The sequence below is a fragment of the Mesorhizobium sp. M4B.F.Ca.ET.058.02.1.1 genome (assembly GCF_003952505.1).
Taxonomy (GTDB): domain Bacteria; phylum Pseudomonadota; class Alphaproteobacteria; order Rhizobiales; family Rhizobiaceae; genus Mesorhizobium.
Map to the genome: position 1 here is coordinate 783794 of NZ_CP034450.1, position 54499 is coordinate 838292.

61 protein-coding genes, 1 tRNA gene and 1 pseudogene (2 of these 63 cut by a window edge) are annotated in these 54499 nt (G+C 62.2%); 40 read left to right on the forward strand and 23 right to left on the reverse strand.

Features of this window, described 5'->3' with window-relative positions; genetic code table 11:
* The 6 genes from pcsA to EJ073_RS03940 all read left to right on the forward strand — a co-directional run.
* A protein-coding gene (gene pcsA / locus EJ073_RS03915; protein WP_126054539.1) for a phosphatidylcholine synthase crosses the window boundary here: on the forward strand, positions 1–699 show its 3' portion. The gene continues 132 nt to the left of window position 1, outside the view; the window shows 699 of its 831 coding nt (coding positions 133–831); its start codon lies off the left edge, out of view; its stop codon occupies positions 697–699.
* A gap of 52 nt (positions 700–751) precedes the next feature.
* Positions 752–1729: a quinone oxidoreductase gene (locus EJ073_RS03920; RefSeq protein ID WP_126054540.1), complete on the forward strand. Its 978-nt coding sequence runs from the start codon at positions 752–754 to the stop codon at positions 1727–1729.
* Between the two features lie 209 nt (positions 1730–1938).
* Positions 1939–3516, forward strand: a complete 1578-nt coding sequence (locus EJ073_RS03925) for an ABC transporter ATP-binding protein (RefSeq protein WP_189363177.1) — start codon at positions 1939–1941, stop codon at positions 3514–3516.
* On the forward strand, positions 3513–4625 hold the full coding sequence (locus EJ073_RS03930; protein WP_126054542.1) for an ABC transporter permease: 1113 nt from the start codon (positions 3513–3515) through the stop codon (positions 4623–4625). The genes EJ073_RS03925 and EJ073_RS03930 overlap by 4 nt, the downstream gene beginning before the upstream one ends.
* Positions 4625–5545: an ABC transporter permease gene (locus EJ073_RS03935; RefSeq protein ID WP_126054543.1), complete on the forward strand. Its 921-nt coding sequence runs from the start codon at positions 4625–4627 to the stop codon at positions 5543–5545. The genes EJ073_RS03930 and EJ073_RS03935 overlap by 1 nt, the downstream gene beginning before the upstream one ends.
* 52 nt (positions 5546–5597) lie before the next feature.
* Positions 5598–6665, forward strand: coding sequence for a BMP family ABC transporter substrate-binding protein (locus EJ073_RS03940; protein WP_126054544.1), 1068 nt, complete (start codon positions 5598–5600; stop codon positions 6663–6665).
* Between the two features lie 67 nt (positions 6666–6732).
* On the opposite strand, the gene rimO is transcribed toward EJ073_RS03940, so the two are convergent.
* The 3 genes from rimO to EJ073_RS03955 all read right to left on the reverse strand — a co-directional run bounded on the left by rimO (position 6733) and on the right by EJ073_RS03955 (position 9424).
* Positions 6733–8046, reverse strand: a complete 1314-nt coding sequence (rimO, locus tag EJ073_RS03945) for a 30S ribosomal protein S12 methylthiotransferase RimO (RefSeq protein WP_126054545.1) — start codon at positions 8044–8046, stop codon at positions 6733–6735.
* Between the two features lie 120 nt (positions 8047–8166).
* Positions 8167–8826 carry a TerC family protein gene (locus tag EJ073_RS03950; protein WP_126054546.1) on the reverse strand — a complete coding sequence of 220 codons (660 nt, stop codon included), beginning with the start codon at positions 8824–8826 and terminating at the stop codon, positions 8167–8169.
* A gap of 190 nt (positions 8827–9016) precedes the next feature.
* Positions 9017–9424, reverse strand: a complete 408-nt coding sequence (locus EJ073_RS03955) for a DUF930 domain-containing protein (protein WP_126054547.1) — start codon at positions 9422–9424, stop codon at positions 9017–9019.
* A gap of 168 nt (positions 9425–9592) precedes the next feature.
* Here EJ073_RS03955 and EJ073_RS03960 point away from each other — a divergent pair, with 168 nt between their 5' ends.
* Complete coding sequence (locus tag EJ073_RS03960; RefSeq protein WP_126054548.1) at positions 9593–10117, forward strand: OmpA family protein; 525 nt, start codon at positions 9593–9595, stop codon at positions 10115–10117.
* A gap of 14 nt (positions 10118–10131) precedes the next feature.
* Here the strand turns inward: EJ073_RS03960 and EJ073_RS03965 are convergent, their stop codons facing one another.
* Both EJ073_RS03965 and EJ073_RS31385 read right to left on the reverse strand, forming a co-directional pair.
* Positions 10132–11577, reverse strand: a complete 1446-nt coding sequence (locus tag EJ073_RS03965) for a caspase family protein (RefSeq protein ID WP_126054549.1) — start codon at positions 11575–11577, stop codon at positions 10132–10134.
* Positions 11578–11980: 403 nt separating this feature from the next.
* Positions 11981–12298, reverse strand: coding sequence for a hypothetical protein (locus EJ073_RS31385; protein ID WP_189347533.1), 318 nt, complete (start codon positions 12296–12298; stop codon positions 11981–11983).
* Between EJ073_RS31385 and EJ073_RS03970 the strand changes: the two genes are divergently transcribed.
* Positions 12254–12964, forward strand: a complete 711-nt coding sequence (locus tag EJ073_RS03970) for an autotransporter outer membrane beta-barrel domain-containing protein (protein WP_189347536.1) — start codon at positions 12254–12256, stop codon at positions 12962–12964. The genes EJ073_RS31385 and EJ073_RS03970 overlap by 45 nt on opposite strands.
* A 56-nt stretch (positions 12965–13020) precedes the next feature.
* Here the strand turns inward: EJ073_RS03970 and EJ073_RS03975 are convergent, their stop codons facing one another.
* The 7 genes from EJ073_RS03975 to EJ073_RS04000 are packed head-to-tail and all read right to left on the reverse strand — an operon-like array spanning position 13021 to position 18544.
* Positions 13021–14001, reverse strand: a complete 981-nt coding sequence (locus EJ073_RS03975) for an NAD-dependent epimerase/dehydratase family protein (protein WP_190233823.1) — start codon at positions 13999–14001, stop codon at positions 13021–13023.
* 1 nt (position 14002) lies between these two features.
* Positions 14003–14941: a sulfotransferase gene (locus tag EJ073_RS03980; RefSeq protein ID WP_126054552.1), complete on the reverse strand. Its 939-nt coding sequence runs from the start codon at positions 14939–14941 to the stop codon at positions 14003–14005.
* A complete protein-coding gene (locus EJ073_RS03985) occupies positions 14941–15783 on the reverse strand; it encodes a DUF4915 domain-containing protein (RefSeq protein WP_245455671.1) in 843 nt (280 codons plus the stop codon). The genes EJ073_RS03980 and EJ073_RS03985 overlap by 1 nt, the downstream gene beginning before the upstream one ends.
* On the reverse strand, positions 15678–16133 hold the full coding sequence (locus tag EJ073_RS31950; RefSeq protein WP_245455802.1) for a hypothetical protein: 456 nt from the start codon (positions 16131–16133) through the stop codon (positions 15678–15680). Before EJ073_RS31950 ends, EJ073_RS03985 begins: the two co-directional genes overlap by 106 nt.
* Positions 16130–16810, reverse strand: coding sequence for a glycosyltransferase family 2 protein (locus EJ073_RS03990; protein WP_126054554.1), 681 nt, complete (start codon positions 16808–16810; stop codon positions 16130–16132). Before EJ073_RS03990 ends, EJ073_RS31950 begins: the two co-directional genes overlap by 4 nt.
* Positions 16773–17732 carry a transketolase C-terminal domain-containing protein gene (locus tag EJ073_RS03995; RefSeq protein WP_210211269.1) on the reverse strand — a complete coding sequence of 320 codons (960 nt, stop codon included), beginning with the start codon at positions 17730–17732 and terminating at the stop codon, positions 16773–16775. Before EJ073_RS03995 ends, EJ073_RS03990 begins: the two co-directional genes overlap by 38 nt.
* The gene (locus EJ073_RS04000) at positions 17729–18544 is read right to left on the reverse strand and encodes a transketolase (RefSeq protein WP_126054555.1); all 816 of its coding nucleotides are present in this window, start codon (positions 18542–18544) and stop codon (positions 17729–17731) included. The genes EJ073_RS03995 and EJ073_RS04000 overlap by 4 nt, the downstream gene beginning before the upstream one ends.
* 8 nt (positions 18545–18552) lie before the next feature.
* On the opposite strand from EJ073_RS04000, the gene EJ073_RS04005 reads away from it, so the two are divergent.
* Positions 18553–20823 (forward strand): hypothetical protein, encoded by a 2271-nt coding sequence (locus EJ073_RS04005; protein WP_126054556.1) that lies wholly within the window; start codon positions 18553–18555, stop codon positions 20821–20823.
* A 399-nt stretch (positions 20824–21222) separates the two neighbouring features.
* On the opposite strand, the pseudogene EJ073_RS04010 reads toward EJ073_RS04005, so the two are convergent.
* Positions 21223–21584: pseudogene (locus tag EJ073_RS04010) on the reverse strand (AraC family transcriptional regulator); the annotation flags it as partial.
* A 183-nt stretch (positions 21585–21767) separates the two neighbouring features.
* Between EJ073_RS04010 and EJ073_RS04015 the strand changes: the two are divergent.
* Positions 21768–22055, forward strand: coding sequence for a PilZ domain-containing protein (locus EJ073_RS04015; protein ID WP_126054557.1), 288 nt, complete (start codon positions 21768–21770; stop codon positions 22053–22055).
* Between the two features lie 603 nt (positions 22056–22658).
* On the opposite strand, the gene EJ073_RS04020 is transcribed toward EJ073_RS04015, so the two are convergent.
* The 3 genes from EJ073_RS04020 to EJ073_RS04030 all read right to left on the reverse strand — a co-directional run bounded on the left by EJ073_RS04020 (position 22659) and on the right by EJ073_RS04030 (position 24494).
* Positions 22659–22748, reverse strand: a tRNA-Ser gene (locus EJ073_RS04020).
* Between the two features lie 73 nt (positions 22749–22821).
* Positions 22822–24027, reverse strand: a complete 1206-nt coding sequence (locus EJ073_RS04025; protein ID WP_126054558.1) for a tyrosine-type recombinase/integrase — start codon at positions 24025–24027, stop codon at positions 22822–22824.
* Positions 24024–24494, reverse strand: coding sequence for a hypothetical protein (locus tag EJ073_RS04030; RefSeq protein WP_126054559.1), 471 nt, complete (start codon positions 24492–24494; stop codon positions 24024–24026). The genes EJ073_RS04025 and EJ073_RS04030 overlap by 4 nt, the downstream gene beginning before the upstream one ends.
* Positions 24495–24613: 119 nt before the next feature.
* Here EJ073_RS04030 and EJ073_RS04035 point away from each other — a divergent pair, with 119 nt between their 5' ends.
* The 18 genes from EJ073_RS04035 to EJ073_RS04115 all read left to right on the forward strand — a co-directional run bounded on the left by EJ073_RS04035 (position 24614) and on the right by EJ073_RS04115 (position 38872).
* Positions 24614–24823 carry a DNA-binding protein gene (locus EJ073_RS04035; protein WP_190233825.1) on the forward strand — a complete coding sequence of 70 codons (210 nt, stop codon included), beginning with the start codon at positions 24614–24616 and terminating at the stop codon, positions 24821–24823.
* Complete coding sequence (locus tag EJ073_RS04040; protein ID WP_126054560.1) at positions 24820–25005, forward strand: hypothetical protein; 186 nt, start codon at positions 24820–24822, stop codon at positions 25003–25005. Before EJ073_RS04035 ends, EJ073_RS04040 begins: the two co-directional genes overlap by 4 nt.
* Positions 25002–25883 (forward strand): hypothetical protein, encoded by an 882-nt coding sequence (locus EJ073_RS04045; protein WP_126054561.1) that lies wholly within the window; start codon positions 25002–25004, stop codon positions 25881–25883. Before EJ073_RS04040 ends, EJ073_RS04045 begins: the two co-directional genes overlap by 4 nt.
* Positions 25880–26230, forward strand: coding sequence for a hypothetical protein (locus EJ073_RS31955; protein WP_126054562.1), 351 nt, complete (start codon positions 25880–25882; stop codon positions 26228–26230). Before EJ073_RS04045 ends, EJ073_RS31955 begins: the two co-directional genes overlap by 4 nt.
* 14 nt (positions 26231–26244) lie before the next feature.
* The gene (locus EJ073_RS04055) at positions 26245–27816 is read left to right on the forward strand and encodes a DEAD/DEAH box helicase family protein (RefSeq protein ID WP_126059069.1); all 1572 of its coding nucleotides are present in this window, start codon (positions 26245–26247) and stop codon (positions 27814–27816) included.
* Entirely contained in the window at positions 27813–28742 is a 930-nt protein-coding gene (locus tag EJ073_RS04060; RefSeq protein ID WP_126054563.1) for a hypothetical protein, read from the forward strand. The genes EJ073_RS04055 and EJ073_RS04060 overlap by 4 nt, the downstream gene beginning before the upstream one ends.
* An 852-nt stretch (positions 28743–29594) precedes the next feature.
* A complete protein-coding gene (locus EJ073_RS04065; RefSeq protein WP_126054564.1) occupies positions 29595–29858 on the forward strand; it encodes a hypothetical protein in 264 nt (87 codons plus the stop codon).
* Positions 29833–31257: a hypothetical protein gene (locus EJ073_RS04070; protein WP_126054565.1), complete on the forward strand. Its 1425-nt coding sequence runs from the start codon at positions 29833–29835 to the stop codon at positions 31255–31257. Before EJ073_RS04065 ends, EJ073_RS04070 begins: the two co-directional genes overlap by 26 nt.
* 578 nt (positions 31258–31835) lie before the next feature.
* The gene (locus tag EJ073_RS31390; RefSeq protein ID WP_190233826.1) at positions 31836–33227 is read left to right on the forward strand and encodes a hypothetical protein; all 1392 of its coding nucleotides are present in this window, start codon (positions 31836–31838) and stop codon (positions 33225–33227) included.
* 9 nt (positions 33228–33236) lie between these two features.
* Entirely contained in the window at positions 33237–33908 is a 672-nt protein-coding gene (locus EJ073_RS04080; protein ID WP_126054566.1) for a glycosyl hydrolase 108 family protein, read from the forward strand.
* Between the two features lie 65 nt (positions 33909–33973).
* A complete protein-coding gene (locus tag EJ073_RS31395) occupies positions 33974–34123 on the forward strand; it encodes a hypothetical protein (RefSeq protein WP_190233827.1) in 150 nt (49 codons plus the stop codon).
* Position 34124: 1 nt separating this feature from the next.
* The gene (locus EJ073_RS04085) at positions 34125–34382 is read left to right on the forward strand and encodes an ABC transporter permease (protein WP_126054567.1); all 258 of its coding nucleotides are present in this window, start codon (positions 34125–34127) and stop codon (positions 34380–34382) included.
* Positions 34361–34549 carry a hypothetical protein gene (locus EJ073_RS04090; RefSeq protein ID WP_126054568.1) on the forward strand — a complete coding sequence of 63 codons (189 nt, stop codon included), beginning with the start codon at positions 34361–34363 and terminating at the stop codon, positions 34547–34549. Before EJ073_RS04085 ends, EJ073_RS04090 begins: the two co-directional genes overlap by 22 nt.
* Complete coding sequence (locus EJ073_RS04095; RefSeq protein ID WP_126059070.1) at positions 34549–34869, forward strand: hypothetical protein; 321 nt, start codon at positions 34549–34551, stop codon at positions 34867–34869. The genes EJ073_RS04090 and EJ073_RS04095 overlap by 1 nt, the downstream gene beginning before the upstream one ends.
* A gap of 68 nt (positions 34870–34937) precedes the next feature.
* Positions 34938–35573 carry a hypothetical protein gene (locus tag EJ073_RS04100; protein ID WP_126054569.1) on the forward strand — a complete coding sequence of 212 codons (636 nt, stop codon included), beginning with the start codon at positions 34938–34940 and terminating at the stop codon, positions 35571–35573.
* Positions 35564–36238: a hypothetical protein gene (locus EJ073_RS04105; RefSeq protein WP_126054570.1), complete on the forward strand. Its 675-nt coding sequence runs from the start codon at positions 35564–35566 to the stop codon at positions 36236–36238. Before EJ073_RS04100 ends, EJ073_RS04105 begins: the two co-directional genes overlap by 10 nt.
* Positions 36210–36395, forward strand: a complete 186-nt coding sequence (locus EJ073_RS04110) for a hypothetical protein (protein WP_126054571.1) — start codon at positions 36210–36212, stop codon at positions 36393–36395. The genes EJ073_RS04105 and EJ073_RS04110 overlap by 29 nt, the downstream gene beginning before the upstream one ends.
* Before the next feature lie 107 nt (positions 36396–36502).
* Complete coding sequence (locus EJ073_RS04115) at positions 36503–38872, forward strand: hypothetical protein (protein ID WP_126054572.1); 2370 nt, start codon at positions 36503–36505, stop codon at positions 38870–38872.
* Positions 38873–39768: 896 nt separating this feature from the next.
* Here EJ073_RS04115 and EJ073_RS31960 read toward each other — a convergent pair.
* Positions 39769–40371, reverse strand: a complete 603-nt coding sequence (locus EJ073_RS31960) for a hypothetical protein (protein ID WP_245455464.1) — start codon at positions 40369–40371, stop codon at positions 39769–39771.
* A gap of 49 nt (positions 40372–40420) precedes the next feature.
* On the opposite strand from EJ073_RS31960, the gene EJ073_RS04120 reads away from it, so the two are divergent.
* The 10 genes from EJ073_RS04120 (at position 40421) to EJ073_RS04165 (ending at position 50810) form a co-directional block, all read left to right on the forward strand.
* Positions 40421–41245, forward strand: coding sequence for a phage major capsid protein (locus EJ073_RS04120; RefSeq protein WP_245455465.1), 825 nt, complete (start codon positions 40421–40423; stop codon positions 41243–41245).
* A gap of 12 nt (positions 41246–41257) precedes the next feature.
* Positions 41258–41749 (forward strand): hypothetical protein, encoded by a 492-nt coding sequence (locus EJ073_RS04125; RefSeq protein ID WP_126054573.1) that lies wholly within the window; start codon positions 41258–41260, stop codon positions 41747–41749.
* A 61-nt stretch (positions 41750–41810) separates the two neighbouring features.
* Complete coding sequence (locus tag EJ073_RS04130) at positions 41811–42017, forward strand: hypothetical protein (RefSeq protein ID WP_126054574.1); 207 nt, start codon at positions 41811–41813, stop codon at positions 42015–42017.
* Positions 42018–42056: 39 nt separating this feature from the next.
* The gene (locus EJ073_RS04135) at positions 42057–42716 is read left to right on the forward strand and encodes a hypothetical protein (protein WP_126054575.1); all 660 of its coding nucleotides are present in this window, start codon (positions 42057–42059) and stop codon (positions 42714–42716) included.
* Complete coding sequence (locus tag EJ073_RS04140) at positions 42716–43420, forward strand: hypothetical protein (RefSeq protein WP_126054576.1); 705 nt, start codon at positions 42716–42718, stop codon at positions 43418–43420. Before EJ073_RS04135 ends, EJ073_RS04140 begins: the two co-directional genes overlap by 1 nt.
* A gap of 53 nt (positions 43421–43473) precedes the next feature.
* The gene (locus EJ073_RS04145) at positions 43474–45267 is read left to right on the forward strand and encodes a hypothetical protein (protein ID WP_189347663.1); all 1794 of its coding nucleotides are present in this window, start codon (positions 43474–43476) and stop codon (positions 45265–45267) included.
* Entirely contained in the window at positions 45264–45725 is a 462-nt protein-coding gene (locus EJ073_RS04150; protein WP_126054578.1) for a GNAT family N-acetyltransferase, read from the forward strand. Before EJ073_RS04145 ends, EJ073_RS04150 begins: the two co-directional genes overlap by 4 nt.
* Positions 45726–45729: 4 nt before the next feature.
* Positions 45730–46521: a hypothetical protein gene (locus tag EJ073_RS04155; protein WP_189347660.1), complete on the forward strand. Its 792-nt coding sequence runs from the start codon at positions 45730–45732 to the stop codon at positions 46519–46521.
* A 9-nt stretch (positions 46522–46530) separates the two neighbouring features.
* Complete coding sequence (locus EJ073_RS04160; RefSeq protein ID WP_126054579.1) at positions 46531–48690, forward strand: phage tail tip lysozyme; 2160 nt, start codon at positions 46531–46533, stop codon at positions 48688–48690.
* Positions 48690–50810 carry a hypothetical protein gene (locus tag EJ073_RS04165; RefSeq protein ID WP_126054580.1) on the forward strand — a complete coding sequence of 707 codons (2121 nt, stop codon included), beginning with the start codon at positions 48690–48692 and terminating at the stop codon, positions 50808–50810. Before EJ073_RS04160 ends, EJ073_RS04165 begins: the two co-directional genes overlap by 1 nt.
* Here the strand turns inward: EJ073_RS04165 and EJ073_RS04170 are convergent.
* The gene (locus tag EJ073_RS04170; RefSeq protein WP_126054581.1) at positions 50745–50993 is read right to left on the reverse strand and encodes a hypothetical protein; all 249 of its coding nucleotides are present in this window, start codon (positions 50991–50993) and stop codon (positions 50745–50747) included. The two genes, EJ073_RS04165 and EJ073_RS04170, sit on opposite strands and share 66 nt — an antisense overlap.
* A 133-nt stretch (positions 50994–51126) precedes the next feature.
* On the opposite strand from EJ073_RS04170, the gene EJ073_RS32855 reads away from it, so the two are divergent.
* Entirely contained in the window at positions 51127–51252 is a 126-nt protein-coding gene (locus EJ073_RS32855; RefSeq protein ID WP_126054582.1) for a YHYH domain-containing protein, read from the forward strand.
* Between the two features lie 67 nt (positions 51253–51319).
* Here the strand turns inward: EJ073_RS32855 and EJ073_RS04180 are convergent, their stop codons facing one another.
* Positions 51320–51694 carry a hypothetical protein gene (locus EJ073_RS04180; RefSeq protein ID WP_126054583.1) on the reverse strand — a complete coding sequence of 125 codons (375 nt, stop codon included), beginning with the start codon at positions 51692–51694 and terminating at the stop codon, positions 51320–51322.
* Between the two features lie 601 nt (positions 51695–52295).
* Entirely contained in the window at positions 52296–52598 is a 303-nt protein-coding gene (locus EJ073_RS04190; RefSeq protein WP_126054584.1) for a hypothetical protein, read from the reverse strand.
* Between the two features lie 361 nt (positions 52599–52959).
* Here EJ073_RS04190 and EJ073_RS04195 point away from each other — a divergent pair, with 361 nt between their 5' ends.
* Positions 52960–53229: a hypothetical protein gene (locus EJ073_RS04195; protein ID WP_126054585.1), complete on the forward strand. Its 270-nt coding sequence runs from the start codon at positions 52960–52962 to the stop codon at positions 53227–53229.
* A gap of 440 nt (positions 53230–53669) precedes the next feature.
* On the opposite strand, the gene EJ073_RS04200 is transcribed toward EJ073_RS04195, so the two are convergent.
* From EJ073_RS04200 to EJ073_RS04210, 3 genes are all read right to left on the reverse strand, one after another.
* Complete coding sequence (locus EJ073_RS04200; protein WP_126054586.1) at positions 53670–53882, reverse strand: hypothetical protein; 213 nt, start codon at positions 53880–53882, stop codon at positions 53670–53672.
* Between the two features lie 31 nt (positions 53883–53913).
* Positions 53914–54138, reverse strand: coding sequence for a hypothetical protein (locus EJ073_RS04205; protein WP_126054587.1), 225 nt, complete (start codon positions 54136–54138; stop codon positions 53914–53916).
* Between the two features lie 136 nt (positions 54139–54274).
* A protein-coding gene (locus EJ073_RS04210) for a hypothetical protein (RefSeq protein WP_126054588.1) crosses the window boundary here: on the reverse strand, positions 54275–54499 show its 3' portion. 627 nt of this gene lie beyond the right edge of the window; only the last 225 of its 852 coding nucleotides appear in the window; its start codon lies off the right edge, out of view; its stop codon occupies positions 54275–54277.

A 54499-nucleotide genomic window follows, 5' to 3' on the forward strand; every position in this document is an offset into this window, starting at 1 on the left:
CTGGCCTTCCTGTCGCTGGTCGCGGCGAGCGAGCAACGCTGGACGGCGATGTTCTGGTGGCTGGGGCTGGCGCTGTTCGTCGACGGCATCGATGGTCCGATCGCCAGGAAACTTGAGGTCAAGGAGATTCTGCCGACATGGTCGGGCGAACTTCTCGACAACATCATCGACTACGTGACCTATGTGCTCATCCCGGCCTTCGCGCTCTATCAGCGCGGCTTCATGGGCGAAAAGCTGTCGTTCCTGTCGGCGGCGATCATCGTGGTCTCCAGCGCGATCTACTATGCCGACACCGGCATGAAGACGAAGGAGAATTTCTTCAAGGGCTTCCCGGTCGTCTGGAACATGGTGGTGTTCACGCTCTTCGTCATCGAGCCGGGGCAATGGGTTTCCTTCGCCGTGGTGGTGGTCGCCGGCATCCTCACCTTCGTGCCGATCAACTTCATTCATCCGGTTCGCGTGGTGCGGCTGAGGCCGGTCAATCTCGGCATGACGCTGCTGTGGTGTGCCTTCGGTGCGCTGGCACTGGCGCAGGCGGCACTCGCCGCCTTCTACGACCAGATCGGCGTGCTGGGCGAGCAGGTCAGCGTCTTCACCAAGGTCGGTATCACCGTGACCGGACTTTACCTCGCCTGCATCGGCGGTATCATGCAGGTCTTTCCAAAGCTCGGCGCCAAGCCGGGCGCCGGAAAAGACTGATTCCTGCGAAAGCCGGTTCCCAAGACGGCTTGATCCCAAGAGAGACTGCCCAATGCCCAAAGCGATCCGCATCCACGCCCATGGCGGCCCGGAAGTACTGACCTATGAGGATGCCGATCCGGGCCAGCCCGGGGCCGGGCAGGTCCTGATCAGGCACACCGCGATCGGCCTCAATTTCATCGATGTCTATCATCGCTCGGGCCTCTATCCTCCGCCCGGCGGCTTTCCGCTGATCCCCGGCGGCGAGGCGGCCGGCGTGGTGCTGTCGGTCGGCGCCGACGTCGACTGGCTGAAGGCCGGCGACCGCATCGCCTATGCCGTCAATGTCGGCGCCTATGCCGAGCAGCGGGTCATCGCCGCCGACCGTGTGGTGAAGGTGCCCGATGGCATCGGCGACGAGCAGGCGGCGGGGATGATGCTGAAAGGCATGACGGCCGAGTATCTTTTGCGCCGCACCTTCAAGGTGAAGGCGGGCGACACTATCCTGTTCCATGCGGCGGCCGGCGGCGTCGGCCTGATCCTCGGACAGTGGGCCAAGCATCTCGGCGCCACGGTCATCGGCACGGCAAGCTCCGCGGACAAGATCGAGCTCGCCAAGGCGCACGGCTTCGACCATGTCATCAACTACAAGGAGCACGATTTCGTCGCCGGTGTCGCCGCCATAACCGGCGGCAAAAAGTGCGATGTCGTCTACGATTCCGTCGGCAACGATACGTTCCCCGGTTCGCTCGACTGCCTGAAGCCGCTCGGCATGTTCGTCAGCTTCGGCCAGTCCTCCGGGCCGATCCCGCCCTTCTCTATGTCGCTCCTGGCGCAGAAGGGCTCGCTATACGCCACAAGGCCGACGCTGTTCGTCTACAACGCCAGGCGCGAAGACCTCGTGGCGTCGGCCGAGGCCCTGTTCGGCGTCGTGCAGAGCGGTGCGGTCGAGATCAAGATCAACCAGCGCTACCAGTTGAAGGACGCCGGCAAGGCACACTCCGATCTCGAGGGAAGGCGCACGACAGGCACCACCGTTCTGATCCCCTGATGCCGCCGTTCCTGGCGGCTTGCCGCGGTGGAAAGCATTGATAGTTGGCAAAGCCGGCCATCCACTTTCACCGGCTTTGCAAGGTACTTTTTTACCGCTTGAGTTTCCGCTGAAATTCTTGAAGCTCTTTCAAGTCGCGTGCCGCTTTCCGCCAACAGCCGGCAGCGCATACGATGCTTGCGGGAACACAGAACATATCTGGCAACCAGATGGGAGGCACTGTGAGTGCAAATCACGACAGCGCGAATCTGCTTGAAGTTCGTGGGCTGACCAAGATTTTCGGCACGCTGACGGCGTGTAACCATATCGACCTCAACATCGCCAAGGGCGAGATCCACGCCCTGCTCGGCGAGAACGGCGCTGGCAAGTCGACGCTGGTCAAGATGCTATTCGGTTCGCTGGAGCCGAATTCGGGTGAGATCTTCTGGGACGGCCAGCCAGTCCGGATCACCAACCCGGGCGCCGCCAAGAAGCTCGGCATCGGCATGGTGTTCCAGCATTTCTCGCTCTTCGAGGCGTTGACCGCGGCGGAGAACATCGCGCTGTCGCTGGATGACGGCTCGCCGATCAGCAGCATCGCCGCCAAGGCGAGGGCGCTCTCCTACAGCTACGGCCTGCCGCTCGATCCTGAATCGCTGGTCGGCGACCTCTCGGTCGGCGAACGCCAGCGCATCGAGATCATCCGCTGCCTGCTGCAGACACCGCAGCTGATCATCCTCGACGAACCGACATCGGTGCTGACGCCGCAGGAAGCCGACAAGCTGTTCGAGACGCTGGAAAGGCTGCGCTCGGAAGGCAAGTCGATCCTCTACATCTCGCACCGGCTGGAAGAGGTCAAACGTATCTGCGACCGCGCCACGGTGCTGCGCCACGGCAAGGTGGTCGGCCATTGCAACCCGCGCCAGGAGACCGCCGCCTCGCTCGCCCGCATGATGGTTGGCACCGAGGTCAAGGCGGTGGTGCGCGCGCCGGCCGAAGGCATCGAGATGGCGCCGGCGCTGCTCGAGATCCGCGCGCTGACCCGCAAGCCGGCGACGCCGTTCTCGATCCCGCTGAGGAACATCAACCTCACCGTGCGCGCCGGCGAGGTGATCGGCATCGCCGGCGTCGCCGGCAATGGCCAGGGCGAATTCTTCGAATCCGTCTCCGGCGAGGCGATGCAGCCGGATGCCGGCTCGGTGCGCATCCGCGGCAAGGACGCCGGCGGCCTCACCATCACCGGCAGGCGGCTGATGGGCGCGGCCTTCGTGCCGGAGGAGCGGCTTGGCCATGGTGCCGCGCCGCGCATGAAGCTCTCGGAAAACCTGCTACTGTCGCGCCACGCCACCGACGGCAAGGCCTTTGTCGGCTCTGGCGGCATGGTCAAGAGCGCCGCCATCTACGCTGCTTCCCAGCGTATCATCGAGGTGATGGACGTTCGCAAGAGCGCGCCCGATCCGGAAGCCGCGGCATTGTCCGGCGGCAACTTACAGAAATTCATCGTCGGCCGCGAACTCGACCGCAAGCCGAGCGTCATGGTGGTCAACCAGCCGACCTGGGGGGTCGATGCCGGTGCCGCGGCCCACATCCGCCAGGCGCTGATCGAACTGGCACGCAGCGGCTCGGCGGTGCTGGTCATCAGCCAGGACCTCGACGAGTTGTTCGAGATCTCGGATGCAATCGCGGTGATGCACAATGGCGAATTGTCGAAACCGCTACCGATCGCCGAAGCGACCTTCGAGAAGATCGGCCTCTTGATGGGCGGCGCCGAGCCCGGCCACGCCGAACACACGCTGGAGACGGCATGATGCGCCTCGAACTCGTCAAACGCCCGCAGCGCTCGGCGCTGTTTTCGATGCTGTCGCCCTTCATCGCCTTCGCGTTGACGATGATCGCCGGGGCCATCCTGTTCGCGCTGCTCGGCGTCAATCCGCTCAATGCCTTCAAGATCTATTTCATCGAGCCGATCAGCCAGGTCTGGCAGTTGCACGAGTTGGCGATCAAGGCCGCTCCGCTGATCCTGATCGCGGTCGGCCTGTCGGTCTGCTACCGGGCCAATATCTGGAACATCGGCGCCGAGGGGCAGCTGATCTTCGGCGCCATTTTCGGCTCGATCATCCCGGTGCTGTTCCCCCATTTCGAAGGCCCGCTGGTGCTGCCGCTGATGCTTATCCTCGGCATGTTCGGCGGTGCAGTCTATGCCGCCATCCCGGCACTGCTGAAGACGCGCTTCAGCACAAACGAGATCCTGACCAGCCTGATGCTGGTCTACGTCGCACAGCTCTTCCTCGACTGGCTGGTGCGGGGCCCGTGGCGCGATCCGCAAGGCCATGGCTTCCCGCAGACCATCCAGTTCGGCGACTCCGCCATCCTGCCCGAACTGATGCCTGACGCCGGGCGCGCCAATTGGGGCTTCGTCTTCGCCCTGGTCGCCGCCGTGCTGATCTGGCTGCTGATGGGCCGCATGCTGAAGGGCTTCGAGGTCCGCGTGCTGGGCTCCAGCCCGAGGGCAGGGCGCTTCGCCGGCTTCGGCTTCAACCGCATGGTGTTCTTCACCTTCCTGTTGTCGGGGGCGCTTGCCGGCCTGGCCGGTATCTCGGAAGTCTCAGGCGCGATCAACCAGCTGCAGCCCGTGATCTCTCCCGGTTATGGCTTCACCGCCATTATCGTCGCCTTCCTCGGCCGGCTCAACCCGCTCGGCATCATCGCCGCGGGCCTTGTTCTGGCGCTGACCTATCTCGGCGGCGAGGCCGTGCAGAGCGCGCTCGGCATCTCCGACAAGGTGGCGCGCGTGTTCCAGGGCATGCTTCTTTTCTTCGTGCTCGGCTGCGACACGCTCATCCACTACCGCATTCGTCTGATCGGCTTTGCCGCGCCAAAGCTCGAGGCCGCGCCCAAGCTGGAGGAGGCACGCTGATGGAAATCACCGTCAACATTCTTTTGACCATCGCCACCGCGGCGACGCCGCTGCTCATCGCGGCAATCGGCGAACTGGTGGTCGAGCGCTCCGGCGTCCTCAACCTCGGCGTCGAGGGCATGATGATCATGGGCGCCGTCGGCGGCTTCGGCGCCGGCTATCTCACCGGTTCGCCCTGGATCGGCCTGCTCGCCGCGATCGCCGTGGGGGCGCTGTTCTCGCTGCTGTTTGCCGTCATGACGCTGTCGCTGGCCACCAACCAGGTGGCGACCGGCCTGTCGCTGACATTGCTCGGCCTCGGTCTCTCCGGCATGATGGGAACGAGTTTCGTCGGCCAGCCCGGCCAGCGCCTGCCCAATCTCGACATTCCCGGCCTGAGCTCGATCCCGGTCGTCGGCAAGCTCATCTTCGGCCAGGATCCGGTCTTCTACATCTCGATCGCGCTGACCGCCGCCGTCACGTGGTTCCTGTTCAGGACCCGCACCGGTCTGACGCTCCGCTCGATCGGCGACAGCCACTCTTCGGCGCATGCGCTGGGCATCCACGTCATCCGCTACCGCTATCTGGCGGTGATCTTCGGCGGCGCCTGCGCCGGTCTTGCGGGCGGACACCTGTCGCTGGTGTACACGCCGCAATGGGTGGAGAACATGACCGCGGGGCGCGGCTGGATCGCGCTGGCGCTGGTGGTGTTCGCCTCCTGGCGGCCGTGGCGGGTGCTGGCCGGCGCCTACATCTTCGGCGCGGTGTGGATCGGCCAGCTTCATGCACAGGCTTTTGGCATTCCGATACCGTCGCAGATGCTTTCTTCGCTGCCCTATCTGGCAACCGTCGTGGTTCTCGTTCTAATCTCGCGCAACAAGCGTCTGACGATGATGAACACGCCGGCTTCCTTGGGGCAGCCATTCGTTCCGGATCGTTGACAACAAACAAAAAGACGGGAAGCTCCAAGGCTTAACTCAGAGAGGTAACACGATGAAAAAATTGCTTATTGCCCTGATGACCACGACCGCGGCCATTTCGCTGGCGGCAACGGCCGAAGCCGCCGACAAGCTCAAGGCGTGCTGGGTCTATACGGGCCCGATCGGCGACTTCGGCTATTCCTACCAGCACGACCAGGGCCGCCTCGAGGTGGAGAAGGCGCTCGGCGACAAGGTCGAGACCGCTTATCTGGAGAACGTCTCGGAAGGCCCCGACGCCGACCGCGCCTTCGAGCGCCTGGCGCGCGAAGGCTGCAAGCTCATCTTCGGCACCTCCTTCGGCTTCATGGATGCCGAAGTGAAGGTGGCCAAGAAATTCCCGAAGGTGATGTTCGAGCACGCCACTGGCTACAAGACCGGCGACAATCTCGGCATCTACAATGCGCGCTTCTATGAAGGGCGCTACGTCCTCGGCCAGATCGCCGCCAAGGAATCGAAGGCCGGCGTCGCCGGCTACATCGTGTCCTTCCCGATCCCCGAAGTGGTGATGGGCATCAACTCCTTCATGCTCGGCGCGCAGTCGGTCAACCCGAACTTCAAGGCCAAGATCGTCTGGGTGAACTCGTGGTTCGATCCGGGCAAGGAAGCCGACGCCGCCAAGGCGCTGTTCGACCAGGGCGCAGACATCATCGTCCAGCACACCGATTCCACCGCCGCGCTGCAGGTGGCGGAGGAGCGCAAGCTGCACGGATTCGGCCAGTCCTCGGACATGATCAAGTTCGCGCCGAACGCGCAGCTCACCTCGCTTACCGACGAATGGGGGCCGTACTACATCAGCCGCGTCCAGGCTGCCATCGACGGCACCTGGAAGCCGGACAATGTATGGCTGGGCATCAAGGACGGCGCCGTCAAGCTTGCGCCGTTCACCAACATGCCCGACGACGTCAAGGCGATGGCCGAGGCGACCACCAAGAAGATCGCCGATGGCTGGAACCCCTTCACCGGGCCGATCGCCAAGCAGGACGGCTCGCCCTGGTTGAAGGACGGCGAAGTCGCAGACGACGGTACGCTGCTCGGCATGAATTTCTACGTCAAGGGCGTCGACGACAAGCTGCCGCAGTAAGCGACGGTCGGACATTGAAATGAAAGGCCGCCCTCGGGGCGGCCTTTCATTTGCCGCATATTTTGCGTCAGACCGCCGAGCCGTAGAGATCGTAGGCGTCGGCGCGATCGACCTTGACCGTAACGATGTCGCCGGCGCGCAGCGGACGGCGTGACTGGATGTGCACCGAGCCGTCGATCTCCGGTGCGTCATATTTGGTGCGGCCCTTGGCCGACATTCCGTGCGCCTCGTCGATCAGCACCGGCAGGCGCTTGCCGACCTTCTTGGCGAGCTGCGTGGCCGAGATCTTCTGCTGGCGCTGCATGAAGCGATGCCAGCGCGCTTCCTTGATCTCCTGCGGCACCTGCTCGAGGCCGAGATCGTTGGAGCGCGCCCCCTTGACCGGCTCGTATTTGAAACAGCCTGCGCGGTCGATCTTCGCCTCGTCCAGCCAGTCGAGCAGCATCTCGAAATCCTCATCCGTCTCGCCCGGAAAGCCGACGATGAAGGTGGAGCGGATGGCGAGATCCGGGCAAGTCTCGCGCCAGCCGCGGATGCGCTCAAGCGTCTTTTCGCCATGCGCTGGCCGGCGCATGTTCTTCAGCACCTGCGGCGAGGCATGCTGGAACGGGATGTCGAGATAGGGAAGGATCTTACCGTCCGCCATCAGCGGAATGACGTCGGCGACATGCGGGTAGGGATAGACATAGTGCATGCGGATCCAGATGCCGAGCTTGCCGAGCTCTTCGGCCAGGTCGAGGAATTTTGCCTTGACCTCGCGGTCGCCGAACATGCTGGTCTGGTACTTGATGTCTATGCCGTAGGCGCTGGTGTCCTGCGAGATGACGAGGATTTCCTTCACGCCAGCCTTGGCCAGCTTCTCGGCCTCGCGCAAAACGTCGGCCGCCGGTCGTGAGACGAGGTCGCCGCGCAGCGCTGGGATGATGCAGAAGGTGCAGCGGTTGTTGCAGCCTTCGGAGATCTTGAGATAGGCGTAGTGGCGCGGCGTGAGCTTCACGCCTTGCGGCGGCAGAAGGTCGATATAGGGATCGTGGCTGGGCGGGGCCGCCTCGTGCACCGCTGCCATGACGCTCTCATAGGCTTGCGGCCCGGTGATCGCCAGCACATTGGGGTGCTTCTCGCGGATGACCTCGGGCTCGGCGCCAAGGCAGCCGGTGACGATGACACGGCCATTCTCGGACAGCGCCGAGCCGATGGCGTTGAGCGACTCGTCGCGCGCGGAATCGAGGAAGCCGCAGGTGTTGACCACGACGAGATCGGCCCCGTCATGCTTGCGCGCGATCTCGTAGCCTTCCGCGCGCAGCCGCGTGATGATGCGCTCGGAATCGACGAGCGCCTTCGGGCATCCAAGACTGACGAAACTGACGCGAGGGGCAGACATAAGCTTTTCCGGGCTTTTCGGGATCGGCGGCGCAATACCACACTAATTGCGGCATTGGTATGGGCAACGGCTGCGGCGAAACACAACCGTCGTTGTTCCGCCTGCCGCTGGCGCCGATCGTCAACTTACCGCTGCATTGACATGCGGCCACACTTCCATCGCGCCCCGATAGACCATGTCGACTGCCACATAGAGGATGATCGCCAGGCCGATATAGGCAATCCAGCGATAGCGATGCAGCAGCCTGGCGATGAAGCTCGCGGCAAGGCCCATCAAGCCGATCGACAGCACGAGACCGATGACCAGCACCCAGAAATGATCGCGCGCCGCACCGGCGACCGCCAGCACGTTGTCGAGCGACATCGACACGTCGGCGACGACGATCTGCAGCGCCGCCTGGCCAAGCGTCTTGCGCGGCGCCTTGCCGGCGATCTTGCTGTCCCTGTCGAAGTCGGTATTGGACAGTGCCTCCGTCGCCTCCTCCTCGTCGGCATGAGAGGTGCGCAACTCGCGGTACATCTTCCAGCACACCCACAAGAGCAGGATGCCGCCGGCGAGCAGCAGGCCGACGATAGCCAACAGCTTGACGGTTACTGCGGCAAACAGGATGCGCAGCACGGTCGCTGCCAGCACGCCGATGAGGATCGCCCTCTTGCGCTGCTCGGTGGGCAGGCCGGCGGCCGCCAGCCCGATGACGATCGCATTGTCGCCGGCCAGCACAAGATCGATGGCAATGACCTGGAGAAGGGCGGTCAAGCTTGCGGCGCTGAAAATGTCCATCGGCTGGAGGCCCTTTGCTGTTCGCCGAGTGTCGGTCGTCGAATATCCAGACGCCCTAACGTGTATGGTTCGTGTGCGTCAAGTGACCGGCCGGAACAAGCGCGGCAAGCCGACTCTTTTCGACAGGCGAGTGATCGGTTCGGGTCAAAATGGCAGGTCGCCGACAGGCCGGCGCAAGTGCGTCGTGGCTCTAGTCGTAGAGATTGTACTTCGCCCAATCGGTTTCCGGGATCTCGTCGCCGATCCGGTAACGCAGCTGCAGGATCTGCATGTGGTCGGGCGCGGTCTGGCACTTGAACTTCAACCGATACCATTGCCCCTTGCTGCGGAAGGCCGCGCCCGGGCTCCGGATCGCGTCGGCGCTCATCTCCGGCGTAGCAAAGGCGTAGGCGACCACTCGGTCGGCCTTGTATTTGTGGTCGTCGTGGGTGATCCGATCGAGCACTTCCGCATCGCAGCGCTGTTCGAGCCGGGTCTGTGGATCAAGTTTCAGGAGGCCGGCGCGCAGCGCGTTGTCCATCGCATAGGCCGGCCATGCCAGCGTCAAGGACGCCAAAACCAAGAGGCAGAGCTTTTTCATCGGCGGGAGAAGCAGCATATTTTGTCTGAGAAATCAACCAGACCGCGGTCGGACGGCGGGCGTAGCCCTCACACGCTACTGCGGTATCTGGGCCTTTTTGCCTGTATGTGAGATGCGTCACATCGTCCAGGCTGGCGGTGCTGAAGAGTGTTTTCTCGATCCATGACGACGATACTGGAGGCGGCGATGCGCGCGACCATTTCGATCCTCGTTCTGGCGGCGTCGTTGATGCCTCCGGCCTCGCTTGCCGACCCGGTGCAATCGTCGGAAGACATCATCAAGTTTTTCGCCAGCACAGCCCAGCTCGGCCAGTCGCGCGGAATATGCGTCGGCGCCGCAGACGAATGTGACGGCAAGGCGGACGCGCCGGCGCCGGCCGGCCTGGATATGCTGGTCAATTTCAATCTCGATTCCGCCGAACTCATGCCGGACGCCCGGGCCAAGCTTGGCGAATTTGCCAAGGCGCTGAAGGACAATCGCCTGAAGAGCCAGAACTTCGTCGTCGAAGGCTATACTGACGCCTCCGGCTCGCCCACCTACAACAGGGGACTTTCGGAACGCCGCGCCCAGTCGGTGACCGCATTCCTGCTGTCGAACGGCATCGAGCCGTCGCGCATCACGTCCGTTGGCCTTGGCGCAACCCTTCCGCGGGTGGCCAATCCCTACGATCCGGTCAACCGCCGCGTCGAGATGCGCATGAACACCCAGTAGATCGCGTGATCTTGCTAGAACACGCCGCCGATGCCGATCCCACCGCTGATGTCGGGGGGAGGAGCGGCCGGACGCGAGGACTGCGGCTTCGAGGACCTTGCGGCCTTTCGGCTGGTCGCCGCCTTGCCGCGCGCAGGGGCGGCATCCGACGATATCCTGGCCGGCTTGGTCCTTTGCACGACGACCGGATCCTTGCACACGCGGCCCGACTGCAAGAACAGGTCGCCCAGCAGTTCGACGGTGGGTTCAGTCGTCGATGCCGTGCGCCGGGTGTTCTTGTAGTAGCTGGTGACGGCGCGGACGGAGCCCTTGCCCCAATTTCCGTCGACGCTCGTGCGGTAACAGCCCAGGCGACGCAGCTCTGTCTGGATACTGCGCGCGAGATCGGTGGCCTTTTCCGGGTCCGGCTCGCCGGCCGACTTGCCGACGATCAGTGTTTCGAGGCCGGAGACTACGCTTTCCTTCGCGCCGTCGAGGCTGGCGACCTGCGTCCCGGCAGGCTTGGCCGAGGGATCCGACGGCGGTGTGATCTCGACCGACCGCAATGTCTGGCCGACGATGATCACCGCGGTCTGCAGGTCGTTGGAAGCAAGCTCGACCTGCAGCTTCTCCTTGGCGACCGGATCCGACAGGATGCGCGACAGGCTGGCGCTCAACTGGGTCGGATCGAGCACCTGCTGTTCGGTGAAGTAGAATTGCTCGCGCAGATTCGACTGATCCCACGGCACCTGACGACCGAGCGTGAGCGCCTCGGTCTCGTTGCGCACGCGTATCATCATGTCGGAAATGCTGAGCCCCGGGATTTCGATGTTCTGCAACAGGGCCGTGGTGAAGGGGCTGTTGTCGCCGGCTCCATCGACCGTGGTGTTGCCGGGCTGGGTCGCAAAGGCGACGAAAATGTTCTCGCCCACCTCGACCTGCGCGAGGCCATCGGCGGTGCTGGCACCTTCGCCCACCGGGTTGTTCCGGCAGGCGTCGAGGAAGATGAAGGTTTGCCGCTCACGGCTGGCAAATTTGGCGATCACATCATTGAGCCTGATCGCGCGCGCGGTCAGCTGCTCCAGGTTTTGCGCGTCGGGCGTGTCGACTGGCAAAAGATAGTTCTCGCCCTGAAGCTGGACGCCGTGGCCAGCGTAGAAAATGAGCACCGCGTTGGCGCCGGCAAGCTTGCCGGTGGCTTCCTGAAACAGCCTGGCAAATCCCTCCGCCGAAAGATCGGTGCCGGTGAGCACGTCGAAGTTCAGCCTTCTCAGGCTCTCGGAAAGTCTTCTGGCGTCGTTGTCGGCGTTGGCAAGGTGGGGGAGGCGTGCGCTTTGGTAGTTGGAATTGCCTATTACGATTGCCAGCCGCTTGGCGGGCTGGAGCGTCGGTTCTTCCACGGCGGCCGCCCAAACGCCTATCGGGCCGAGACATGAGAAGAGCAGAACCGCCACGATGCGCAGGAAGGGGCCACAGGTCATGACGCGAGCTCGTCTCAGTTGGCGACAGTCTTCGAGCAATCGAAGCGCTCCCCCCATTGACGCCTCTCGCGCGCCGAACCCGCATCTTCGAAGACCCAAAAATTTTACATCAGAACCCATCTCGAAGGAAGGGTGGCGCCGTGACCGGTCAAAGTGAGTTACTATGATCTTCGATCGATTTTCTGCTAGTATGTCGAAATCGTATCTGTGGGGGCCGAATCGTTGTTCTTGGAGAATTCAATCGCATAGCTTGCACCGACTGTTTGAGTAAAACTTTAAGTACGGGGACACGAAAATGAAAGCAGCGAATTGGCTTCTGCGCCTGTGCGCCGCGTGCGCGCTCTCGATTGGCACAGCATTGGCCTTCATGCCTTCGAAAGCCAATGCTTGCATCATTGAGGGCCTAGACGCCAACTGTTATCTTGGCGGAGTGGCCAACGGCGCGATTGTCGACACATCTCTGGACGCCCTTCACAACATTGTTGACGACATTGTTGAAGCGGATGTCGGTCCGGCCAAGGCAGCTCCGCCGGCACCAGCGCAGGCGGCGCCTTTTGGGGTTTTTGCTTCCGGCCAGCTTGCCCACACCGAACATGACGGCTTCAGGATTTCGAACAGCTTCGACACAATTGATGGACAACCTTTCGATGTCGATGAATTCTCCGCCGCCGTCAGCGTGGATTTCAATGCCGCCAAGCATTTCGGCTTCGACGATGAGCATGGGCTCAACATCGGCCTGTTTGGTGGCTATGCCTCCGCCGAGGTGGGTGTCGACGACCGCCGCTTTTCCAGCGGCGGCGATGCCACCAACAGAAGCGGGATGTTCGGCGGCTATGGACTCTATCGCCATGATACGAGTTATGCGCTGGTGGCGGCGTCCGCATTCCTCGGCAACACCGACGTCGAGAATGTGGACAGCGGCTCCGGCAACTATGACACGCAGGGCTATGCGATCACCGGGTCTATTGGACGCATCTTCAAGCTCACCGACCGGGTCCGTTTCGATCTGCGCGGCGGCTTGCTGGGCGTCACCTTCACCGGCGACGGATATGAGGACAGCTCCGGCACTGACTACGGCAAGAGCCACCTGTCCTTCGGCGCGATCAAGTTCGAGCCCGGCATCTATGCCGATTTCCAGCTTGGCAACGGCATGGTGATCAGTCCCTACGCACGGGCCGATTTCCAGCAGCGTTTCGGCTACTCCAACACGGCCAGCGTCGAGGGCGAGGAAAGCGAATTCGAGGACGCGGACTTTTCCGTGGCGCTGTACTCCGGATTCAATCTGAAGATGACGGGATCGACCACGCTCAGCACCGAAATTCGCGGCAAGTGGTCCGCGGACAGTTCGACCGTCGCCGGCAAGCTGGGCCTGAAAATCGCCTTCTGAAGACAAGGTCGGCAACGCCGGTCGTGCTGCTGCGAACTGCCCCACGGTCGGCCGCTCTATCTTGGCTGTGCGTCCGTCAAGTTGAGGCTCCCTTGATACAGGTCGAGACGCTCGCGGTCTTCCTGCAACCATTCGATCGTTCGCTGCAAACCGGTTCGCAATGTCGTTTGCGCGGTCCAGCCCAATACCGTCGCTGCGTGTCGGGTCTCGGCCTGCCAGATATCCGTGTCCCAGCCTCGATCGGGCATGCTCTGCCAATGCGGTTCAGCCTCGCAGCCGGTCACGCCATGCACGAGAGCGACGATTTCTCCCAGCGTGGTTTGCCGACCGGTGCCGATGTTGAATATTGCCCCGGGATCCGCCAGCGGGCGACTTGCCGCGATGATCAAGGCGTCGATGACGTCTTCGACCCAGACGAAATCACGCGCCGTCTTGGGGTTCGCAAGCGGCGGCCATTTCCCGACCATCGCATGGAGGAGCAGTGACGGCACGAGGCGTCGCGGCTCTTCCCACGGCCCATAGACCGAATAGAGACGAAGTGTCGGAATGCGCATGCCGGATCGTCTGGCAAGATCGCGGCAGAACGCCGTCGCCGCCGCCTTCGAGATTGCGTAGGCCCCTTCGGGCTCAGCCGGTTCGTCCTCGGACGGGGCGTGTCTCTTGCGGCCATACTCCAGCGAGGTGCCGGTGTGCACGAAAGCCTCGACATTCGCCTTGAGCGAAGCAAGCGCCAGCGTGCGGGTGGCTTCGAGGTTCGTCTTCGCGATCCTGGCCGCATCGGTCTGCCACGAATAGGCGCCATGCGCGGCCAGATGGAACACGTGGCGCGGCCGCAGTCGATGCAGCAGCGCTTCCACGGCCGAAGCATCCGTCAGATCGATGACATGCATCGAGAGCCGCGGCTGTTCTGCAGGAACACGCCAGGTCGCGAAACCAGGTCGCAGCAGGAGATCGACTTGCCAGCCCAGCGACAGGAGCCGTCGGACCAGGCTCGCGCCGACAAAGCCGCTGCCGCCGGTCACAAGGGCTCGCTGCATCTCAGCCGGGCCGCATCCTGGCGAACTCGCCATAGTCGAACACATCGAGATACTGCCAGGCGGCCTCAGCGACTTTCGCATGCTCCTCGACCGAGAGTTCCGCGGCCGTCGCGCGATTGGCTTGCGGCGTGGCGCGGCGGATCGTTCCCCAGGGATAGACTTCACGCAGCGCCAGTCCATTCCATGTCGGCGCCGACAGCGCGGCGTGATCGTCGATGCCCAGAGCGGACAGAACCGGCGCGAGAGCCTTGCGCGCGTCGGACACGACATCTTCCAGCCTCACGATGTGCACCCGATCCGGATGACGATTGCGCGCGAGCAGGGCATGGTATTGGTTCAGGCACCAGGCCCGCAGATAGTCCGACAGGCGCATCGGAACCGGCCGCTTCTTCGTATCGGCGTAGGCGGAGAACGGATTGCGCACGACATGCAGCATGTGCGCGCCGGGCATCGCGGCGAGGATCGCCTCCGAGTCCACGGTGATGATCGGACTGTACCCGACATAGACCTTCTCGCGGCCGCTGCGGTTGTAATCCTTCCAGGCGTCGAATGTGGAGCGGAAGAAAGCAGCGACGTTGTTCGCCGTGCCGCGGCCGACGGCCTCCACATGCTTGATGTATCGAGCGCAACGCTCATCGTCGTTGAAGTCGAAGGCCGTGTCACGAAACTTGCTGACATGCGGTGTGCGCGCACGCACCTTGCATTCTTCGTCGATGATCAGTTTGTAGTCGTCCACGGGAGCCGCATCGAGCGGGAAGGCCGGCCAGCGGTACTTGACCGGGAACAGAGACGTCATCGCGTCGTTGACGAGGCGCGTTCCGATCTGGGACTCGAACGGATAGACGAACATCTCCGGATGCCCGTCGAGAAAGCGGTGCGTGGTGTTTCCGCCATTTTCGTACATGGCGCCAAGCATCAGCAAGCGAAACCCGTCGGTCATCAATTCCTCCGAACATCATTCCTGGAACCGGCTTGCCAGGCATAGAACAGCGTCTGTTCCGCGCCCGGCATCCGGCGAAAGCCGTCAAATGGAAGGCGATCGATCATCCGCGACGGGACGGCCTCGATCGCGAAGATCTGGTTGCCGGCCGGCCAGACCAGGCTGGCCACGACTCGCCCGCTTTTGATATCGACCGCATGCAGCCCGCAAACGCATCTGTCCGGTTCGAGCCCCGGTGCATAGGCACGAAAGCGCGGAATGATCCGCGATGTGCCAACGATCGCGAGATTGCCGATCGCGCACAGGCCCCTGGTCCAGCCCCGCAGGCGCGCGACGATCTCGACGCTGCCATCCTGTCCGCAGCTTACGACGCTGCCGAATCCGCTGTTGGCAACCCACAAGGCATCGCTGACGAAGCGGGGGGAGTGCGGACGGGTCAATCCACGCGTCATCGGCAATCGCGTCGCGCCGCTGAAGATGACGCCGCGCCCTTCCACGGCAAATTCGATCTGGCCAGGTCGTGCGCCGACGAGATCGTCCTTGGATGCCGTGAAGCAGCTTTCGGCCAGACTCTTTCCGGCCGCGATGCCATTGAGCTGCAAATGATTGAGGCCAAAATCCGCTCCCGCGTCCCCCTCGATGCATGACGGCCACCATACACGCTGGCTGCCACCGAGCGCCGGGAATGCGACAATGGCGTTTTCACCAACAGCACTGCCATGCAGCTCAGGGCCGATCATCGCCAGATCGTGGAGATATGTGCTGCCCGGCAGGAAGCGGGCACCCGCGGGCATGAGCACGTTTCCGGCAATGCCCTTCGATGTGAGATCCCTGCGTGGCAGAAGCCCGTCCGCAGCCCGCAGCGTGTACAAGACATTCGGATTGCGTGTGCTTGCGACATGGACTTCCCCCGTGCCGCGTCGAAGGCAATGCCCGACGGGTGCGGCAGCCTGAGGTAGCTCACCTGGGGTGATCCCGAGGCCATCGAGAGCGCCAGCAGGAGATGCTCGTATTCGCGGCTGACCAGCAAGGTGACGCCGGCCTCGGCGAGACTCTGCCACCATGGCCCCGTCACCTCGACTTCAAGCAGACTGCTGTCGATCGCTCCCGCGTCCTGCCACTGCGCCACGACGCTGGCCGGGTCACGCCAGGCTTGATGGTCGGCCTGGAAGGCGTCGTTCCCGTCGCTCAACTTTGCAACCTCATTCGCAGCGCGCCGCGATAGAGCCGCATGGCCGTGCGCCATCCGGTTGTCGAGCGACCGCCGTGTCTAGGGCCGGATGCCATGCCGAAGGGGGTGATCGCGTATCCATGGCGGCGACAGATTATGCAGAATTCGAGATCGATCAGATCGTCATCGCGCTGCAGATCCAGGAGCGCCTCGAAGCGGCGATGGAACAGTTTCGGCGTGCCGTTGATATCGCGCAGCCGCAGCCCGAAAAGCAGCCTCGCCTCGAGATTGTACAACTGCGATCCAAGCGCGCGAAGCCACGCCCGGCCCTGCTTCCGTTCGGCCTTGAGGACGCGGTCCGGCCGGCTTATGCCGGCATCCAGCGCCCGGCGCAGATCAGCTCCCGCCGTACGCGCCGAATTCGTATAGCATAGAAATTCTCCCCGGGCGGCCGCCAGGCCTGTCCTGACCGCGCGGCCCCAGCCCGCATTGTCGGCTCTCAATGTGCGCACATTGGGATAGCGGATTGCCAGCTCCGCACAGAGCGCGGCGCTGTCGTCACGCGATCCATTCTCGACGAGGATAATTTCCCACGTCACCGAAAGGCTGCGGAGAGTTGCATGATATTCCTCTATAACGGTGACGACATGGTCGGCCTGGTTATGGATGGGAAGGATGATCGACACTGTCGGGTTCATGGCAACTCAACAAATGCAGTTCCCGGGCGGCAGACGCAATCTGGTCGGCGCTCAATCCACTGCGTTCCATCAGCCAGGTCGCACTGCCGCCGCGGCCTGCGCCGGGCTGGGTTGCCGCGAGGCGGCGGAAAGGCCTCGCCAATCCGGCTTCCGCGAGAACCTCCGCCACCAAAGAACCCAGTCCTCCCGTCTGCTGGTGCGCCTCGACCGTCAGGACGGCGCTGGCATCGGCCAATGCGGTTCCCAGGTCCGCCAGCGGCGCAGGCGCAAGGCAGGGGAGGGACAACACCGTCGCCTGCACGCCGCCGCTTGCCAGCGTCTCGGCAGCGGTCATAGTTTCCGCAGCCAGAGCACCCGTTGAAATGAGCAGCACGTCGGCGCCTCGACGCATGGTCTGAGCCCGCCCGAGTTCAAATCGACCGCCAGAGATCGCGCCCTGCGGACTGTCCTTGCCCAGCCTGAAATAGACCGGGGACGGCGCCGACCACACGCAGTCCAGCGCCGCGGCGGCCTGAGGTCCATCGACCGGCGCGAGAACCATCATACCAGGCAGCGCACGCATGACGGCAATGTCCTCAAGGCTGTGATGCGTCGAGCCGCCCGTGCCGTAGTCGAAGCCGCCGCCAACACCGACGATGCGGACGGGCAGTTCGTGCGCAACCGGACCGTTGCGGATGAATTCGTAAGGCCGCAGCGTCGCAAAGGTCGCGATCGAATAGCAGAACGGAAGAAATCCGGCTTCCGCCAGACCCGTTGCGATGCCAATCATGTTCTGCTCGGCGACACCGACATTGACGAATCTGTCCGGATAGGCCTGCGCGAAGGGCTCCACGACAGAGAAGCCGAGGTCTGCGGTCAGCAACATGATGCGCGGATCGCGCGCGGCGAGTTCGCAGAGCTTGGCGATGAACTCGCGCCTCACTGCAGCGCCTCGCTCTCCGCCAGGGCGATGGCAAAGTCTTCGTCCGACATCGGCAAATAGTGCCAGCGCACCTGGCGCTCCATGAAACTCACACCGCGCCCCGACACGGTCCGCGCCAGCACCACCAACGGCTCCTGGCGATGCGGACGCAGCGCCTCGCGAACCGCCGCTGGCGCATGTCCATCCACCTCCCGGACCGTCCAGCCGCAACTTGCCCAGTGTTCCGGCATCCGTGCCTGGTTCATGATCTCGGCGGTCGGGCCAAGCGCCTGCTGTCCATTGACGTCAACGACGACAATCAAATTCGTGAGCCGATGATGCCCGGCAAACATCGCCGCTTCCCAGGTCGATCCTTCATTGCATTCCGCATCGGACAGCAGCACATAGGTGCGGCGGTCCTTGCCGAGCAGGCGCGCGGCGAGCGCCGATCCGACGCCGATCGACAGGCCAAGGCCGAGCGAGCCGGTCGAGAAGTCGACGCCTGGGAGGTGATGGGTCGGGTGCACGCCCAGGCGGGAATCATCGGCGCAATAGCTTGCCAGTTCGGCGCGGCTTAGCCATCCGCGCAAGAACAGGGCGGCGTAGAGCGCAAGCGCCGCGTGCCCCTTTCCCATAACGAAACGATCGCGATCCGGATCGTCCGGTGCGTTCAGTCGCATGGCTCCGCCATAGAGTGCTGCGAGAAGATCCACCACGGACAGGGCCGAGCCAATGTGCCCGACATGGGCGCGATGTGATTCTTCAAGGATCAGCTTGCGCAGCGCCCGCGAACTCAGGATTTGCTGGTGAGCGAGCGCCGGATCAGGCTCCATGACAGCCCATGGCGTTCATGCTAGTGGTCGACATCATGCGATTGGCCTCTCGTATGATCCGATACACTAGCGCATTCTTCGCCGATCTTGGAAGGCGGCCTGTACTTCTCCTTTGTTTGGGAATTCTGCTCGCCTGGCTGATGGCGGGTGTTCCATTCATGAGATTCGGCGTCCCGACTGGTCTGTGGGGCGATCGTACTTTCCTGCTGCTTCACGGCAGGCTATTTCTCGACTGGCCGCATATTTTTCGAACGGATGCGGTGGGTTTTCCCGATCGGCTGGATCTGCTCGGCTTTCCTTTCACCGACCTTACCGAACGCGTCGTGCAATTTCTGACCACTCGCCTGACCGGCGACGTGATCGTTGGCGCCAATGTATATTTCGTCATCATCGTCGCGGTGAACTTCGCGGCTGCCTTCTGCGCTCTGCGCAGCTTTCAGATACGGCCCTGGTGGTGCCTCGCGGGCGCTTTCGCTTTTGCGTTCATTCCCTATTTCGCAGAGCGTTCGACCGGGCATGACTATCTCGCCGCCTATTATGCGGCGCCGCTTGCGTTCCTGATCCTGCCTCGCATTGTCACGGCCGTTCGCAATCGGTCGCCGACCGGCATGGTCAAGGATCCGGTCACGCTCGCATGCTGCATGGTTATCGCCACGTCCGGAATCTACTACAGCTTCTTTTCCCTGCTTACCTGGGGTTTTGTCGGGCTGGCCCTGGCCACGCAGGAGCGGGACTGGCGCTATCTGCCGGCCATGGCACTGCCGGCTGGCGTGACGCTGGCCGTGCTGGTGCCAATCCTGGCGTTCTTCGTCGCGGTCACGCCAGGCGACGCTGGCTTCCCAGCAAGAACAGCAGCCGACCAGCCGCTCTATGGTTTTCGTATCTCCGACGTGATCATCGGGCTGGAGCCATTCGGCGTCGCGCGGAATGCACTGCGTGATTACATGGCCATCCGCGGCAAGACCGAGGGGACGGACGCCTGGCCTGGCCCCGTCCTGTCCGCTTTCGCATTGCTGGCCGCCCTGTTTGGTTCATTGCTGTTGCGAAGGCGCGGTCCTGGTGTCCGGCTGGCCTACGGAGGCCTGACGCCGACATTGAACGCATATCTCGTCTTCTGCATGATCTATTGTGCGCCCTTCGGTCTGGGATTGATCTTCAATCTGTTGATCAGGCCGGAGATCCGCGCACAGAATCGCATCGCGCCGTTCTTTGCATTCGCGGCGCTGCTGGTGTTCTTCGGGTTATGGCAGCGGGTGGTGCTCCGGCTGCGATCAAGGTTCGGCCGTTCGATCGGCGGCGTGACAGCCGCGGTAGCTCTCGTTGTCCTGGTGCTTGTGAACAGCATTGGCAGCTTTGCGCTGTTTGCCCGACAGCAGCACGCCTTGCAGCGCCAGCCGGCTTTTGCCACGGAGATGACAAGCATCCGCGCGACTTTGGCGGTGGCGGATTCTGAAGGGCTGCGGCGGATTCTCCAGCTGCCGATGGCGGCCTGGCCCGAAGCGCCCACGATCCGCGGCTTCGAGCCCTACAACCATTTATTGCCCTTTGTCTTCAGCGCTCCGGGCAGTTCCAGGCACTGGAGTTACGGCGGCTCGCGGGGAAGCGAAAATCTGTCACACCTGCAACTCCTGCTGAAGACCGCAGACTCGCCCTGCGCCCTGGCCGAACTGTCAGCCGGCTACAATTTCGACGCGGTGCTGGTGGATCGCCGCGGCTACGACGCTACCGAGCTCGCGGCATGGGACAGCCGGCTGAGCGCGGTCGGCGCGCGGCTGGTCAGTGACGACCCGCTTCGCCGCCTGTATCGCTTGCCCAAGTCGGACTGTTCGCAGCCTCTGTTGCTTTCCGATCGATGGCTCAGCGCCGCCGCCGGCGGTGAGCTGGAACCGCTTCTCGATCGAGGATGGTATTCGCCGGAGGCCTGGGGCCGTTGGGGCAGGGACAAGGCGCAGCGCATACTATTGCCCAACCGCGACCTGGGCAGCCGCGGCGTTGTCATCGATCTCCGGATCATGCAGCTTGCCGACAAGGACGGCCGAATTCCGCGCGTCGAAGTGCGCGTCAACCAAACCCCCATCACCACGATCAGCGTTGCACGGTCCATGCAGCCGGAAGAGCATCGCATCGTCATTCCCCGTATGCTCCTGCGGCAGTCGGGCTTCACGACGATCGAGTTGAGGCCTGAGGCCTCCGTGGCTGCATCGAGGGTGACGCCTGAAGACAAAAGGTTGCTTGGGCTTGGTTTGATTGCAATGCGCGTGGCGCCATCGATCCAGTAAGGCTCGACCATAGGGCACCGGCCATTGGCGCGGTCCGTTGGGGCAGGCCATGGACGAATGGCCAAGCCCTGCCTTTCGCAAGCAAATTCGAGCTGTGTTTAAGTAAGCGGCTACTTTTTCTGCCGGGCCCACCTGGTCGCTTGCTCCGCCTTGTCAAGCGCAAGGAATGGCAGCAAGACCAACAGCATGGCGGCGACGGCAACGAGATTTGCCGCGTCCTCGATCACGCGAATGACGACTTTCACAGCTACTACCCCTCCCGACATAGTAATAGCCGAAATCGACCTCAACCTCAAGATGTACGGTTGAGCGTGGTATTGCCTTGGCCGGACAATTCTGGCGTCGGAGTGGGAGACTTCCCGTCAGGCGGTAACACAAATCGGCGCATGGCCAGCCGCCTCAGCCCGCGGCGGGATCGAACTGATCCGAGCGAGAAGCTTCCATGTCCTCGTGCGCGGGAGCGGTGGTCAGGTCGCGGCTGTATTGCCGTGGCGAGCGGCCTATGACCCGCTTGAAAGCGGTGCTGAAAGCGCTTTCGGACTCATAGCCGAGTGACGTCGCTATGGCCGAGATGGGATCATCGCTGTTCTCCAGCCTGTCGCTGGCCAGCAGCATGCGCCAGCGCGTCAGGTAATCCATCGCCGGCACGCCGACCGTTTCCCTGAACTTCAGCGCGAAGCTCGACCGCGACATGCCGGCGCGCGCGGCCAGTTCCTTCAGCGATGCGCCGGATCCTCGTGGATGGCGCCGATTGCCGCGCCCGGACTGCCCGGCAGTCGCCAATTCCATGCAGTGGGTCCGCCGGCGGCCCGAGGTGGCCGGTAGCGAAGCGGGTTGTCTTTGGGATATCATTCGACCTCGCGTAGCTGGCAGGTCAATAAAGCGCCGGCTAATATGAGGGGCGCCCGCCGCGAGGGTGATTCCGGATCGAGCAAGGCACGCGCATGGAACCCGATGAACCCAGACGAGAGCGTCGCCTTCACCAACGTGAGATTGTCCTGAAGGAGGCCACGATCGTCGCGGGTCCTGACAACCCGGCGATCGGCTGTTCCGTCCACAATCAGCATGAAAGAGGGGCCGAACTGCGCGTTCCTGCCGACGCCTTCGTGCCGGAGCGTTTTCTCCTGCATGTGCCTGACGATGCGGCCACCTATCAAACGGTGGTGCGCTGGCGAAGGAAGGAGCGGCTTGGCGTCCAGTTCTACGGCGCACCCAACCCCGCCAAGAGCTGACCGGTTATTCCATGAAGTCCCGCCTTCCTGGTTCTAAGCCGGGCCGGTTTGGTTAGGAGCGCATTGCTGTCTCGCAGCAACGAGGTGACGTCACCCTTTGAGCAGCGATGAAAGATGTGCAGGCTGACTGTCGGAGCAGTGCTTGAAGGACGCGAGAGCGATCGACCCGAACGATAAAGCGCCGGATGCTCGGCTAACGGGTCGACGAACGAAAGTTGCCCTGGCGCGTATGGCGCGCCGCAATTGGCATAGGCCAAGGCTTCCGTCCCATCGGAACAAATGGGTTTGCTGTGGGGTTTCAAGCGAGGGAAGAGCGCTGATGCCAAACCAGACCAAAGAGCGGCCCCCGCCGAAGCCAGATCCGAAAGAGGCGCAAGTCCGGCCTCATGACAAGGACGCGCCAGAACCTCAGCATGTTGATCCGCCTCCGCGAGATGTCCGAGAGGCGCCGGTTCCAAATCCAAACGGCGATAAGAAGCCTTGACCGCCGGCACGCGGCGAAAATGGCTGCTGCCTCACGGCGGCGGGCTTTCTCTTTTGGGACGGGTTGCCGTTATGGCAAGGTCCGTTTTGCTTGTTAAGTATTTGGTTTTATAGACAACTTGGCGGAGGGAGTGGGATTCGAACCCACGGTGAACTTGCGCCCACGCCGGTTTTCAAGACCGGTGCCTTAAACCGCTCGGCCATCCCTCCAACTAGTTGTCTTTATTGCGCTTTTCAGCTTTCGCCGATTGGCTAAAATGGCCGTTTGCTACGCAGTTTGCAACTATTTGGTTTTCCGTTCGCTGCTTATAGCCGCCTGCAACGCCGCGTCAACTTGCTCGGCGGCGTCGGCCTGCATTCCCGGCATCACGTGTGAATAAAGGTCGAGCGTAATACCGATCGTCGAATGCCCCAGGCGCTCGCTCGCCACCTTTGGGTGAATGCCGGCCGACAGCATCTGCGACGCATGGGTATGGCGAAGGTCGTGGAAGCGAATCCGGGGCAGCTTGGTCTTGCCAAGGACGCGGACCCACTCATGCGTCAACGACCTTGGCTGTATCGGCTGACCGTCGATCTGGGCAACCACGAAGCTGTCGGCGTCGGGACGGATGCCAAGCCGCAACTGCTCCTCGGCCTGGCGCGCCCGATGCGCCTTCAGCTCGGCGACGGTGCTCGCCGACAAGGCGACGGTTCTGGCCCTGCCGCTCTTCGGCTCCTTGTAGCGGACGCCGTCGTCGGTCTGCTCGGCGCTCTCGACGATAGCCAACTGGCGGAGGTTGTCGCCAAGCTCGACGTGGCGCCACCTCAGGGCAAGGATTTCACCGCGCCGTAGGCCACATGTCACCGCCAAGAGCGTCGGGATAAACATCCGCGTCGGCCGGAGCGTTTCCAGAAGTGTCGCGGTCTGCGGGACATCGTAGGCCAGCATCTTCTTGCGCTCGACCTTCGGTGGAGTCGACGCCATCGCCGGGTTGCGGGATAGCCTCTCCCAGGTCACCGCCTGCCCAAGCGCCTTGATGAGAACGCGGCGGTAGTGGTGAACCGTGCGCGGCGCCAGCGGGGGCAGGGGCTTGGCCTCCTCGCCTTCCTTGCGCTTGCGGTGATCGGTGCGGGGCTTCGTCAGCGCCTCCGAGAGGGCCGCGTCGATGCGGTCTGTCTTTAGCTTGGCGAGGATCACGGCGCCGATGAGGGGTACTAAGCCCTTGCGGCATATCTCGGTGTATCGCTCAAAGGTCTTCGGCGCGACAGACGGCTTGGTGAACTTCAACCACTCATCCAGAAATTCGGCGACGGTCTGTTTCGTTGGCTCGGAGTAGGTGCCAGCGTCGAGTTCGGCGATCAGCCGTGCCGCTTCCTTCTGCGCTTCGCGCTTCGTGCCGGTGAACGAATGCCATTTGCGTTTCTTCTTGCCGGTCTTGGGATCGGCCTCACCTACGTCGAGCACTATTGCGAAATGGCCTGGCGTGCGCTCGCGGATGTGTCCTTTCATTCCTTCGCCTTCGTGACAAATTCGCTCGTCACGTCTCTGGCCCGAACGGGTTTGGAGCCGGACTTGCGACTCTCGAATATTAACTCACGCGCCTTCACCAATTCTTTTTCGGCTTCCTCCAGGGCAGTTTCGAGGTTGCCGGTTTGGCGCAGTTTGCGCTCCGCATGCATCAATTGCCCGACCGTGATCAGCTGCATCGCCCAGCCTATGGGCACGCGAAGTTCAGAGATGGACTGCTTGCCCAGCATCTGCTCATGCATAAGGTTGATGAGGTCACGCGTGACGCGCCGGAACTCGTCCGCATGTATGTTGAATATTAGGCCGATTCGCACCAAACGCCGGACGGCATCAGATCGCGTTCCCACCCTGTTCGAATGCTGCCATTGATCGATCGCCTCCAGTTCCTCGGGCGATATCAGCATATGCAGCCGCTCGGTCTTCTCCCTGCCTCTGTATCCCTTCGGCACGAACTCTCCCCATCTGTGTGTAAATGCAGAATATGCACATATCCCCGTTGCCATCAAGGGCAAAACAGATTAGATCGTATATGCGCATATTCCGCATAACCCGATCAGGGGAAGACACAATGACACTTGAGGAAGCTTTAGCCCGCCCAACGGTCTCCATCCCTGAGGCTGGCGCACTCTTTTTCAATCTCGGCCGAAACGCCGCCTACAACGCCGCCCGAGCCGGTGACATTCCTACGATCAAGGTGGGCGGGATCTTTCGTGTTCCCGTGGCTCCGATCGCGGAAAAGCTCGGTTTGCGCACAACCGTAGGACGGGCCACGGCATGATAACTGGCGAGCAGCAACGCGCCTTCGACGATTGGCGCGAACTGGCAACCCGAGCCGCAGAGACCAAGGCCCTCGCCGATGCCGTCGCGTCGGGGAAGGCCTTCGTCAAGTTCCATTATCTCTTCATTGAAGTCGACTTTCGGCCGACCGCGACGGCATCCAAATCCAAGGATGCCGCATGATCCGGAAAGCTACATTGCCGAACCGCGACCTCACCGTAAACGAAGCCTTCGCCCTTACGAAGCGCATTCGCACCGCAGTCGACAAGGTGTGGTCTCTCCTGCTGGAAGCGCATGATCGCAAAGCCTGGAGGGCTCTCAAGTACCCTTCCTGGGAAGCCTATATCAAAGCAGAATTCCAAATAGGGCGCGCCCATGCCTACCGGCTTCTGGACCAAGGCCGGGTCATCCGCGCAATCGAGGAAGCCACCGGCAATTTGTCTCCATCTGGAGACATTTCGGAAGCCGCCGCCCGTGACATCAAGGATGATCTCCCATCCGTGACTGAAGAGATCAAGGCCCGCGTCGAGCAGGGTGAAGTGCCGCAGAAGGCCGCCACCGATGTCATCGCGGCGAAACGCGCCCAGAAGGATAGGACCAAGGCCGACAAGAAGGCGCAACAGGCCGAGCATGACCGCCAGCGCAACGAAGCCCGCGCAAAACTTCCTGACGCCGTTAAGCAGAGCGAGGTCGTAAGAGAGGCCGCGATTGCAGCCGCTAAGGCCAGCAAGCCCGATTGCGGCCTGACCGATGCCGAGCGCGTCGCGGAGCTTGAAGAACATGCTCGCATCGTCGAGGCCGAAAACGCTGAGCTAAAGGTGGAGAACGCCAAGTTCGGCGACATGTGGGTCCAATACCAGAAGGGCGGGTTTGATGCGGTCATCGCCGGCAAGGACGAGGAAATCCGCTCCCTCAACGCCCGGCTGATCCAAGAAAGCGAAGACAAGGCGGGTTGGATGAACCGCGCGAGGGCGTGGCAGAAGCGCGCGCTGGATCTCGGCTGGTCCAGCGACGTCGTCATCCCGATCGATCAGCAGTCTGACGAGGTGATCCGGCTTTGACTGACGTGGCCGATCTCATCGACCGGATAAGGTCGTTCGGCGCGAACATCGTGCTGGATGGCAATTCCCTGCGCATCGTCAACCGACAGAAGCTGCCTCCGGCGGCCGGCGCCTACGTCGCGAAGCACGGGAAGGCGATCGCCAAATATCTGCGGTCAGATGAAAACATCGAGTTCGAAGAACGCGCGGCCATTATCGAGTTCGAAGGCGGCGCGCCTCGCGAATGGGCAGAGCAGTTCGCGCGCTACCTGACGAAGACGAAACCGGCGGCCACCGACGTTATGGAATGGTCGTGGTTCCTGACCACCTGTGGTCGGATGATCGACGAAGCGCCGAGGGCTGCATGAACGCGCTCCTGTCGATGCACCACCAAATCGAGCTTCGCCCGCACCAAGTCCGGACAGAAGAGCTGTTGCGCCAGCGGATTCGCGAAGGCGCCCGACGCATCATCCTGGTCGCGCCAACGGCGTTCGGGAAGACAGAAACGGCAATCGACCTGGTGACCAAGAACCAGGCCAAAAAATCTCGAGCCTGGTTCATCGTCGACCGCATCACCCTGATCGACCAGACCAGCGGGCGCTTCGCGAAGTACGGCATCGATCACGGCATCATCCAGGCCGACCACTGGCTGACCGACCCGACAAAGCCTGTGCAAGTAGCCTCAGCCCAGACGGTCGGCCGCCGGAAATACTCCGACGACGATTTGCCGAAACTCATCATCGTTGATGAGGCGCACTGCGAATACCAGACCACGCTGGAGCTGATCGACCGCGCGAAAGACGCGATCGTCGTCGGCCTGACCGCAACACCTTTCACCGACGGCATGGCCGACCATTGGGATGCGCTGGTCAACGGCGCGACAACGAACCAGCTTCTGGCCGACGGATGGCTGACCCCTCTCAAGATCAAGGCCTGCGTCACGCCGGACATGAAGGGCGCAAAGAAGGCGTTCACCGGAGAATACGACGACACCGACGCCGGTCAGCGCGGTATCACGATCATCGGCGACGTGATCCACACATGGGTGCAACAGACGCAGAAGCACTTCGGCGGGCCGGTGAAGACCATCGTGTTCTCGCCGTCGGTCGCGCACGGCGAAGAGCTTTGTCGCCAGTTTGCCGCGGCTGGGTTCAACTTTCAGCAGATCAGCTATCTCGACGCGTCCGACAACGAGCGGCGCGAAAAGATCGAAGAGTTCCGCAAGCCGGACAGCGCCATTCACGGGCTGGTATCGTGCGCGGTGCTGACCAAGGGGTTCGACGTGCCGGACGTAAGGTGCGGCATCTCCTGCCGGCCATACCGCAAGTCCTTCAGCTCGCACGTCCAGGAGCTGGGGCGCGTGATGCGCATTGCCGACGGCAAGGACTTCGGCCTGTGGCTCGATCACTCCGGCAACTGCGTCACATTCGCCGAAGACACCGCCTGGCTGTTCGAGCACGGCGTGGACAGCCTTTCGAGCGCACAGAAGAAGGACAGCGAGGCTCGCGAGCCAGCGGAGCGGGTAAAGCAGAAATATTTCTGCGGCGAGTGCGGTCTTCAGATGGAGCCGCATCACGATACATGCCTGTCGTGTGGTTGGCGCCGGCCGAAGTACGGCGAGATCCAGGTGGTTGAAGGCGAGTTGATCGACGTCGACTTCTCGATCAGGAATGCCTTCGAGCCTCGCAAGGGCCTACGCGCCAAATGCCTCGATGATCCGCGGGCGATATGGAACACCGCGCTGGCCTACTGCCTGTCAAACGGCAGGAAGGGCGACGAGGCCTCGCGCAAATGGGCCTATGGCGTCTGGCGCGGAATTTATCCCGGCAGCAAGCTTCCTTACGGGCTCTACGAGACCGCTTGCGAACCGGCAAGGGTCCAGGTCGATGAGTGGCAACTGGTCGAGCGTGAGGTGAAGCGCTTCCGCAAAGGTTCTCAGCGGAGGGCTGCATGACGACCATCGACCAGGCCATCAGCAACGCCTGCGATCAGGCCGGCATCGTGCCGCCCAAGGCGATGACGCGCTTCGGCCAGTGGCTGAAGACCGACACGTTGGCGGGAAAGTCCGGCAAGGGTGACGGGCGAGTGATCGTCAACGAACTGAACGTCACAGCCTGGAACTGGCAGACCGGCGAAAAGGTGACCGTCTGGCTGAAGGATGATGTTTCCCCGGTCGAGCGCCGCAAGATCGCCCGCGACATCGAGGCAGCCAACAAGAAGAAGCTGCAGCGTGCGAAAGAGGCGGCCGGCAAGGCACAGGCGATGATGGCGAGGGCCTCACCGTCGCAACATCCCTACCTGAGCACCAAGGGCTTCCCGCACGAGCGGGCGTTGGTCATCGAGGCGGGCGCGGTCAAGGCGATCGGCGGCGAATACAGCTCCTACCTCCTGCCTGACAACGGCGGCGAGCGGGCGATTCTGATCCCGGCTCGCATCGGCTCCAAGGTGTCGAGCCTGCAATTGATCTGGGAAGACGGAACGAAGAAGTTCCTGGCCGGCGGCGAGATGGAACGCGCCTGTCATCGCGTTTCGACCGGGGCCTTCACCTGGTTCTGCGAAGGCTATGCAACGGCACTGTCACTGCGGACCGTCGTCAAGGCGCTGCATCGGAACGACTGCATCCTGTGCTGCTTCTCGGCTTACAACGTGCTGGCGGTCGCGCGGTCGACCAAGGGGCGCCGCGCCATCCTTACCGATAATGACAAGCCGCTGGCGCAATACGGCGGGCTCGGCACCGGCGAGTATTTCGCGCGCCAGGCCGACATCCCCTTCCTGATTCCGCCGCAACTCGGCGACGATCTGAACGACGTGCATTTGCGGGAAGGCATCTTCCCGGTGCAGCGCATGGTGTCCAACTTCTTGCGGGAGGCGACCATGTAGCAGTCGATCGGCCGCAAGGTGCCAAGGCCATGCGGGCAGCGGCGTCATCGCCTGAGCCTGCATCCGGGAGCGGTCTGGTAAAGCCGTTCGTCGCGCCGGACAACAGCGACAACATATTCTGCACCAAGCCCCGGCCGCGCCGGGCGGAGACAATCCGGGATACGAGACCGGCTCCGATCGCAGAGGCACCATTACCCACACAGGACGCACCCGGAAACGAGGTGCAGCCTCTCCCTGATCGTCTGGATGGTCTTTGAGAGGTGCCGCTGCCAGTCGAGGCAGGTGTAGGGCCGACAGGGTAACCCCGGCTCGCGTCTCTTCCCGAGACAATCACCTATCCAGATGTGCGCGTACCCCGTCCCAATCGGCACGGTAACGCGTCACGCTTCGTCCCGATGGGCGAAGTGTGTCTAGCAGAAAGGAATGCCGGGTTAGGGCAGGCCCGAAAACAGAGGTAGAGATGACACAACAACAGCCACTTCGGTTCTTTCAGTTCTCGTCCTTCAACAAGCGAGGAGGTAAGACGCACCCGCGTGTTGCCCGCACCCGGAACCGCGTCCTCGACCTGTGGGAGGGAATGGCCAGCTACTCCACCATCGCCGAGGAATTGGACATCTCCATCAGCACAGTGGTCGAGTGCATAGCCAGGGCGAAACGGCTCAAAGATCCTCGCGCCGAGCGACCGTACCGGCATCGAAAAATCCAGATCGCAGAAAAGCGTCGTCGAGAGATCAGGCGACTGCTCGATGACGGCTATCGGCCACGCGAGATAGCCAAGCGGCTAGGAGTTTCCAAGCGCCTTGTCCTAATCAGGATGCGAGAGAGCGACCCGTCTACAGTAGAGCAAACTAGATGAAGGGACGGAAGACAGGCGGCAGGGTTGCAGGCACGCCGAACAAGGTCACGGCCTCTATCAAGGAAGCCGTGACAGAGGCTTTTGAGAAGGCCGGTGGCGTTGACTATCTCGTAAAGCTTGCCGCCGAGGACCCTCGCACATTCTGTGGCCTTGTCGGCAAGGTGATACCTCTCCAGGTGGACGCCAAGCTTGATGGACCGCTCACGGTTCAAGTCCTAAAGCTGGCCGGGTCAGATGCCGACAATCCAGCTTCCAAATAACGGCTGGCGCCCTCGCTGGTATCAGCGCAAGGCTTGGGACACATGGGAGCGCGGCTGCAAGCGCCAGCTCCTGTTCTGGCATCGCCGCGCCGGTAAGGACGAGATCAACCTGAACATGCACGCGGTGTCCGCTCATGAGCGGCCAGGGACCTATTGGCACATGCTGCCCGAGGCCGCACAGGCGCGCAAAGCGATCTGGAATGCGGTCAACCCTCACACCGGCAAGCGAAGGCTGTTCGAGGCCTTCCCGGAACCGCTGATCGAGAACATGAACGACAACGAGATGTTCGTTCGGTTCAAGGTCGGCTCGACGTTTCAGGTGGTCGGATCGGACAACTTCAACAGCCTGGTCGGCGCGCCGCCGGTGGGCATCACGTTCTCGGAATGGGCGTTGGCCAATCCGGCGGCGTGGGCCTACCTGTCGCCGATCCTGGCCGAAAATGGTGGGTGGGCATCCTTCATCACCACGCCGCGCGGCAACAACCACGCCAAGGGCATGCTCGACGCGGTGAAGGGCAATGTCTTTGACCCGGTGACAAACCCACGCGGCTGGTTCAGCGAGGTACTATCGGCTTCCGCCACCGGCGCCATTGACGAAGTGACGATCGAGGAGCAGCGGGCGATCTATGTGGGCCTGTTCGGCAAGGAAACGGCCGACATGCTCATTGACCAGGAATATTACTGTTCCTTCGCAGGTGCGCTGATTGGCTCCTATTGGGGCGCTGAGATAGCCCGAGCTGAGCGGATGGGGCGCATCGGCACTGCGTTCGACATCGATCCCAAGCATCCGGTGCATACCGCGTGGGATCTCGGCAAGGCGGTCAACAACCCGATCTGGTGCTTCCAGGTCATCGACGGCGTGCCGATCATCGTCGACTTCTACGTCCCTGACAGCGAGGACCTTGAAGACTGGTGCAAATGGCTCGACGAGCAGGGCTACCACGGCGACGATTATGTTCCGCACGACATCCTGCATCCGCAGTGGGGAACGAAGCGCACGCGGCTCGACACGCTGAAGGCGCACGGTCGCAAGCCGAAGATGGTGGGCATGGTCAGCCTGGCCGAGGGCAACAACGCCGGCCTGCAGACGATCAAGGTGGCGCGCTTCAGGAACACCGACAGCGTCACCGACGGCGTCGAGGGCCTGAAGGCCTACCGCCGCGAATATGACGACGAGAAGAAGACGTTCCGCGACATCCCGGTCAAGAATTGGGCCGAGCACTATGCGTCCGCGTTCCGGTATCTTGGCCTCGCGTGGCGTCAGGCAATCGTCGCGGCCGAGAAGCCCGCAGGTGACAAGGGTGCATATGTCGGCCAGGCGGACGGCACGATACGCAGCCAGCAGACGGTGAAAGAAGCGGTTGACGCGATGGTCAGGCGTCGCCGCGCTCGTTCATGAGAGTTGACGCTCAGGGCTCCTGGTTCGCCAGGGTCCCGATTGCATACGGGCCAGCAGACAGTCAAAGAAGGCGGCTATTCGGGCAACTGGTTACAGTGATCAGGCATTTTCCTGCCGAGAGCATATTCTCCTACCGCAACATAGTCAGGATCAGTGCATCCGCCTGATACATCATCCCAATCACCAGGTGATCTTTTCCCCTGGAAGATCCAGCTGTTATGTTTCCGATTCAAGTCAACCGCGCAGGCATCTGCGCCTAACCAAACTAGGTGGCCGTCTTTGTTGTTGACACCGTTTGTAATTCGAACGGCATCGTTGTCCGTTGGATCAAAGGAACGAATAACACATTGGAGGATGTGAGTGCACACCCATTTCGGGCTTCCGCACGTTGCCTGACTCGCGACTGTAGTGGTGAGCAACGCGGCACATGAGATAGCAGTCAGCAAAAGCACTTTCATTTTTCCCCCAGAATGTGAGCCTTGTCGCTAAGCAGAACGGATTCATAGAGCGAATGCAAGCGGCTTAGAGTTTCGCGGACGTCGCCCCGAACATGCGCCAGTCGATAGATTGGAGCAGCTATGCCGCGCGCAGGTGGTGTCTATTCAGCCCCTCCGGGTACCAAGGGAACGCCGAACACCACGATCGAAAGCGCGAAGTACAACGCGCTGGTCGACGATCTGGTGGCGGACGCGAACGCAGCGAGGCCCGTCACGGCTGGCGGGTCCGGATCGAGCACGGCGGTAGGAGCTGCTGACAACTTCAACGCAGCTGGTGCCGATATGGCCTCGGCCGCGACTGTCAACCTGGCAAACACCACAGGTACGCTGGTCAACATCACAGGCACGGTCACCATCACAGCGCTTGGCACGCTCGCTGCCGGCGCCGAGCGGGATCTCGTGTTCGCCGCGTCGCTGACCTTCACGCACAACGCTACGAGCTTGATCCTGCCAGGTGCAGCCAACATCACCACGGCGGCCGGCGACGTTGCCCGAATGCGTTCGCTTGGCGGCGGCAACTGGAAATGCCTTTCATACCAGCGGGCCGTAATCGCGCCCTATGCCGGGCCTTCCGGCACCGAAACGCTGAACAACAAGAGCCTGGTCGACAACACCACGTTCATCATCGACGAGGCCGACGCCACCAAGAAGGTGAAGCTTCAGGTCTCCGGCGTTTCCACCGGCACAACGCGCACGCTGACCGCGCCAGATGCCGACGGGACGGTTGCGATAAACTCGCGGCTGATCGGCAGTGGATTCCGCAATCTGAAGGTTCAGGTCACCAGCGACACACAGGTAACGATTACCGCCGACGCGCTTAGCGTCGAGGACGCGAGCGGCTATCTGGCGCGTCTCTCCGCCGTCAACGTCACGGCAGCCATCAATGCATCGGGCGCCAACGGCCTCGACACCGGCGCCGAGGCGGCAAGCACCTGGTACTATGCCTGGGTGATCTGGAACGGCAACACGACGGCCGCTCTGATCTCCATGAGCGCCACGGCACCGACGATGCCCGGCGGGTACACTCACAAGCTGATGGTCGGCGCCATTCGCAATGACGGTTCATCGAACCTCTGGCGGACGCTTCAGTATGGCAGGGAATGCCGCATCGTCATTGGAACCAATCCGGCCGCCAGTGTCCTGATCGCGAGCGGGACCACTGGTGACCCGGCGGTGGGCACCTACACGGATCTGGACCTTTCGGCCTTTATTCCGCCTCTGGCGACCAAGGCGTACTTCACGGTCAGCAATGCCGTCGACACCGGGGCGGAACTGATCCTGTCGCCGAGTGCATCGTATGGCGGCGGAGCATCGTCCACCAATCCGTCCTATGCGTGCTTCATCGTCGCGTCCGCCGCGATCAACGGCTCCCTGCAAATGTACGTGCCGCTGGAGACCGCGCAGCACGTCTGGTGGGCCAGCGACAGCGGTTCGAACAAGCTCTTCATTCGTGGCTGGGAATTCAACCTCTAGGAGCGTCACATGGACCGCAATTTCCAGCGGGCGCTCGCGCTCGTACTCAAGTCCGAAGGCGGCTGGTCGAACAATTCGGCCGATCCTGGCGGCGCCACAATGAAGGGCGTCACGCTGGCCAATTTCCGCCGCTACGTGAAGGCCAACGCCACCAAGGCCGACCTTCGCAAGATCACGGATGAACAGATCGCCACGGTTTACCGGCGTTTCTACTGGGACGCCGTGGCGGGCGCCGAGCTGCCGGATGGCATTGACTATGCCGTCTTTGACTTTGCGGTGAACAGCGGGCCGGGCAGGGCGGCGAAATACCTCCAGGCGGCGTGCGGCGTCGGCGTGGTGCAGGATGGCCGGATAGGACCGGCCACGCTCGCCGCGGTGCGGGCCAAGCCTGCCGGCGTCGTCATCGACACGCTCTGCGATGCCCGGTTGGCGTTCCTCAGGCGTCTGCCGACCTGGCCGACCTTCGGCAGGGGCTGGTCAAGCCGCGTGGTGTCAGTGCGCATCCAGGCTATGATGATGGCCGAGCCTGTTTTCGTTCAGCCCGTGCCGACTTCCACGGTCTCCGGCGCGGCGCAGCCGAGCGTGCCGCAAGCTCCTACGCCTGCCGCTGCCGCCAAGGAGCGCAATCCGCTCTGGGCTGCGCTGTTCGCATTCCTCAAAGCCATCTTCGGAAGGAACTGACTATGTGGGCCACGATACGCGCCTGGTTCAAAGATTCCGAAACCATCGTTTGGGCTCGGCTCCAAATGCTTGCTGGTGCGGTGCTGGTGGTGATCGCCACGACCGATCCGACGCTGTTCAACCAGTACATCCCGGAGCGCTGGTTGCCGCTCTACATCGTCGGCTCCGGCATCGTGACGGAGTTTGCCCGCCGGCTGCGTGCAAAGGACATGTGAGATGGTCGAGGTCTTCACCGCGCTCCTCGAATCGTTTCTGCACAATCCAGTCGTCATCGCGATCGGCGCGGGCATCGTCATGGCGGTTGGCGCATGGGTTAAGGGCCGTCTCTCCGGCGCCAAGGCAGAACGCAACAAGCAGGCTGTGGAGCGGGTGGCAGCCCGTGACGAGGCAGACAAGATCGACCAGGCCGTTGCTGGCATGTCTGACGCCGAGGTTCTGAAAGAGCAGGCCAAATGGTCGCGCCCAAAATTCTAGCCCTGGCTGCGTTCGTCGCCCTTGCCGCCTGCCAGCACGTGCGCGGCAGCTTCTGCGACCTCGAGAAGCCGAACCGCAATCCCGTCGAAGACATGACGTCGACCGAAGCGCGGTCGGCACTCGCGCACAATCTCAAAGGCGCCAAACTCTGCGGCTGGAGGCCATGATGCACGAATTCCTCGACTTCCTCGGCATCAAAGGCCCTGTAGTGGCTGCCGGCCTCGCTGGAGGCATCCTGCGGGCTCTGTCGCGCCACCGGTACAAGATCCGTGAGATGATCGCTTCGCCGATCTGTGGGGCGCTGGCGGCAGCTTACCTGACGCTGCCGACCGTCTCATGGTTCGAGGCGACGGGCCTCCCGATGCCTGACCCCACGGACGATACGACGACGCTTGCAGCAGCCTTCTTGATCGGGGTCAGCGCAATGTGGATCTCGGACATCCTTTTTGAGTTCGTTATCCGAAAACTCAAGCCAGGCGACGGATGACTGACTCATTCTTTGCAATTGTAGCCGGACTCTGCTTTTCTTCTCCCGTATTGGGGAGGGGAAAGAACATGACAGCGGAAATTGCTGTGATCAATAAGAGTGCTGTTGCTCTGGCTGCCGATAGCAAAGTCACGCTATCGCGGGGTGGAAAGCAGAAAACCTACGACACCGTCGACAAGCTGTTTTCCATATCCAAGACAGAACCCGTCGGTGCAATGATATATGGAAATGCGGAGTTCATGCGTTTCCCGTGGGAGACCATCCTAAAAGAATACCGGCGTCGCGATCCTCGGAAGAAGTTTGACACGGTTTTTTTGTGGGCAGAGAACCTTTTCGAATTCCTGCTCGGCTTCTTCCCTTTTAAGGAAGACGATGAGGATTTTGCTGCTCTCTCCATCGTAGAGGCTTGGTTGCAGCACTACTGGGAGACATGCGCCCGAGCATCCCAGGGACCCGACCAGTTCAAGGCGAACTACATTGCGGAGATCAAGGCTGCCATTTCCGAACTCAAGAAGTTGGATGACTTTTTAACCGACGACGAATGGACCGCATTCCAGAAGCGGCTGGCGCCCAAGCTTGAGGCGGCGCTGAAGCGCGGGTTTCTCAGCCAGTTCGGTGATATCATCGAGGACCTTAGGACATTCGCTGAGCTCACTATATACGGAAGGCCTATCCCTCGCCAGGTTCATCCGGTTTGGTCATAGCAGGATTTGGGGAAAAAGAGCTTCTTCCGTCACTGCAGGCGTTTCGGCTTGATGGCATTTTGTGCGGCCGTATCAAGGCTCTTGAAACGGACAAGTTCGACGCGACCAGGGAGAACCGTGGGGGCGTGATGCCGTTTGCTCAAACCGATATGGTCGATCGCTTCATGCAGGGGATCGATCCGGAATATGCAATCCAGCTTCACGAAAGCATCAAAGGACTATTGTATTCGAACGCTGTGGACACTGCACTGGCCCTTGGCCACTCCAAGGAGGACGTCGAAAGCAAGAGCGAAGCCTTCACAACCGCGACGCAAGCTGCAGTCGACAAATTCTGGGAATCCCACCAGCGCATCCGGCGGGAACGATTTGTGTCACCTATTGTTGATATGGCGATGAGTTTGCCGAAGGATGAGTTGGCGAATCTGGCAGAGTCGCTCGTGAGCCTAACGTCCTTGCAGCGTCGAGTATCACGGGAACTTGAGACCGTGGGAGGCGCAATTGACGTGGCTGTGATCTCGAAAGGCGACGGTTTTGTATGGATAAAGCGAAAGCACTATTTCAAAGCGGATCGAAATCTGCGCTTTGTAAATAGCTATTTCGCGGAGTACGGCGAGGGCACCAACGGAGGAGCGATCGATGAACATGCCCCAGCGACGGCAGATTGACGTGGGTGGTCGGTTTACATCTTCGTCTGTTGAGCAAAAGCGTGCGATTGAAGAAGTGACGAAACAGAGCGTCGGACTGGCTTCTCGGGTCTATCAAAAGGCAATCGAAACGGAATTGAAGAAAAAGCCAACTGACGATCACAAGGCCAAGAAGTAAGCTCTCAGGCCGCCTGTCGTTTCGGCGGGCGGCTTCTTGGTTCGACAGCGCACTCAGCATTGCAAGCGGCTTAGAATTTCGCATTCGCCGCCGCCATCCTGTCCGCCATGGCAAAGGCGGACAAGCGCACTCCAGACCAGCAGAAGCAGGGCGAGACCCTTCGTAAAGAGGGGTCGAAATGGCTTGCGCGCGTCGAGGCGGCCGGCAAGCTCGAAAAGCAGTGGATGGACGAAGCCGAAAAGGCGGTGAAGGCCTACACTGGCGAGACCAGGTCCGACGACCTGAGCACGTCCGCCACGCTCGGCAACACCTACGACTTCAACATCCTCTTCGCCAACGTCGAGACCATCGTCCCGGCAATCATCAACAGTCCGCCCGCGCCAGACATCCGCCGCCGCTTCGCTGACGAAGATCCGGCCGCAAAGGACGTCGCCGAGCTGATCGAGCGCGCCATTCGCAAGCAGGTCGACGATTCCAAGCTCCAGGTCGAACTGGAAGGGGAGGCGCAAGACGGTTTCCTGGCTGGTCGCGGCATCATCCGGCTTCGCTTCAAGAGCGACATCGTAAAGGACGAAACGACCAATGCGGAACTTGAGCGAGCGAGCGCAGCCGCTGACGATGGAACAGGTGCTGGCGCTGCAACGGCTCGCGACGATTCTGAAGGCGGGGACGACTATTCAGCGCCATCTGAGGCACCTGCTGCGGGCGGCCAGTCCGAACGGCTCGCGAACGAATGCATCGAATTCGAGGCCGTAAGCTGGCGTGATTACCGCCACGGCCCGGCGAAGCGCTGGAAGGATCGGCCCTGGGACGCATTCCGCTTCGTCGTGCAGCGCGAAGACGAGGGTTCGGTGTTCGACGCCGGCCTGATCAGCATCCAGACCGACGACCAGGAGAAGAAGGCGCGCGGCGAAGGCGACAGCGACCTATGCGGCTGGGAAATCTGGGACAAGAGCAGCCGCAAGGTCATCTTCATCGACGACAACGGCGTTGTGCTGAAGAAGGTCGACGACCCGCTTGGCCTGAGCGATTTCTTCCCGATCCCGGCGCCGGTGCAGCCGATCGAGCTGACCGGCCGGCTGATGCCGGTCAATCCGTTTTCGATTTATAGCCGGCTCGCCGACGAACTGGACCTGACCACCAAGCGCATCGGCGTCATCACCCGCCACATGAAGGTCAAGGGCTGGTATTCCGGCGACGCCGGCGACATCGCCAACATGCTGGCGGCCGACGACACGGAATTCGTGCCGATCGGCAATGCCGATATCTGGGCTGCCAACGGCGGCCTGTCCGGCGCGGTCGCGTTCTGGCCGGTCGAGAAGTTCATTCTGGTGCTGCGGGAGCTCTACAGCGCCCGCGAACAGACCAAGCAGGCCATTTACGAAATCACCGGCATTTCCGACATCGTGCGCGGCGCTTCCCAGGCGAGCGAGACCGCCACGGCGCAGAACATCAAGACGCAATGGGGCTCGCTGCGCATCCAGAAGATGCAGCGCATGATGGAACGCTGCGCGCGCGACATCTTCGTGATGATGGCGGAAATCATCCCGGCGAAATTCTCGCATGAGACGCTGCAGCAGATGACTGGCGTGCAGATCATCCCGACGCAGCAGGATCTGACGCCAGTGCAGCCGCCACCGGCACCACCGCCCGGCGCGCAGGTGCCGCCCGAGCAGCAACAGCAGCTTCAGCAGGCCATGCAGGCGGCTCAGCAGGCCGAACAGCAGCGGCAGGCGAAGCTGGCCAAGCTGCAGTCGATCCAGCAGCTTCTGACGCAGCGCCTGGCCATGATGTACCGGATCGACGTCGAGAGCGATTCAACGGTCAAGGCAGACCTCACCAGGCAGAAGGCCGAGGCGGCCGAGTTCATGCAGGCTGCCGGCGCCTACTGGACCGCTGTCGGTCCGCTGATCCAGCAGGGCGAACTGTCGAAGGAAGTGGCGGTCGAAATCTTCGCCGCGAACTCGCGTCTCTTCAACCTCGGCAAGTCGGTCGAGGACGTTCTGGAAAAGATGGTGACCGATGCCAAGGCGCAAGCCGGCCAGCCTCCGCAGCCCAGTGCCGAACAACAAAAAGCTCAGGCGGACGCGAAGGCGCGAGAGGCGGACCAGGCGCAAAAAGTCGCTGATGCGAAGATCAAGTCGGACGCCGCTGCGCAAGACATGCAGTTCAAGCGCGAACAGCACGACATGACGATGGCCGAGAAGCGCCTTGACCTTCAGTCGAAGCGACAGGCTGCACGCATCGACCAGAACCAGGTCCTGCTCGGCAACGGCATCGTTCCGCCGCCGGATCCCGAGCAGATCGATGGCCAGGCGGTGCTGAAAGAGATGGCCGCGCAGCGCGACATGTTCGGACAGGCGCTCGCTGCGCTCATTCAAGTGCTTTCGCAGCCGAAGCAGATCGTTCGGGACGCCCAAGGCCGCGCCGTGACGGCGGTCCCGATGCAAACCCCGACACAGCAGCCGGTGCAATGACGATTTCCCTGAAGCACAAGTTTCATTCGGCCATCCCGGATGCAGGCGACCCGACGATTGTCCAGCCGTCGAACTGGAACGACGAGCACGACCTGATGCAATCGACCGGGAAGTTGCTTGGCCGCGTAACGGCCGGAGACGGCGTGACGGAAGAACTGACGCCGGCACAGGTGCGTACTCTGCTCAACGTGGCGGATGGCGCTACCGCGAACCAGACAGACGCATTCCTCCTGGCTCGGGCCAATCACACCGGCACGCAGCTCGCCGCGACCATCTCGGATTTCTCGACGGCGGCCGACGCGAGGGTCAGCGCTGCAATTGGCATTACGGTGCAGGCTTATGACGCCGACCTGGCCTCATGGGCTGGCGTGACGCGCGCTTCAGGCTTCGACACGTTCGCGGCCACTCCATCGAGCGCCAATCTCAGGGCGCTTCTGACGGACGAGACCGGAACGGGCGCGGCGTATTTTCAAGGTGGGAACCTTGGAACGCCATCCGCTGGCGTTCTGACCAACGCCACAGGCCTGCCTCTCTCGACTGGCGTTACCGGGACGCTGGCGGTTGATAATGGCGGGACACCTATCCCGATCTATGCAACGACCGTCACGCTTGCGGCGGCAACAGTGCCGAACACCATAACCGCCGTTCAGGTAGCGGATTTCTCATCCCTCGGGGATAGCGGCGGCCACAGGCGCAAGCGCGTCACTTCACAACCCACTTGGGGCGGCATTCGCTCCACTGATCGCTTCCTGCCGAATGGCTCGGTAGACGCGGCCAATGGCGGCTGGTGGGACGTTGACGAGGCCTATCCCAATGAACTGATGTTCGGAGGCGTGTCCAGCGCCAGCAATGCCGTCCAGACTGCCGCCATTCAGTCGATGCTCGACTATTGCGCTTCAGGATTCGGCGGCAAGAAGGCGACAAATCTTCGCCTGCACACGATCACGACAACGATCAATGTCCCGGCCGGTGTGACGCTCGAATGGGGCGCCGGGTTCACGGCGAATCCTACGTTTGCCTGGTGGACCAAGGCTTTCAACGGGGCGATGATCACCGTTGGTGAAGGCTCCCGGATCATCCGCCCGCAGTTGACCGGCGATGGGGCTAACTTCACCGGTCCCGGCATTTCGATTGCGACGGGGAACAATCAATACATCCATGATCCCTACATCGTGGACATGGCGTCGGCGCCGATCGACTTCCCGACAGGTGGCGTTGGCGTATCGTTCACCTGTTACGGCGGATACCTGAGCAACCACACCAACGGCGGCGATGGCGTCTCTTTCCCGGCAACCGAACTGACGACGACAGGCTATCGTTTCTTCACCAATACGAAGCTCGTCAATTCCATCTACAACCTCAAAAACGGCAACATGACGCAGATTGTCGGCGGCTACAGCGCCGGCATGGATTTTTCTGCGAACACGACTGGCCGCGTCCTTGTCTCTCTGCACCGCTGCGCGACAACGACGCTGACGATCTACGGACGCGAGCATCATATCGCCAACTGTTCGATCGGCGGCGACGTGGGGCGGCACCGAAATCCAGGTGCAGCTCGAATACGCGGAAAACAGCACGTATCAGCGTTACGCCGGCCTCGACACGCTGAACACCAACGGCTCGGACGTCGTCACCTCCGCCAAGTACGATTGGGCGCAGGTCGCGTTGCATGTCGTGTCGAGCGGCAAGGAGCTTCGGCAGAACTCAGGCAAGTTCGCGATGATCAACCTGGTGAAGACCAAGAAGAACAACGCGCTCAAGACGGCTGCCAACAACTTCTCCGTCGACCTCTATTCCGACGGTTCGCTGTCGAACCAGATCGGCGGCCTGGCCAACATCCTGCAGACCAACGGCCAGGGCATCGTCGGCGGTATCGACGCCGCGACGTGGACGTTCTGGCGCAACAAGTTCCGCGAAGCCACCGGCACGAACCTTGCCGCGACGCCGAACGCAGCCAATGCCGCCACCTTCAAGGCCGACATGAACGCGATGTGGCTCACCCTGAACCGCGGCGCCGACAAGCCGGACCTGATCACGTTCAGCCATGACTTCTACTCGCTGTACGAGACCGGCGAGCAGCAGCTTCAGCGGTACATGGACGCCGACATGGCTCAGTCCGGCTTCATCGGCCTGAAGTACAAGACCGCCGACGTGATTTTCGACGACAACACGAATTTCACGACCACGGCCGAGAAGGGCTACTTCCTCAACTCCGACTACCTCTACGTCGACCAGCACAAGGAGGCGCAGTGGACGCAGGACGACGAGAAGAAGCCCGTCAACCAGGATGCGGTTGTCATCCCGTTCTACTGGATGGGCAATCTCGTCTGCTCGAACCGCTCGCTTCAGGGCGTGATCTTCGACGCGGCATAAGGAGCAAGAACGATGACCTCTTTTGTTGGTATCGACGTCACCAAGACGTTCACCGCCGCGCAGCTCACCGGCACGGAATCCGGCAAGGCTCCGAAGATCGGCGACACTTACGAATCGTATGACGGCAAGGTCTATCGCTTCGTGAAGTACAACCAGGGTGCCGGCGCAATCGCCGCCGTCGCCAACAACGTCGTAGGCTTCTACGCTGCCGGTGGCGTCTCTGCCGGCCAATACAACGAAGTCACTTCCGACGTGTCCGACACCGCCGCGAACGGTGCTGGCGTTCTGGCGGGCGCGCCTGGCAACGGCGAGTACGGATGGATCCAGGTCAAAGGCCCGGCCACCGTCACCACCGCGCTCGTCTCGGGCGGCGATGGCAACGCGCTGATCCTCTCGGCCACCACCGACGGCACCCTGAAGGTGGCCGCCGCCGTGACCGACACGGTTTGCGCCTACGCGATCGACGCCTCGGCGAAGATCATCATGTGCGCGTTCCCGTACTGACCGCGCCTCGGGCGGGCTGCAACGGCCCGCCTGCCTTTCCTCTCACGAAGGAGTGCCAGAGATGGCCGACAAGTCTGACAAGAACGAAGCTGCCGAGCCGGTCGCAGTCGATACCCAGGCCGGCATCTTTCCGAAATTCCGCAAGCTTTGGAACGGCGGCGAGCACCGCAACGCGATCAACCTCGCCAACGCCGAAAAGCTGTCTGAAGCCGAGTGGTCAGCGCTGCTCGGAGAGTTTCCCGGCATCGTCGAAGTGATCAACCAGTAGGACGCCGCTGGCGCCCACAACGTTTCAGGAGCCGAACAAATGAGCGAAGCGCAGCCCCTTATCCGGGTGATCGGGTTCAAGCAGAGCTACGAGAAGCTGCCGGTCAAGGGCGACCCGGTGAAGGAGAAGTGCGACCACAAGGGCTACAGGCTCGACGCCAGCGGCCGGCGCATTCTTGAGCTTCAGCCCGAGGACTGGGTGACGTATTCGCCCTCACATTCGCCGCTGAACACGCGCACCACCGAACGCATCCGGCATCTCATCCCCGACCCGTCGCTGATGGGCGAGGACCAGGACGGCGAGAAGCTGCGTTTCATGACGGCCCGCTGGAACCAGATCGAGCCGGCCTATGCCGCATTCAAAAGCGGCCAGGAAATCCCGCTCAACGGGACCGCACTCGCCGCCTGGTCTGGCGTCACGCCCGAACAGGCCGAAGTGCTGCGCACCGCCGGCATTCGCACGGTCGAGGAAGTCCGCGACCTCACCGACGGGCAGCTTGACCGCGTGCGTCTTCCGAACATGCGTGATCTGCGCAAGCAGGCGGCGCTCTTCCTCGAGAACAGTGACGCGGCCAAGGCCGCCGAGCGCGAGGCCGCGAAGGATGCCCAGATCGCCGCACTGATGGAGCGTCAGGAGGCGATGGAAGCCATGATCGAGGATCTGACCAAGCCGAAGGCCAAGGGCAAGGAAGCTGCCTGATGTCCATCCTCGACGTGGTCAAGGGCGCCGCGACAGTGCTCGGCATGGAAGTGCCGACGCTGCTCTATGGCGCGACCGGTCGAGAGATGGTCGAGATGCAGGCACTGGCCAACGTCATGGCGTCCGAAATCGCGGATGCCCATGACTGGCAGAAGCTGCTTGTCCTGAAGACGCTCGCCGGCGACGGCGTGTCAGACGCGTTCGACATGCCTACCGACTTCCGGCGGATGCAGAAGACATCGTCGCTCTGGTCGTCGCGCTGGCAATGGGCAACCGAACACCTCACCAGCCCGGATCAGTGGCTTGAGCTTCAGGTGACGCCAATCGCCACGGTGAACGGCTACTGGATCATTTTCGGCGATCAGTTCCACCAGTGGCCGGTGATGGCGAACACCGAAACCGTCAAATTCTTCTACGTGTCGAACGATCTGGTCATGGCAAGCGACACGTCGAAAAAGACGATGTTCACCGAGGATGCCGACAGCTTCCGGCTTTCCGAGGTACTGCTGAAAAAGGCGATCATCGCCCGCTGGAAGCAGAACAAGGGGCAGGCCTACGAGCAGGATCTGGACGACTACCAGGACCTGCTCCTGCGCCGGATCGACAGCGACGGAGGTTCCAAGCCGGTCGTGTCCGGTCAGCCGCCTCTCAGTTGGCGCGGCCGGCGCGTGGCGTGGCCAGGCACGGTCACAGGTGCAGCGTGAGGTACGAACGCTTCCCCGGTCGCCGGAAAGCCGTTCCGGCCCCTGCGCGCGCCATGGCGCAGCCCTTCACCTTCGGTGCGCCCGTCGCAGGCTGGGTCACCAACCAGAGCCTGGTGAAGTCCAAGCCGTTCTCGGCCCAGACGCTTGAAAACTGGCTTCCGACCTCGACCGGCATCGTGATGCGCGGCGGCTCGGTCAAGCGCGCCACGATCGGCAGCGACCCGGTCGAAAGCTTCATCACCTACAACGCCGGCGGCACCAAGAAGATTTGGGCCTGCGACGAGACCACGGTTCGCGATGTCACGGCGTCCGCCGATGCTGTCACGCCGCCGGCCGCGTCGGTCACCGGCCAGACGTCGGGCTATTACTCCTACGTCAATTTCACGACCTCGGGCGGCTCGTTCGTCGTGGCGGTCAACGGAACCGACTTCCTGCAGCTCTACTCGACGACGTTCGACTGGACGGCGGTCAACGGCCTTGCGACCTATCGCCTGAACTTCGATGCCCAGACCGTCAACTTCATCAACGGCCAGGTCGTGACGGGTGGCACCAGCGGCGCGACGGCGACCGTGGTCAAGAACGTCGACAACGGCTCGACTGGTTCGCTGATGATCCAGTCGATCACCGGGACCTTCGTCGACAACGAGACGATCACCGGCGCTGGCGGCGGCTCGGCCACGGCCAATATCCCAGGCGGCGTCGTTCAGGTGTCGGCCGCCATCACCGGTGTTGCGACAAGCGCGCTGTCTCATGTCTGGCTCTACCGAAACCGCCTGTTCTTCATTCAGGGCGGCACGATGAAGGCCAGCTATCTGCCGGTCGATTCCGTCACTGGCGCGCTCGGCACGCTGAACCTGTCCGGCGTTTTCCAACGCGGCGGTTCGTTGCTGTTCGGCGGAACGTGGTCGCTGGATGCCGGCGACGGCATCGACGACAAGTGCGTGTTCGTCACGACCGAGGGCGAGGCGGCGATTTTCGAAGGCAGCAACCCTGCCGGCGCGACCGCCGCCGAGTGGAACCTTGTCGGCCGCTATGACCTCACCACGCCCATGGGCAAGCGCGCTACGATGCGCGCTGGTGGCGATCTGATCGTGGCGACGAAGGAGGGCATGGTTCCTATCTCGGCCGCGATCAACAAGGACGCCGCCGCGCTGTCCCTTGCCGCGGTCTCACGCAACATCGAGCCGGACTGGAAACATGAAGCGGCCCGGCGCCTCTCGTTACCTTGGGAGGTAATCAAGTGGCCGGACATGAACTATGCCATCGTCTCGCTGCCGATCACGGCCGAGGGGCAGGAGGCCTGGTCGTTCGTCGTCAATCTTGAAACCGGCGCCTGGTGCAAGTTCGTCGGATGGGCGACCCGCTGCATTGAACTGCATGACAGCCGCCTGTTCTTCGGGACCAATGACGGCAAGGTCTTCGAAGGCGAGATCAACGGCAACGATGACAGCGGGCCGATCTATTACACCTATGTCGGCAATCCCGATCACTTGAAGACGCTTGGCCGGCTGAAGACCGTCCACCAGGCGCGCCCGACGTTCCTCGCCTCGACCCCGTTCAATCCGAAGATTTCGTTCTCGGTCAACTACACGGTGACCCTGCCGACGGCGCCGGACGCGGCCGATGGTGGCACGGCTGACCTGTGGGATTCCGGCCTGTGGGATGTCGCCCTTTGGGACCAGGCCGCGCCGGTGGCGACTGTCAGCGGTGGGCAATGGATCTCGATCGGCAAGACCGGATACGTGCTGCAGCCGCAGGTGCAGGTGACCGGCTTTCTCAACCGCCGCCCTGATGTCGAGTTCGTGCAGCTCGACGTGACCTTTGAAAATGGCGGGGTGGTCGTATGAGCTACGACATCGCCATTGAGAACTTCAACGAGGCATGGCCGGAGCTCGAACCGCTTTGCCGCCGGCACTACGGCGAGATGCAGGCGCGCATGGCGGCCGAGGGCATGACGATCGGCGACTTCAAGCCGCGCCTCAACGTCTACGGCACCGCCAGTCACCTGCTTTGCTTCGTGGTCAGGATCGAGGGCGAGGCCGTCGGCTATGCCTTCATCTGGCTCACGCAGGACATGCACAACAGCGAACCCATCGCCATGGAGGACACGATCTATATGAGGCCGGATCACCGGAACGGCATCGGACGCCGTTTCACCAAACAGATCCTGGCCGAACTCAAAGCGCGCGGCTGCGTCAGGGCGCACGTGACCATCGCCACCGATCTGCGTGTTGCCAAGATGTGCGAGCGCGTGGGCTTCAAGCGGTCGGCAATCGCAATGACGTATTTCCTCCAGGAGGCCTGACAAGATGTGCGCGCCCGATCCTCCCGCCCCGCCGGATCCCAAAGAGACCTCTGCCGCGTCGACCTCGACGAACGTCGGCACGGCGGTCGCCAACGCGAACCTTGGCAACGTCAACCAGGTCACGCCCGACGGCAATCTCACCTATAGCCAGTCCGGCACCTACAAGTGGAACGACCCCTATACGGGAAAGTCCTACGACATCCCGACCTACACGGCGACGCAGACGCTTTCGCAGACCGGGCAGGCGATCAAGGATCAAACCGACCAGGCCAAGCTCAACCTCGGCGAGCTGGCCGCTGGTCAGTCGTCGTTCCTGAAAGACTGGTTGTCGAAGCCGGTCGACCTGTCGAACGATGCGACAGAGGCCCGCTTGATGGACCTCGGCATGAAGCGGCTTCAGCCGGCGCTGGACGCCCGTCGGGCGGCGAATGAGGCCGACCTGATCAACCGCGGCATTCGTCCAGGCTCCGACAACTACGCGCAAGCGCAAAACATCCAGAACCAGGGCGAGAACGACGCCTATGACCAGCTCCTGCTCACCGGTCGCGGGCAGGCGGTGCAGGAGGCGTTGGCGCAGAACTCGGCACCCATCAACAACCTGACCGCGCTGCTGTCCGGGTCGCAGGTGAGCCAGCCGAATTTCGTCAACGCGAACATGCCGACGATCCCGACAACCGACGTCGCCGGCCTGATCAACACCAACTACAACCAGAAGCTCCAGAACTGGCAGCAAAGCCAGGCGAACACCCAGAACCTTCTGGGCGGCCTGTTCTCTCTCGGCGCGTCGTTCATCTAGGAGGGGATCATGGGTTTCATCTTCGGCCCCGGCCAGCAGTACCAGACGCCCGAGGAACTGGCGAAGGCTCGCGCCGTTGCCGAGGCCCTGCTCAACCAGCAGCCGATCGCGCACAATGTCGGCGAAGGCCTTGCCGTGGTCGGACAGGCGATCAGGGGCAGGCGTGATCTGAACCGCATCATCAAGGCCCAAGGCGACATGCGGGCGGGCGGCGATAGCGTCTTCTCAGCGCTTTTCGGTGGTGGTGCCCCGGCCGCAACGTCGACTACGGCGCCGAGCGGCGGCGGAAACAATGTGGTTGCCTCGGCTCTTGGCGGCGGCTCGATGGGTAGCGCTCCGGACCTTTCCGGCAATGACGTCTACAACGGCTTCATGGACACGGTGAAAAGCAAGGTCACCAATCCTTACGGTCTCGCTGCCGTCGCCGCGACCGCCAACGCCGAAAGCCGCTTCAGTCCGAAGAACGCTTTCGGCTCCTGGGCGGACCCGAGCGAAAGCGGCCAGGCCGGCACCGCTGGCGGCATCCTGTCGTGGCGCGGCCCGCGCTTTGCGGCGATGCGGACCTTTGCCGGCAGCAACGGCGGCGATGCAAACGCTCCGTCGCCGCAGCTTCAGGCGCAATATTTCCTGCAGGAAGACCCCGGTCTGGTCGACGCGCTGAACGCGGCCAAGTCGCCGGAAGAGGCGCAGCGCCTGATGAACAACGCCTGGAAATTCGCCGGCTACAACCGCCCCGGCGGCGAGGCCGCGCGCCGTATTTCCATGGCCAATTCCTTCGCATCGCGGTTCGCCGACGCCGCCCCGGTACAGGTGGCGAGCCTTGAACCGGGCGCGGGCGTGTCGGCGGCGCTGAACAAGCGACCATTGCCGCAGGAGAGCCCGGCGACGGTCGCGCAGACCGTGCAGTCGCCGCGAGCGGCAGAGCCGCCTCCGGTGGCTACGAAGCCCGCAGCGGCGACGCAGACGGTCGTGCAGGCCAATCCAGCCTCCGGCGGCCCGAGCGTCCAACAGCTTCTGCAGGCCTCGCAGGATCCTCGCCTATCCGAGCAACAGCGCGGCGTCGTCAACCTGATGCTGAAGCGGAAGCTCGACGAGGCCAACCCGGCCAATCAGCTCGAACTGGAAAAGAACCGGCTGGAAGTGGAGAAGCTGCGCAACCCGCAGATCGAACCGGGCGAAAAGGCGCGCCTCGACTTCGATCGGGAGAAGTTCGCCGCCGAGCAGAACAAGCCGATCGAGGTGGGTGGCGTCCTGGTCGATCCCAAGACGCACGAGCCCGTTTACAGCGGCCAGCAGACCGATTGGGAAAAGCTCGACGAGCGCACGCTGTACAACAAGCGCACCGGCGAGACGCGGGCTGTCAGCATCGGCGGGGCGAACGCCGGACAATTCCGGTTCACGGGCAACTCCGTCGAGGCTCAGGCGCTCAACGGCCTGATGGACGGTGGCGGCCTCACGGTCGAGCAGGCGCAGCAGCTCGCCGCCGGCAAGACGATCAGCGGCCCGAATGGCGAATTGCTATTCCTGACGCCGCAGGGCGTGTTCGGCCAAGCTTCCGCAGGTGGCCCGGCCATGCCTGTGACGCCCAAGGCGGCACCGGCTCCCGCACCGGCACCGGAAGCTCCGGCCGCGCCAGGGAGCCAGGCGCCGACGAGCCCGCGCGCGGCCAATCCGCCACCGAGCGAGAACGCCGGTATCCTGCCGCTCACCGGCGCAAAGCAGAAGCCGCTGAACGAGCAGCAGCAGCGCGACAACAAGCTGTATTCGGTCGTCGCACCCGAGCTTCAGATCGTCGAAAAGAACTTCTCGGCCCTGTCCAATCCGTCGGATCAGGCCCTGTCGGCAATTCCGCGCGGCTCCGACTTTGGCGCCGAGTACCTGAAATCGCCTGAGTATCAGCGCGCATCGAACTCGCTACGCACCATCATCGCGTCCTACCTCTACAGCGTGTCCGGTGCCACGGCAGCGCCGGCCGAGGTCGAGAACCAGGCTGCCATCCTGACGCCCAAGCCAGGCGAGGCGAAAGCATCCCTCGACGACAAGCTGGCGCGCATCCGGCAGATGGTCGACGCGATCAAGAGCGGAGGCGGTTCCACCGCGCCGGCCGGCAACGCAGGCACCGGTAGCGGCACGACCAGCAACGGCTTGAAGTGGAGCATTGAACCCTGATGCCTACGCTCAACATCCAAGGCCGCAAGGTACAGGTCGACGACGCGTTTCTGTCGATGACGCCGGAGCAGCAGAACGCGGCGGTCGAAGAGATTGCCAAATCTCTGCCGTCACCAAACGCTGATGTAGCCGCCGCCGACGCCCGCGCGAAAGCCGGCATGGCCGCTGCTCAGAAGATCATGGATGCTGGCGGCCCGGAACCGGGGAGCGGTCACGACGCGCCCGGCATTGCTTCTCCTCGAGCCATGGGCGCATCGGGAACGTTCCTCAATGCGATCGGCGAAGGCATTCCAATTGCCGGTCCATATGTGGACAAGGCCCTGACGGCCACGGCGGCGGGCATCGGCTCGCTGCTGACCGGGGAGCCTGCTTCCAAGGTCAACCAGGAGATGACCGACATCCAGCAAGAAAGCCGTGCCGCGCACCCGATCGCGCGCACCGCCGGCAATGTGACGGGCGCCGTGGCCGGCACGCTCCCGGCGATGGCCGCGGCGCCTGAGATGTTCGGCATCGGCGTTGCGTCGACCCCGTTGCGGTTGCTGGCCAGCACTGGGTCTGGCGCAGCCGTCAACGGTGCGGATGCTGCTGTTCGCTCGGGTGGCGACACTCGATCGACCTTGGTGGGTGGCGGCATGGGAGCTCTGACGGGCTTGGCCGCGCCGATCGTAGCGCCGTTGATCGGTCGTGGCGTCAAGGCAGTTGCCGACAAGGTTCAGCTTAGCGCCATTGCCAAGGCGCTTGGTTTAGACAAGAGCGCCACCAAGTTACTGGCGAGCGCTGTTCGGCAGGATGCCGTAGAGCCCGGCGCGCTATCGCAGCTTGGCGATGACGCCATGTTGATGGATCTCGGCCCAAACCTGCGTCACACGGCCGGCGCCATCGCGGCAACGCCTGGAGAAGGCAAGGCCATCGTGCGCGGCGCGATTGGTGCGCGCGATGCCGACGCCAACTGGCGCATCCGGTCCAGCCTCAACGAGACGCTTGGCGAGGCTCCTACGCCGTCGCGCATCATCGACCGCGCGACCCGCAACCAGCAGTATCTTCAGCCCGAATATCGGGAAGCCTTGCGGGAGGCTTCACCAGTCGATTCCGCGCCGATAGCTCGCTATCTCGACGCGGAGGCCCAGACGCTTCGCGGCGAGGCGCAGAAGGGCGTTCAGCGCGTTCGGAACATGCTGAACTATGCGCCGACGCCCGACGAAATAGCTCGCGCTCGCGCAAGTGGCCAACCACTGCCGGAGCCGGGGCTGATCAGCGACGCCGGGACGCTGCTGAACGCTCGACACGCCGTCGATGACCTGCTGGAAACCACACAGGGTAGCAATGCCCTGAACGCCCTTCAGACCGCCCGTCAAGCGATCGATGACGAGCTTCGCGCCACGGTGCCCGGTATAAAGGAAGTGGATGCCAAGTACGCCGAGCTGGCTCGCCAGAAAGATGCCGTTCAGCGCGGCCAGACGGTGCTTTCCAGCGGTCGGGAGGCCCCGCGGCCCAACGAGCTCGCCGAGGAAGTCAGGCGAGGCGCGCTGCCGCAGGGCGTGCAGGTCGGCCCGTCGGCCGTGCCGCTGCGGTTGCGTGAGGGAGCCCGCGCCGAGATTGAGCGCATTGTAGGAACCAACGCAAATGATCGCGTCGCTCTTCAGCGTCTGATCAAGGGTGAAGGTGACTGGAACCGCGCTCGCCTATCGACCTTGTTCGGCTCCGACCGGGCAAAGGCGATTATCGATCTGCTCGACCGCGAAAAGCTCTTTGCCGACACGTCGAACATCGTCACGCGCAATTCCGAGACGGCGGCACGCATTGCAGCCAGGGACGCCATCGACGGCAGTGGCAGTTCGGGGTTCGGCGTGCGCGAGGGCTTCATTGCCGGCGGTACACGCGGCGCGGCTCGTGCGGCAGGTACACGAGCTGTAGAAAGCGTCATCGACGCTCTGCGCAATGGCGGGAACGACAAGGCAATTGCCGATATGGCGCGCGGCCTAACAGGCGGCCCGCAACAGAGCGCCGTGCTGGATGCGTTGATGAGGGTTGGCCAGGGATCTAGGCTTCAGCAGTCACAAGTCGATCGTGTGGCGCGCGCGCTGCTGCTCGGCGGAGGGAATGTCGCCAGCCGCCCGTGAGCGGCGCTCCTTCCAATCTTCATAGATCCAGACGAGCAAGACCAAGAACATGCCGAAGAGCATGCCGACGATGAAGTCATTTGACATATGGCTTAGAAACCAGCCGGAACCTTGGTGGATCACGGCTAGGACGGCGATGGCGATCACCGCTGCAATGAGCTGAAGGACGGTGGTGCGCGACATAGGTGCGGAACATAATGCGAAACCGGCATCAGGAAAAGGGAGGGGTGATAGCAAGCTACTACCGCAACGGCACGTTGCAACTTGTTTCGATTCCTGATTACCTCAGCGCGTTGTTTCTAAGCGGGGGTACGAAATGAGATCAATACTTGCTTGCTTGGCTATTCTGGCCTTTGCGGTCACGGCCCATGCACATAGTGGTGGCACCGATTCCAACGGGTGCCACACCAATCACAAGACCGGTCAATATCACTGCCACTAACCATCAGCCCGCGTCATTGGTCCTTCCGTGGCGCGGGCTTTTCTGCTCCCTCGATCAGTCTCGCCGCCTATCGGCGCGCCTTCCGCCAGCCAGCCGCTCGTGCCTCGGCCTCGCTGCAGAACCACCGCTCGCCGTACTGCGGGCTGATCTTCGTCTCCCAATAATGCTCCTGGCCGGGAACATGGTAGATCCGCTCACCGGTGTTGATCGAGATATTGCCCTTGATGTCGCAGTCGCCCGTGGTGCTGTTGAGCAGCCCGGCGGGAAGGAGCCGGGCAACCTTTTCGAGGCTGCTCGGGCTTGCAGTGAAAAAGACAGCCAGCGGAACCATCACCAACGGGAAGAGATATCGCAGGGGCCACAAACGCCGTCGTCGGTGCCGGAGGCCCTTACGCCAACGGTCAGCTTGGTTCGCGCCTTGATGACTGTGGACTTTGCCCACGCCCCTTCTCCCCGAGCGGAGAATGCTTTCTTTCAGTGCTTGAGTCCAGACCGGAACATTAGAGTAGAGTTCTCTAACGGTTCTATCTCGGTTGAGGCTGCTAGATTAGCTTCCGCTAAAATGCTATTGCGAGCGCGAGGGCTATTTCGTGAGATATTCGCAAAGGCATTTTGGATTGGTGTGGCTGCTCCTGGCCGGCGATGCCGAGGCCCACGACTGGTATACCGGCAAGTTTGATCCCGTTCTGCATCACGTTTGCTGCGGCAACAAAGATTGTCACCCAATAGACTCCGGCGACGTCAGGGTGACCAAAGACGGCTACTACGTCAGGCCGCCGAGCTCCGCCTACTTGAATGGATATCAGGAAGCGGAGTGGTTTATCCCAAGAGAGCGTGTCCAGTCCTCACCAGATGATAGTTACCACATGTGCGAGCGTCTGATGACGTTCCATCGGACGGTCATTCCTCATACGCAATTCGAAACCTACCAGAGATACACTTGGACGTGCTTCTTCGCGCCAAAGGGCACAAGCTCGATCGCGCCCTAGGAACGGCCAGCGCTGTTCCTGAAACTCAGGGAACGCGCAGACGAATTAGGTAGCCTAATCGACCAGAGGCTTCGTCCGCTTCGGCGCTACATGGCTGGTGACGATCCGCACGGCACTGCGTTTGACCGTGATGCCTAGATCCTTGCCGCCAACCGTCACCGTTTCCTCGTCGACGCGCAGGACTTCGCCTATCAGATCGATCTTCTGCCCGCTGCTTATGTTCGGTGTCGTGTCCACGATGCTGTGAGGCTGGTTATAGCTCGGGATCAATACGCTGATCCGATCCTCTGTAACGCGCTTGCGCACCGTTGCGGTGATCGCGACCTCGTCGCCGACTTTGATGGTGCCCTTCGCCATGGGAATGAGTCTGGCGCGGCCGGCGGCTTAGTCAAGCAGTTGCTAATATTTACGAACGGACACGGAACGGTCGGTCGCTATTCCGGTTTTAGATGGCAGCGGTCATGTCCGCTTCTGGGTGGAGAGCCCGTCGCACATTCTCTCCGGCGACGGGCTTTCCTTGATTAGGCCATCTGACAGTTTACAGTGCCCATGCCCCGGAACCCAACTGGTCTCTTGGGACACGGCCCGGCCCGCGAAATCCTGTGTCACCTAGATTAGCGAGCCGGGCTGTGGGGTGTTCCAAAATTGCTATTGGCAGTCTGCCGGCGATGAGGAATATAATCCTCCCCGGTGCGGCGACCCGTTCACGAGGATCGCCATGACTATGAAATTCCCCTTCGTTGAAGACACGCTCGGCAAGAAGCTGGAGGCCGGCACCGGCATGTTTGTCGACTGCCTGACTTGCAAGCGACACGTCGTGCTGGACGTTGCCGCGTTGGTGCAGCGTCTCGGCCCTGATCAGCCCTGCCTGCATTGGGATCTGGTGAAGGTAATCTATTGCGCCGGTTGCCGGGCAGCGGGCCGCGACGATCGGAACCTGCAGTTCACCAATCGCGCAAAGACGCCCGATCAGCGTGCCAGGAGGTAGAGGCAAAGGCCGGCCATCACCAAGCTTGCCGCCATGCCAATCATATCCCGCTGCCGGTAGCGCCAGACCGCGCTGGCGAGCATCAGGGCGGCGATTGCGGCGATGTAGATCGGGACAAACATCAGTCGGGTAGTGGACAGCGGAATAGCATCGCGCCCGTTGGCGATCGGATCTCCAATGCCCAGCGTCCTTCAGGGAACGAGATGTGCTGCTTCAGCAGGCTAACCAGAATGCCGAAGCAGGTCGTCTTAGCTTCTTTCTTTGGGATGTTTAGGGCGACATAAACTCGTCGCTTTGCCGTGGAAAACGTGCAGGGGCCGCCGGCCTGAGCCGACGCAGCGCAAATAAGCGCAGCGTTGCTTCCACTGCTGGCCAAGACCTCAGAAGGCAGCATCACCAACATAGCAATTGCGGCGGCCACCAAGGCTCGCATTTTTTCCCTATTCGTCGCCAAAGAATTCCATCACGACACCTAAGTCGCGCCGCCCTGTCCGTGAGCTTTTATGCCAGAGAATTCCCCAAAGCCCGGTTTCTTCAAGATCCTCGGTGGCTCGTACGCGCGCCCCATCGTCTGGAAACTGCTTTTTCAAAAGCGCGCTAACCGCTTCAACTCCGCCTTGCCGATAAGCCTGCACATAGATGTCATCTGCCATGGTTCGCCCGCCACAATTTGTCTTGTAACGACTAACGGATCTTCCGGATTAGTTCGTCGCTTATGACGATCCGGAATGTGTTGTCGTCGATCACGTTCACAGCCCTCCCGTCGGATAGAAACGCTTCCTTCATGGTCGGCACATCCTGCGCCGGGCCGCTTAACGGCTGAAAACGACGATAATTCTGATAGAATACCACCTCGTATTCGCGGCCACTGTCTCCGCGGCAAAGGTGACGCTCGATTTCTTTGCGCATTACTCTCTCCCCCAAACGCGAAGGTACATTTGCGCAACTGCGGAGCCTGCGCAAGTCGAGCTTGGCAGTTGATCAAGTCGGTACATGTGATCTAGACCTGCCTCCCGGTGGAGGAGGCAGGCTATAGTGCATCACCTTAGGCCGCCATCCGCAGATGGAGCCGGCGCTTCTTCGTCTTACGGAACCAGACCACAGCCAGCGCCTTCCAAAACGGCCAGCGGTGGGCATGGCTCATCACCTTTGCGTCGTCCTCTGCCGTTAGGAACATGTCGCTGATAGCTGTGGTGAGATCCTGAGGCTCGAACTTTTGGCAATAGTCCTTGTTCGTCATCAGGTATTCTGCAGCTCGAATATGGTGGCC

Bases quoted from the DNA above. Each gene is read 5' to 3' on its own strand.
- EJ073_RS03920 (WP_126054540.1), top strand. From the start codon at position 752: ATGCCCAAAGCGATCCGCATCCACGCCCATGGCGGCCCGGAAGTACTG.
- EJ073_RS03925 (WP_189363177.1), top strand. From the start codon at position 1,939: ATGGGAGGCACTGTGAGTGCAAATCACGACAGCGCGAATCTGCTTGAA.
- EJ073_RS03930 (WP_126054542.1), top strand. From the start codon at position 3,513: ATGATGCGCCTCGAACTCGTCAAACGCCCGCAGCGCTCGGCGCTGTTT.
- EJ073_RS03935 (WP_126054543.1), top strand. From the start codon at position 4,625: ATGGAAATCACCGTCAACATTCTTTTGACCATCGCCACCGCGGCGACG.
- EJ073_RS03940 (WP_126054544.1), top strand. From the start codon at position 5,598: ATGAAAAAATTGCTTATTGCCCTGATGACCACGACCGCGGCCATTTCG.
- rimO (WP_126054545.1), bottom strand. From the start codon at position 8,046: ATGTCTGCCCCTCGCGTCAGTTTCGTCAGTCTTGGATGCCCGAAGGCG.
- EJ073_RS03950 (WP_126054546.1), bottom strand. From the start codon at position 8,826: ATGGACATTTTCAGCGCCGCAAGCTTGACCGCCCTTCTCCAGGTCATT.
- EJ073_RS03955 (WP_126054547.1), bottom strand. From the start codon at position 9,424: ATGCTGCTTCTCCCGCCGATGAAAAAGCTCTGCCTCTTGGTTTTGGCG.
- EJ073_RS03960 (WP_126054548.1), top strand. From the start codon at position 9,593: ATGCGCGCGACCATTTCGATCCTCGTTCTGGCGGCGTCGTTGATGCCT.
- EJ073_RS03965 (WP_126054549.1), bottom strand. From the start codon at position 11,577: ATGACCTGTGGCCCCTTCCTGCGCATCGTGGCGGTTCTGCTCTTCTCA.
- EJ073_RS31385 (WP_189347533.1), bottom strand. From the start codon at position 12,298: ATGCTCATCGTCGAAGCCGAAATGCTTGGCGGCATTGAAATCCACGCT.
- EJ073_RS03975 (WP_190233823.1), bottom strand. From the start codon at position 14,001: ATGCAGCGAGCCCTTGTGACCGGCGGCAGCGGCTTTGTCGGCGCGAGC.
- EJ073_RS03980 (WP_126054552.1), bottom strand. From the start codon at position 14,941: ATGACCGACGGGTTTCGCTTGCTGATGCTTGGCGCCATGTACGAAAAT.
- EJ073_RS03990 (WP_126054554.1), bottom strand. From the start codon at position 16,810: ATGAACCCGACAGTGTCGATCATCCTTCCCATCCATAACCAGGCCGAC.
- EJ073_RS04000 (WP_126054555.1), bottom strand. From the start codon at position 18,544: ATGGAGCCTGATCCGGCGCTCGCTCACCAGCAAATCCTGAGTTCGCGG.
- EJ073_RS04005 (WP_126054556.1), top strand. From the start codon at position 18,553: ATGGCGTTCATGCTAGTGGTCGACATCATGCGATTGGCCTCTCGTATG.
- EJ073_RS04015 (WP_126054557.1), top strand. From the start codon at position 21,768: ATGGAACCCGATGAACCCAGACGAGAGCGTCGCCTTCACCAACGTGAG.
- EJ073_RS04025 (WP_126054558.1), bottom strand. From the start codon at position 24,027: ATGAAAGGACACATCCGCGAGCGCACGCCAGGCCATTTCGCAATAGTG.
- EJ073_RS04035 (WP_190233825.1), top strand. From the start codon at position 24,614: ATGACACTTGAGGAAGCTTTAGCCCGCCCAACGGTCTCCATCCCTGAG.
- EJ073_RS04040 (WP_126054560.1), top strand. From the start codon at position 24,820: ATGATAACTGGCGAGCAGCAACGCGCCTTCGACGATTGGCGCGAACTG.
- EJ073_RS04045 (WP_126054561.1), top strand. From the start codon at position 25,002: ATGATCCGGAAAGCTACATTGCCGAACCGCGACCTCACCGTAAACGAA.
- EJ073_RS04055 (WP_126059069.1), top strand. From the start codon at position 26,245: ATGCACCACCAAATCGAGCTTCGCCCGCACCAAGTCCGGACAGAAGAG.
- EJ073_RS04060 (WP_126054563.1), top strand. From the start codon at position 27,813: ATGACGACCATCGACCAGGCCATCAGCAACGCCTGCGATCAGGCCGGC.
- EJ073_RS04065 (WP_126054564.1), top strand. From the start codon at position 29,595: ATGAAGGGACGGAAGACAGGCGGCAGGGTTGCAGGCACGCCGAACAAG.
- EJ073_RS04070 (WP_126054565.1), top strand. From the start codon at position 29,833: ATGCCGACAATCCAGCTTCCAAATAACGGCTGGCGCCCTCGCTGGTAT.
- EJ073_RS31390 (WP_190233826.1), top strand. From the start codon at position 31,836: ATGCCGCGCGCAGGTGGTGTCTATTCAGCCCCTCCGGGTACCAAGGGA.
- EJ073_RS04080 (WP_126054566.1), top strand. From the start codon at position 33,237: ATGGACCGCAATTTCCAGCGGGCGCTCGCGCTCGTACTCAAGTCCGAA.
- EJ073_RS31395 (WP_190233827.1), top strand. From the start codon at position 33,974: ATGCTTGCTGGTGCGGTGCTGGTGGTGATCGCCACGACCGATCCGACG.
- EJ073_RS04085 (WP_126054567.1), top strand. From the start codon at position 34,125: ATGGTCGAGGTCTTCACCGCGCTCCTCGAATCGTTTCTGCACAATCCA.
- EJ073_RS04090 (WP_126054568.1), top strand. From the start codon at position 34,361: ATGGTCGCGCCCAAAATTCTAGCCCTGGCTGCGTTCGTCGCCCTTGCC.
- EJ073_RS04095 (WP_126059070.1), top strand. From the start codon at position 34,549: ATGCACGAATTCCTCGACTTCCTCGGCATCAAAGGCCCTGTAGTGGCT.
- EJ073_RS04100 (WP_126054569.1), top strand. From the start codon at position 34,938: ATGACAGCGGAAATTGCTGTGATCAATAAGAGTGCTGTTGCTCTGGCT.
- EJ073_RS04110 (WP_126054571.1), top strand. From the start codon at position 36,210: ATGAACATGCCCCAGCGACGGCAGATTGACGTGGGTGGTCGGTTTACA.
- EJ073_RS04115 (WP_126054572.1), top strand. From the start codon at position 36,503: ATGGCAAAGGCGGACAAGCGCACTCCAGACCAGCAGAAGCAGGGCGAG.
- EJ073_RS31960 (WP_245455464.1), bottom strand. From the start codon at position 40,371: ATGATGCTCGCGTCCGTAGATCGTCAGCGTCGTTGTCGCGCAGCGGTG.
- EJ073_RS04125 (WP_126054573.1), top strand. From the start codon at position 41,258: ATGACCTCTTTTGTTGGTATCGACGTCACCAAGACGTTCACCGCCGCG.
- EJ073_RS04130 (WP_126054574.1), top strand. From the start codon at position 41,811: ATGGCCGACAAGTCTGACAAGAACGAAGCTGCCGAGCCGGTCGCAGTC.
- EJ073_RS04135 (WP_126054575.1), top strand. From the start codon at position 42,057: ATGAGCGAAGCGCAGCCCCTTATCCGGGTGATCGGGTTCAAGCAGAGC.
- EJ073_RS04140 (WP_126054576.1), top strand. From the start codon at position 42,716: ATGTCCATCCTCGACGTGGTCAAGGGCGCCGCGACAGTGCTCGGCATG.
- EJ073_RS04145 (WP_189347663.1), top strand. From the start codon at position 43,474: ATGGCGCAGCCCTTCACCTTCGGTGCGCCCGTCGCAGGCTGGGTCACC.
- EJ073_RS04150 (WP_126054578.1), top strand. From the start codon at position 45,264: ATGAGCTACGACATCGCCATTGAGAACTTCAACGAGGCATGGCCGGAG.
- EJ073_RS04155 (WP_189347660.1), top strand. From the start codon at position 45,730: ATGTGCGCGCCCGATCCTCCCGCCCCGCCGGATCCCAAAGAGACCTCT.
- EJ073_RS04160 (WP_126054579.1), top strand. From the start codon at position 46,531: ATGGGTTTCATCTTCGGCCCCGGCCAGCAGTACCAGACGCCCGAGGAA.
- EJ073_RS04165 (WP_126054580.1), top strand. From the start codon at position 48,690: ATGCCTACGCTCAACATCCAAGGCCGCAAGGTACAGGTCGACGACGCG.
- EJ073_RS04170 (WP_126054581.1), bottom strand. From the start codon at position 50,993: ATGTCGCGCACCACCGTCCTTCAGCTCATTGCAGCGGTGATCGCCATC.
- EJ073_RS32855 (WP_126054582.1), top strand. From the start codon at position 51,127: ATGAGATCAATACTTGCTTGCTTGGCTATTCTGGCCTTTGCGGTCACG.
- EJ073_RS04190 (WP_126054584.1), bottom strand. From the start codon at position 52,598: ATGGCGAAGGGCACCATCAAAGTCGGCGACGAGGTCGCGATCACCGCA.
- EJ073_RS04195 (WP_126054585.1), top strand. From the start codon at position 52,960: ATGACTATGAAATTCCCCTTCGTTGAAGACACGCTCGGCAAGAAGCTG.
- EJ073_RS04200 (WP_126054586.1), bottom strand. From the start codon at position 53,882: ATGGCAGATGACATCTATGTGCAGGCTTATCGGCAAGGCGGAGTTGAA.
- EJ073_RS04205 (WP_126054587.1), bottom strand. From the start codon at position 54,138: ATGCGCAAAGAAATCGAGCGTCACCTTTGCCGCGGAGACAGTGGCCGC.